General features: G+C 64.1%; 58 protein-coding genes and 1 pseudogene (1 of these 59 cut by a window edge). 39 read left to right on the top strand and 20 right to left on the bottom strand.

Going from position 1 to position 54790, the window contains the following annotated elements; translation table 11 throughout:
* A protein-coding gene (locus P9273_RS30385; RefSeq protein WP_040997403.1) for a hypothetical protein crosses the window boundary here: on the top strand, positions 1-56 show its 3' end. Its footprint begins 199 nt before the window's first position; the window shows 56 of its 255 coding nt (coding positions 200-255); the start codon falls outside the window, past its left edge; the stop codon is at positions 54-56.
* Positions 57-242: 186 nt separating this feature from the next.
* Here P9273_RS30385 and P9273_RS30380 read toward each other — a convergent pair whose 3' ends face one another.
* Positions 243-722: a hypothetical protein gene (locus P9273_RS30380; RefSeq protein ID WP_278052181.1), complete on the bottom strand. Its 480-nt coding sequence runs from the start codon at positions 720-722 to the stop codon at positions 243-245.
* A gap of 151 nt (positions 723-873) precedes the next feature.
* Here P9273_RS30380 and P9273_RS30375 point away from each other — a divergent pair, with 151 nt between their 5' ends.
* Together P9273_RS30375 and P9273_RS30370 are read left to right on the top strand one after the other, a co-directional pair.
* Positions 874-1278: a RidA family protein gene (locus tag P9273_RS30375; protein WP_442920271.1), complete on the top strand. Its 405-nt coding sequence runs from the start codon at positions 874-876 to the stop codon at positions 1276-1278.
* A gap of 97 nt (positions 1279-1375) precedes the next feature.
* Positions 1376-2596, top strand: coding sequence for an amidohydrolase/deacetylase family metallohydrolase (locus P9273_RS30370; protein ID WP_278052177.1), 1221 nt, complete (start codon positions 1376-1378; stop codon positions 2594-2596).
* Between the two features lie 40 nt (positions 2597-2636).
* Here the strand turns inward: P9273_RS30370 and P9273_RS30365 are convergent, their stop codons facing one another.
* Complete coding sequence (locus P9273_RS30365) at positions 2637-4427, bottom strand: NAD(P)/FAD-dependent oxidoreductase (RefSeq protein ID WP_278052175.1); 1791 nt, start codon at positions 4425-4427, stop codon at positions 2637-2639.
* A 109-nt stretch (positions 4428-4536) separates the two neighbouring features.
* On the bottom strand, positions 4537-5484 hold the full coding sequence (locus P9273_RS30360; protein WP_278052173.1) for a MurR/RpiR family transcriptional regulator: 948 nt from the start codon (positions 5482-5484) through the stop codon (positions 4537-4539).
* A 275-nt stretch (positions 5485-5759) separates the two neighbouring features.
* On the opposite strand from P9273_RS30360, the gene P9273_RS30355 reads away from it, so the two are divergent.
* From P9273_RS30355 to P9273_RS30290, 13 genes and pseudogenes are all read left to right on the top strand, one after another.
* Positions 5760-6593, top strand: coding sequence for an ABC transporter ATP-binding protein (locus tag P9273_RS30355; protein WP_278052171.1), 834 nt, complete (start codon positions 5760-5762; stop codon positions 6591-6593).
* Positions 6590-7438 (top strand): ABC transporter permease, encoded by an 849-nt coding sequence (locus P9273_RS30350; RefSeq protein WP_278052169.1) that lies wholly within the window; start codon positions 6590-6592, stop codon positions 7436-7438. Before P9273_RS30355 ends, P9273_RS30350 begins: the two co-directional genes overlap by 4 nt.
* Positions 7439-7523: 85 nt before the next feature.
* A complete protein-coding gene (locus P9273_RS30345; protein WP_278052168.1) occupies positions 7524-8696 on the top strand; it encodes an ABC transporter substrate-binding protein in 1173 nt (390 codons plus the stop codon).
* Positions 8697-8805: 109 nt separating this feature from the next.
* Positions 8806-9897 (top strand): Gfo/Idh/MocA family oxidoreductase, encoded by a 1092-nt coding sequence (locus P9273_RS30340; RefSeq protein WP_278052167.1) that lies wholly within the window; start codon positions 8806-8808, stop codon positions 9895-9897.
* Positions 9898-10094: 197 nt separating this feature from the next.
* Positions 10095-11248 (top strand): annotated as a pseudogene (locus tag P9273_RS32465) (amidase); the annotation flags it as partial.
* Positions 11235-11528 (top strand): amidase family protein, encoded by a 294-nt coding sequence (locus tag P9273_RS30325; protein ID WP_336619411.1) that lies wholly within the window; start codon positions 11235-11237, stop codon positions 11526-11528. The pseudogene P9273_RS32465 and the gene P9273_RS30325, both read left to right, overlap by 14 nt.
* Positions 11529-11866: 338 nt before the next feature.
* Positions 11867-11956 carry a K(+)-transporting ATPase subunit F gene (locus tag P9273_RS30320; RefSeq protein ID WP_095804300.1) on the top strand — a complete coding sequence of 30 codons (90 nt, stop codon included), beginning with the start codon at positions 11867-11869 and terminating at the stop codon, positions 11954-11956.
* A 22-nt stretch (positions 11957-11978) separates the two neighbouring features.
* Entirely contained in the window at positions 11979-13682 is a 1704-nt protein-coding gene (gene kdpA, locus P9273_RS30315; RefSeq protein ID WP_278052164.1) for a potassium-transporting ATPase subunit KdpA, read from the top strand.
* Positions 13666-13911 (top strand): hypothetical protein, encoded by a 246-nt coding sequence (locus tag P9273_RS30310; protein ID WP_278052163.1) that lies wholly within the window; start codon positions 13666-13668, stop codon positions 13909-13911. The genes kdpA and P9273_RS30310 overlap by 17 nt, the downstream gene beginning before the upstream one ends.
* On the top strand, positions 13908-16001 hold the full coding sequence (gene kdpB, locus P9273_RS30305; protein WP_278052162.1) for a potassium-transporting ATPase subunit KdpB: 2094 nt from the start codon (positions 13908-13910) through the stop codon (positions 15999-16001). Before P9273_RS30310 ends, kdpB begins: the two co-directional genes overlap by 4 nt.
* An 11-nt stretch (positions 16002-16012) precedes the next feature.
* Positions 16013-16576: a potassium-transporting ATPase subunit KdpC gene (gene kdpC, locus P9273_RS30300; RefSeq protein ID WP_278052161.1), complete on the top strand. Its 564-nt coding sequence runs from the start codon at positions 16013-16015 to the stop codon at positions 16574-16576.
* 55 nt (positions 16577-16631) lie between these two features.
* Complete coding sequence (locus tag P9273_RS30295; RefSeq protein WP_278052160.1) at positions 16632-19355, top strand: sensor histidine kinase; 2724 nt, start codon at positions 16632-16634, stop codon at positions 19353-19355.
* A complete protein-coding gene (locus P9273_RS30290; RefSeq protein WP_278052159.1) occupies positions 19352-20053 on the top strand; it encodes a response regulator transcription factor in 702 nt (233 codons plus the stop codon). Before P9273_RS30295 ends, P9273_RS30290 begins: the two co-directional genes overlap by 4 nt.
* A gap of 47 nt (positions 20054-20100) precedes the next feature.
* On the opposite strand, the gene P9273_RS30285 is transcribed toward P9273_RS30290, so the two are convergent.
* Positions 20101-20697 carry an invasion associated locus B family protein gene (locus tag P9273_RS30285; RefSeq protein WP_278052158.1) on the bottom strand — a complete coding sequence of 199 codons (597 nt, stop codon included), beginning with the start codon at positions 20695-20697 and terminating at the stop codon, positions 20101-20103.
* A 452-nt stretch (positions 20698-21149) separates the two neighbouring features.
* Between P9273_RS30285 and P9273_RS30280 the strand changes: the two genes are divergently transcribed.
* The gene (locus P9273_RS30280; protein ID WP_278052156.1) at positions 21150-21446 is read left to right on the top strand and encodes a hypothetical protein; all 297 of its coding nucleotides are present in this window, start codon (positions 21150-21152) and stop codon (positions 21444-21446) included.
* Positions 21447-21692: 246 nt separating this feature from the next.
* Positions 21693-22160: an NUDIX hydrolase gene (locus tag P9273_RS30275; RefSeq protein ID WP_278052155.1), complete on the top strand. Its 468-nt coding sequence runs from the start codon at positions 21693-21695 to the stop codon at positions 22158-22160.
* Between the two features lie 7 nt (positions 22161-22167).
* Here the strand turns inward: P9273_RS30275 and P9273_RS30270 are convergent, their stop codons facing one another.
* From P9273_RS30270 to P9273_RS30250, 5 genes are all read right to left on the bottom strand, one after another.
* Entirely contained in the window at positions 22168-23007 is an 840-nt protein-coding gene (locus tag P9273_RS30270; protein ID WP_278052154.1) for a citryl-CoA lyase, read from the bottom strand.
* Entirely contained in the window at positions 23004-24188 is a 1185-nt protein-coding gene (locus P9273_RS30265; RefSeq protein WP_278052153.1) for a CaiB/BaiF CoA transferase family protein, read from the bottom strand. Before P9273_RS30265 ends, P9273_RS30270 begins: the two co-directional genes overlap by 4 nt.
* A 15-nt stretch (positions 24189-24203) precedes the next feature.
* Positions 24204-25727, bottom strand: coding sequence for a tripartite tricarboxylate transporter permease (locus tag P9273_RS30260; RefSeq protein WP_278052152.1), 1524 nt, complete (start codon positions 25725-25727; stop codon positions 24204-24206).
* A 4-nt stretch (positions 25728-25731) separates the two neighbouring features.
* Positions 25732-26268 (bottom strand): tripartite tricarboxylate transporter TctB family protein, encoded by a 537-nt coding sequence (locus P9273_RS30255; protein ID WP_278052151.1) that lies wholly within the window; start codon positions 26266-26268, stop codon positions 25732-25734.
* A 117-nt stretch (positions 26269-26385) separates the two neighbouring features.
* Positions 26386-27363 (bottom strand): Bug family tripartite tricarboxylate transporter substrate binding protein, encoded by a 978-nt coding sequence (locus tag P9273_RS30250; RefSeq protein WP_278052149.1) that lies wholly within the window; start codon positions 27361-27363, stop codon positions 26386-26388.
* Positions 27364-27563: 200 nt separating this feature from the next.
* Between P9273_RS30250 and P9273_RS30245 the strand changes: the two genes are divergently transcribed.
* The 8 genes from P9273_RS30245 to P9273_RS30210 all read left to right on the top strand — a co-directional run bounded on the left by P9273_RS30245 (position 27564) and on the right by P9273_RS30210 (position 33584).
* The gene (locus tag P9273_RS30245) at positions 27564-28313 is read left to right on the top strand and encodes an IclR family transcriptional regulator (RefSeq protein WP_278052148.1); all 750 of its coding nucleotides are present in this window, start codon (positions 27564-27566) and stop codon (positions 28311-28313) included.
* A 99-nt stretch (positions 28314-28412) separates the two neighbouring features.
* Positions 28413-28736, top strand: a complete 324-nt coding sequence (locus P9273_RS30240; RefSeq protein WP_040997444.1) for an ArsR/SmtB family transcription factor — start codon at positions 28413-28415, stop codon at positions 28734-28736.
* Positions 28733-29137, top strand: a complete 405-nt coding sequence (locus tag P9273_RS30235) for an SRPBCC family protein (protein ID WP_278052145.1) — start codon at positions 28733-28735, stop codon at positions 29135-29137. The genes P9273_RS30240 and P9273_RS30235 overlap by 4 nt, the downstream gene beginning before the upstream one ends.
* A gap of 78 nt (positions 29138-29215) precedes the next feature.
* Positions 29216-29608 (top strand): VOC family protein, encoded by a 393-nt coding sequence (locus tag P9273_RS30230; protein WP_278052143.1) that lies wholly within the window; start codon positions 29216-29218, stop codon positions 29606-29608.
* Positions 29609-29647: 39 nt separating this feature from the next.
* A complete protein-coding gene (locus P9273_RS30225; RefSeq protein WP_278052142.1) occupies positions 29648-29881 on the top strand; it encodes a hypothetical protein in 234 nt (77 codons plus the stop codon).
* Positions 29881-30324 (top strand): DUF1801 domain-containing protein, encoded by a 444-nt coding sequence (locus P9273_RS30220; protein ID WP_278052141.1) that lies wholly within the window; start codon positions 29881-29883, stop codon positions 30322-30324. The genes P9273_RS30225 and P9273_RS30220 overlap by 1 nt, the downstream gene beginning before the upstream one ends.
* Before the next feature lie 75 nt (positions 30325-30399).
* Positions 30400-30795 (top strand): DUF1801 domain-containing protein, encoded by a 396-nt coding sequence (locus P9273_RS30215; protein ID WP_278052140.1) that lies wholly within the window; start codon positions 30400-30402, stop codon positions 30793-30795.
* Positions 30796-31097: 302 nt separating this feature from the next.
* A complete protein-coding gene (locus P9273_RS30210) occupies positions 31098-33584 on the top strand; it encodes an EAL domain-containing protein (protein WP_278052139.1) in 2487 nt (828 codons plus the stop codon).
* A gap of 114 nt (positions 33585-33698) precedes the next feature.
* On the opposite strand, the gene P9273_RS30205 is transcribed toward P9273_RS30210, so the two are convergent.
* Positions 33699-34253, bottom strand: coding sequence for a GNAT family N-acetyltransferase (locus tag P9273_RS30205; RefSeq protein WP_278052137.1), 555 nt, complete (start codon positions 34251-34253; stop codon positions 33699-33701).
* Positions 34254-34437: 184 nt separating this feature from the next.
* Here P9273_RS30205 and P9273_RS30200 point away from each other — a divergent pair, with 184 nt between their 5' ends.
* Positions 34438-34893, top strand: a complete 456-nt coding sequence (locus P9273_RS30200; RefSeq protein ID WP_278052135.1) for a DUF2214 family protein — start codon at positions 34438-34440, stop codon at positions 34891-34893.
* Positions 34894-34902: 9 nt separating this feature from the next.
* Here the strand turns inward: P9273_RS30200 and nth are convergent, their stop codons facing one another.
* Positions 34903-35709, bottom strand: coding sequence for an endonuclease III (gene nth, locus P9273_RS30195; protein WP_278052184.1), 807 nt, complete (start codon positions 35707-35709; stop codon positions 34903-34905).
* A 22-nt stretch (positions 35710-35731) separates the two neighbouring features.
* Here nth and P9273_RS30190 point away from each other — a divergent pair, with 22 nt between their 5' ends.
* Positions 35732-36226, top strand: coding sequence for a DUF2244 domain-containing protein (locus tag P9273_RS30190; protein ID WP_278052133.1), 495 nt, complete (start codon positions 35732-35734; stop codon positions 36224-36226).
* 12 nt (positions 36227-36238) lie between these two features.
* Here the strand turns inward: P9273_RS30190 and P9273_RS30185 are convergent, their stop codons facing one another.
* Positions 36239-37057, bottom strand: a complete 819-nt coding sequence (locus P9273_RS30185; protein ID WP_278052132.1) for a class I SAM-dependent methyltransferase — start codon at positions 37055-37057, stop codon at positions 36239-36241.
* A 115-nt stretch (positions 37058-37172) separates the two neighbouring features.
* Between P9273_RS30185 and P9273_RS30180 the strand changes: the two genes are divergently transcribed.
* Complete coding sequence (locus P9273_RS30180; protein WP_278052131.1) at positions 37173-38078, top strand: methylated-DNA--[protein]-cysteine S-methyltransferase; 906 nt, start codon at positions 37173-37175, stop codon at positions 38076-38078.
* Positions 38079-38093: 15 nt separating this feature from the next.
* Here the strand turns inward: P9273_RS30180 and P9273_RS30175 are convergent, their stop codons facing one another.
* Entirely contained in the window at positions 38094-40562 is a 2469-nt protein-coding gene (locus P9273_RS30175) for a sensor domain-containing protein (protein ID WP_278052130.1), read from the bottom strand.
* A 182-nt stretch (positions 40563-40744) separates the two neighbouring features.
* Here P9273_RS30175 and P9273_RS30170 point away from each other — a divergent pair, with 182 nt between their 5' ends.
* From P9273_RS30170 to P9273_RS30155, 4 genes are all read left to right on the top strand, one after another.
* Positions 40745-41650, top strand: a complete 906-nt coding sequence (locus tag P9273_RS30170) for a ribokinase (protein WP_278052129.1) — start codon at positions 40745-40747, stop codon at positions 41648-41650.
* Between the two features lie 3 nt (positions 41651-41653).
* Complete coding sequence (locus tag P9273_RS30165; protein WP_278052128.1) at positions 41654-43105, top strand: amidase; 1452 nt, start codon at positions 41654-41656, stop codon at positions 43103-43105.
* Between the two features lie 94 nt (positions 43106-43199).
* On the top strand, positions 43200-43814 hold the full coding sequence (locus P9273_RS30160; RefSeq protein ID WP_040997470.1) for a LysE family translocator: 615 nt from the start codon (positions 43200-43202) through the stop codon (positions 43812-43814).
* A gap of 104 nt (positions 43815-43918) precedes the next feature.
* Positions 43919-44236 (top strand): hypothetical protein, encoded by a 318-nt coding sequence (locus P9273_RS30155; protein WP_278052127.1) that lies wholly within the window; start codon positions 43919-43921, stop codon positions 44234-44236.
* Positions 44237-44292: 56 nt separating this feature from the next.
* Here the strand turns inward: P9273_RS30155 and P9273_RS30150 are convergent, their stop codons facing one another.
* A complete protein-coding gene (locus P9273_RS30150; protein WP_278052126.1) occupies positions 44293-45234 on the bottom strand; it encodes a nucleoside hydrolase in 942 nt (313 codons plus the stop codon).
* A gap of 254 nt (positions 45235-45488) precedes the next feature.
* Between P9273_RS30150 and P9273_RS30145 the strand changes: the two genes are divergently transcribed.
* Entirely contained in the window at positions 45489-45914 is a 426-nt protein-coding gene (locus tag P9273_RS30145) for an Hsp20 family protein (protein WP_040997476.1), read from the top strand.
* Positions 45915-45977: 63 nt separating this feature from the next.
* Entirely contained in the window at positions 45978-46235 is a 258-nt protein-coding gene (locus P9273_RS30140; protein ID WP_040990310.1) for a DUF1150 family protein, read from the top strand.
* 90 nt (positions 46236-46325) lie between these two features.
* Here P9273_RS30140 and ptsN read toward each other — a convergent pair whose 3' ends face one another.
* The 6 genes from ptsN to lptC all read right to left on the bottom strand — a co-directional run bounded on the left by ptsN (position 46326) and on the right by lptC (position 51572).
* Complete coding sequence (gene ptsN / locus P9273_RS30135) at positions 46326-46790, bottom strand: PTS IIA-like nitrogen regulatory protein PtsN (protein WP_040997478.1); 465 nt, start codon at positions 46788-46790, stop codon at positions 46326-46328.
* Positions 46791-46852: 62 nt separating this feature from the next.
* Positions 46853-47440 carry a ribosome hibernation-promoting factor, HPF/YfiA family gene (hpf, locus tag P9273_RS30130; RefSeq protein WP_040997480.1) on the bottom strand — a complete coding sequence of 196 codons (588 nt, stop codon included), beginning with the start codon at positions 47438-47440 and terminating at the stop codon, positions 46853-46855.
* A 306-nt stretch (positions 47441-47746) separates the two neighbouring features.
* A complete protein-coding gene (gene rpoN, locus P9273_RS30125; protein ID WP_040997482.1) occupies positions 47747-49273 on the bottom strand; it encodes an RNA polymerase factor sigma-54 in 1527 nt (508 codons plus the stop codon).
* A gap of 187 nt (positions 49274-49460) precedes the next feature.
* Positions 49461-50279: an LPS export ABC transporter ATP-binding protein gene (gene lptB, locus P9273_RS30120; protein WP_040997483.1), complete on the bottom strand. Its 819-nt coding sequence runs from the start codon at positions 50277-50279 to the stop codon at positions 49461-49463.
* Positions 50279-50875, bottom strand: a complete 597-nt coding sequence (locus P9273_RS30115; RefSeq protein ID WP_040997485.1) for an LptA/OstA family protein — start codon at positions 50873-50875, stop codon at positions 50279-50281. Before P9273_RS30115 ends, lptB begins: the two co-directional genes overlap by 1 nt.
* Positions 50862-51572, bottom strand: a complete 711-nt coding sequence (gene lptC, locus P9273_RS30110; RefSeq protein ID WP_040997487.1) for an LPS export ABC transporter periplasmic protein LptC — start codon at positions 51570-51572, stop codon at positions 50862-50864. Before lptC ends, P9273_RS30115 begins: the two co-directional genes overlap by 14 nt.
* A 293-nt stretch (positions 51573-51865) precedes the next feature.
* Here lptC and sppA point away from each other — a divergent pair, with 293 nt between their 5' ends.
* The 4 genes from sppA (at position 51866) to P9273_RS30090 (ending at position 54676) form a co-directional block, all read left to right on the top strand.
* On the top strand, positions 51866-52822 hold the full coding sequence (gene sppA, locus P9273_RS30105) for a signal peptide peptidase SppA (protein ID WP_040997758.1): 957 nt from the start codon (positions 51866-51868) through the stop codon (positions 52820-52822).
* Positions 52823-52898: 76 nt separating this feature from the next.
* Positions 52899-53183 carry an integration host factor subunit beta gene (locus tag P9273_RS30100; protein WP_027165368.1) on the top strand — a complete coding sequence of 95 codons (285 nt, stop codon included), beginning with the start codon at positions 52899-52901 and terminating at the stop codon, positions 53181-53183.
* Positions 53184-53303: 120 nt separating this feature from the next.
* Positions 53304-53636 (top strand): hypothetical protein, encoded by a 333-nt coding sequence (locus P9273_RS30095; RefSeq protein ID WP_040997489.1) that lies wholly within the window; start codon positions 53304-53306, stop codon positions 53634-53636.
* Between the two features lie 77 nt (positions 53637-53713).
* Entirely contained in the window at positions 53714-54676 is a 963-nt protein-coding gene (locus P9273_RS30090) for an ornithine cyclodeaminase family protein (RefSeq protein ID WP_040997491.1), read from the top strand.
* The last annotated feature ends 114 nt before the right edge of the window (positions 54677-54790 follow it).

Below are 54790 nucleotides of genomic sequence, written 5' to 3'. Positions count from 1 at the left end.
TGGGTGTCGTGTTCGACCATCGCTCGCCCGACGAGCGATTGCCGCGTCTTTCCTAGGGGGCCTACGCAAGAGCGATTGCCTGCGGCTCGCCGCGCGCCAAGGTGTGTTGAGATTCAGGTCAGGGTGAGCCGAGAATGGCGGATTCCGGGAACCGGAGCGGAGCGTACTTAAAGTACGTGAGCACCGGAAGCGCAGGAAGCCGCCGTTCGCAGGCCAGCCTCACCTGAATATCAACAGACCGCCTAGCCTCCCAGCGGATGCGGCATATAGCCGACAAAGCCGGCGATCTTCCAGCGGCCGCCGATTTTGCGGCAGAAATAGAGCGTCTGCCATTTGAGCCGGTCGACGCCGCCGTCGGCCTTGGCGACCGACCCGTCGAACTTTTTGTGCAGCACCGCACGGTCGCCGTCGACGTCGATGTCGCGCATGTTGGTGACACGGAACAACGCCTCGCGCAGCGGCTCGGCGAATTTCGTTGCCGCGGTTTCCCTGGCCTGCCGCAGCCATTCGTCGCGATAGATTTCGAGCCTTGGGAACTGCAGCCGCCAGGCATCGGCGTTGGGTAGGAAATGCGCATGCATGCCGAAGAAGCTTTCGGCGATGAAATCGTCCTCGACCATCGACCAGTCCTGTCCGAGGAAGGCATCGATGTCGCGCCGCACCAGCATCTCCCACAGCGCGTGACGGTCGGCGTCGCCTTCCGGGTTCTTGTCGAAGGTCATGCAGGATCTCCCCTCACCTCTGCGCCGCCCGACGGGGGCAACATCGAGCGCAACATGCTGACGCTTCTGTAATAAAGCAACATGGATTCCGAAAAAATGTTGCTTTCCGACATCGGCTCTAGGAGGATCGCGCCGACAGGCGTAGACGGCTATGAACGATCCCGCTCAATCGCCCAAGAGGAGGCTCACCTTGCCCAAGCAGTGCTTCGGAAAATCGCATGTTCCGCTCTCGCCCGCCGTGCGCGCCGGCGATTTCGTCTATGTTTCCGGCCAGGTGCCGGTGGGCAGCGACGGGCTTGTGGTGAAGGGTGGCATCGCCGAACAGACCGAGCAGGTGCTGCAGAACATCAAGGCGGCGCTGGCCCTTGCCGGCTGCGCCATGGAAGATGTGGTGAAGACCACCGTCTGGCTGGAGGACGCGCGCGATTTCGGCACGTTCAACACGGTCTATGCGAAGCATTTCCCGAAGGATCCGCCGGCGCGGACCACCGTCGAGTCCCGCCTGATGATCGACATCAAGATCGAGGTCGAGGCCGTCGCCTACCGGCCGGTCTGATCGCCCGGTCGGATCGCCCGGTCGGATCGCTTGCGGCAATTCCAGGAAAAGTGCTTAGCGGTTTTCCGTCCGTGAACCAAACAAAGGGAGGGCACCGATGCAGTTCGATCTCCTGATCAAGGGCGGGCGTGTCATCGATCCCGCATCGGGCCTGGACGGGCAACGCGACGTCGCCATCGCCGACGGCCGCGTCGCCGCGATCGAGGCCGCCATCGACGCCGAAGCGGCGGGTGAAGTGGTCGATGCCAGGGACTGCATCGTCACGCCCGGCCTCATCGACCTGCATAGCCACGTCTATTGGGGCGGCACCTCGCTCGGCGTCGATGCCGATCGGCTCGCCGCCAAGAGCGGCACCACCACCTTCATCGACGCCGGCAGCGCCGGCGCCGGCAATTTCTTGGGCTTCCGCCGCCACGTCATCGAGCGCTCGAAGGTGCGCATCCTGGCTTACGTCAACATCTCCTTCGCCGGCATATTCGGATTCTCAAACACCGTGTCGGTCGGCGAATGCAGCGACCTCAGGCTTTGCGAGCCGCGTGAGACGGTTGCCGCGGTGCGCGAGCACCCCGACGTGGTCGTCGGAGTGAAAGTCCGCTCCGGCAAGCATGCCGGCGGGACCAGCGGCATCGCGCCGGTCGATCTCGCGCTCGAAGCAGCCGACAAGGTCGGTCTGCCGCTGATGGCGCATATCGACGAGCCGCCGCCCGGCCGCTCGGAAGTGCTGCCGAGGCTGCGACGCGGCGACATCCTCACCCACTGCTTCCGACCTTTCCCCAACGCGCCGGTCTTCGCCTCCGGTGCGGTGCGGCCGGACATGCGCCTCGCCCGCGAGCGCGGCGTCATCTTCGACATCGGCCACGGCATGGGCTCCTTCGACTTCGAGGTGGCGAAGGCGATGCTCGCCGAGGGTCTCGCGCCCGACGTTATCTCGAGCGACGTGCATCTCTACTGCGTCGAAGGTCCGGCCTTCGACATATTGGTCTGCATGTCTAAGCTCGTGGCGCTCGGCATGCCGCTGGTCGAGGTGCTGCGGGCGGCGACGCAGCGGCCGGCAGAGGCGATCACCAGGCCGGAACTCGGCACGCTGAAGGTCGGCGGCATCGGCGACGTCGCGGTGCTGAAGCTCCAACCGGGCCGCTTCACCTTCATCGATGCCGTCGGGGCGCCGCTGGTCGCGGATCAGCGGCTGATCTCCAACGGCATCGTCATCGGCGGCAAATGGTGGCCGAACGAAGCGCCCGACCACAACGAGACCGAGCGTTTCGAGACCCATGCGCATCACACGCATGTCGATGTGGCGGCGAGGCATTTTCGGTAGTGATTGGCTAATCTCCCCCCTCGTGGGGGAGATTGGCTCTTCACCGCCTCGAATTGCTCGGCTCGCCGTAAACCGGCGTGGCAATCCCTTCCATGCGCGCCTTGAGCTGCAGCGCAACGAACTTCGAATAGAACCTCGACAGCGCCAGATTGCCGCCATGGAACCACAGCGCCTCCTGCGCCGTCGGTTTCCACATATTGCGCAATTCGCCCTGCCACGGACCCGGATCGCCCTTCACGCCGGAGCCGAGGCCCCAGCATGGACCGACCTTGTCGGCGACCTCGCGCGAGACGATTGCCGCAACCGTCTGGTTCATCGACTGGTAGCCGGTGCAGCAGACGATCGCATCGACTTCCAATTCGCTGCCGTCATCGAACAGGATGCCGTCCGGTGTCAGCGACTTGATGCCGACGCCGCTTTTGACCTTGATCTCGCCGTTCAGGATCAGCTCGCAGGCGCCGACATCGATGTAATAGCCGGAGCCTGTCCGGTAGGCCTTCACCAACAGCCCGGTTTCGTCCTCGCCGAAGTCGATGGCAAAGCCGCTGTCGCTGAGCCGCTTGTAGAAATCCGCGTCGCGCTCGCGGATCACATCATAGAGCGCGCGCTGGCCCTTGGGCACCAGCGCGAAGGGCGTCGAGGCGACGATCATGTCGGCCTTGTCGGTGGTGATACCGCGCGCCAGGGCCTTCTCGGAGAAGATCTCGAACCCGACCTCCATCAGCGTGTCGGATTTCACCACCGTCGTCGGCGAGCGCTGGACCATGGTGACCTTGGCGCCGGCTTCCCAAAGGTCGACGCTGACATCGTGGCCCGAGCTTGCCGCACCGATGACGGCGATGCGCTTGCCGCGGAATTTTTCGCCGGTCGTATATTGGCTGGAATGCAGGAGCTCGCCCTTGAAGCTGTCTTTGCCCGCGAGCTCGATCTGCCGTGGCGGCCCGTAGGCGCCGGTGGCGAAAACGATATGCTTCGGCTTCAGCGTGATGCGTTGGCCGACCCGGTCGACCACCACGGTCCAGACCTTTTCGGCCTCGTCATAGGCGGCGCTGATGCATTTGGTGGCGACCCAATAGTTCAGCTCCATGACGCGGGCATACATTTCCAGCCAGTCGCCCATCTTGTCCTTGGGCGTGAAGACCGGCCAGTTTTCCGGGAACGGAATATAGGGCAGATGGTCGTACCAGACCGGATCGTGCAGCACGAGCGAGCGGTAGCGGTTGCGCCAGGAATCGCCGGCCCGCGCATTCTTTTCGATGATGAGCGCGGGAACGCCGAGCTGCCGCAGCCGGGCGCCGAGCATGATGCCGCCCTGACCGCCGCCGATCACCAGGCAGTAGGGCTGCTCATGCACGCCGAGGTCGCGCGCCTCGCGCGCCCGTGCTTCCGCCCAGGTCTCGCGCTCGGGATCGGCCTTGTGGCGTATGCCGAGCGGCCGCGCCGGGCCCTTCCGCTCCTCGAATCCCTTGAGTTCGCTCATCGCGGTGAACAGCGTGCGGCAGCGGCCATCCTTGAGTCGCAGGATGCCCTCGCCGCGCGCCACCGCCGTCTCGAATGTGAACCAGGCCTCGATGATGCCGTCGTCGACGCCCGGCTCTCCGGTCAAATGCCAGTGCGACGGCTGCGTCGAAGACAGCGTCGCCTTCAGCATCTCGCGGATCGCGGCCTGTCCCTCCATGGTCTTGATGTTCCAGGTGAAGGTCAAAAGATCGCGCCAATAGCCATCCTCCGCGAAGAGGTTCGTGGCCGCCTCGATATCGCCGGCCTCGAGCGCCCGGCCGAACGAGCCGAGCCAAGTTGCCGCCTGTTGCGATGGTGCGATGTCGAGCATTCTTCTTCGTTCCCTTTTTCATATCGCCGAAGCCGGCGCAGTGTTGGTTCGCTGAAGCCGGGGTCGCCGACTTTCCCTTCTCCCCTTAGGGGAGAAGGAAGAACCCGTCTCAATCCCCGAGCGGCTCCATCTCCTTGCCTGTCCGATGGATCTGGGCGTTGTACTTGACCCGGCGCACGGTCTCGCGCGCCGGGCCGTCGATCCTGTAGGCGGTCGCCACCGCCAGCAGATCGATGGCCGCGAGGAATGCGTAGCGCGAAGCGGTCGGCTTCAGCGTGTCGGGATATTCCGGAACCGCCATCGTCAGCCGCACGTCACAGACACGCGTCAGCTCGGTATCAGGCGCCGTCACGCAGATCGCGTCGGCGCGGTAATGCTTGGCGAGTTCCACCGCCTCGATCACTTCGCGCGTGCGGCCGGTTGCCGAGATCGCGATGACCAGATCGCCGGGCTTCAGCGTCGAAGCGGTCATGCGCATCAAATAGGGATCGCATTGCGCGCTGATTGTGATGCCGTAGCGGAACAGGCGGTATTGCGTTTCCTGGGCCAGCGCCGACGAACTGCCGCCGAGGCCGAACACCGTCACCTGCCGCGCCTTGGCGATCAGTTCCGCCGCTTTCTGCAATTGTCCCGGATCGATCTGCCGCTCCGCCTCCTGCAGCGCCCGCCGCGCCTCGCCGAACACGGCGTTCCAGAACGGCATGCCGCTATCGCTGTTTACGGGTTGCGGCTTGGTGGCAAGATAGAGCGCGCCGACCACCAGGCTCTGCGCCAGCTTCAGCTTGAAGTCACGCACGCCCTCGCAGCCGATGGCGCGGCAGAAACGGGTGACCGTCGGCTCGCTGACCCCGGCGCGCTGGGCAAGCGCGGCATTGGAAGCGTCGACCGCATATTTGACATCGTCGAGCACGACATCGGCGACGCGGCGCTCGGCAGGCCGCAGCTCCGCATAGCTGTCCTTCACCTGCGAGATGATATCGGGAATGCGCCTGACATGGTCATGCCGGTCGCTATCCTCATCGGTCATTCGCAACGCCTGGCTGTCGGCTTCGGTCATTGGCCAGTCCTCCCCAGCCCGCTTCGGGACCTGTCATCTTCGCGATTATCGGCCCGCTGACCATAGGCAATCAACCCGTACGAGTATGTAGGAAAGTAACACGCCCCGCAAGCGATCATAAACCCGATAAAAACCAGACGCTTAGATAAGAGCTGATTGAAGCTGATTGCTTGTGAGGTCTGCCGCCGCTTGACAGTAAAGTAGGATAGTTACAGACTGATTTCGCGGACAGATGGGCCTTCCGGCAACGCATCGCGCAGTCTCCGAGGGGGAGCATGAGTACGGCAAGCGCAAGAACGCCGAAGCTCGGCGTGCAGGCAGCGACGAAGGTCTATCAGACGGGCTCCGGCGACCTTCTGGCGCTGGATCGCTGCAGCCTCGATGTGCACTCCAACGAGATCGTTTCGATCGTCGGTCCCTCCGGCTGCGGCAAGACCACGCTGTTGTGGTCGATGTCGGGCCTGCATCGCCTGACGGCCGGCTCCATTCTGCTCGACGGCAAGGAGATCACCGGCCCGCGCCCGGAGATCGGCATCGTCTTCCAGGAAGCGAACCTTTTGCCCTGGCGCAACCTCGACGCCAACATCAACTTCCCCTTCGAGATCAAGGGCGAGAAGCCCGATCGCGCCTGGATCGCGCATCTGCTCAACCGCGTCGGACTCGACGGTTTCGGCGGCAAGTTCCCGCGCGAGCTTTCCGGCGGCATGCAGCAGCGCGCCGCGATCGTGCGCGCGCTGGCGCTGAAGCCTTCGGTGCTGCTGATGGACGAGCCCTTCGGCGCGCTCGACAGCTTCACCCGCGAGGAGATGAACCGCCTCGTCGAGGAGATCTGGCTCGACACCAAGACCACCATCGTCTTCATCACCCACAGCATCGAGGAGGCGATCTTCCTCTCCGACCGCGTGGTGGTGCTGACCACACGTCCGGGCCGCGTCGCCAAGGTCTACGATGTGCCGTTTCCGCGGCCACGTTCGCTGGAGATCATGGCGACGAAAGAGGTCTTCGACCTCACCAACAGGATCAAGATGGACATCGTCGGCGAGCGCCGGCCGAAGGCCCAGGAACAGCCGGAGCATAAGAGCGCTGAAATCGTGAGGATCAGGCCGTGAGCGGGGGCGACGCCATTCCGGAATTCTCGAAGGCCAAATCGGGAGATGGGCAGGACGTCAGCCTGACCAACCTGTCGGCTTTTTCCAGCGGCCCCGGCATCAAGTCCGGCGCCGAGGTGGCGGCTATCCTCGCTGTTGCCGTGGTAATCATCGGCGGCATCGAGCTGGCGCTGCGTATCTTCCACGTGCCGCAATACATCATGCCGCCGCCGAGCTCGATCGTTTACGCCTTGTTCGACGAGTTCCCGCTGATCGCCCCGCATCTCGGCTATACGCTGGTCGAGCTTGTCTCGGGCTTCGCCATCGGCGCCGTCGTCGGCCTGGTGATGGCGGCGGTGATCACGCAGTTCCCCTTCGCCGAGAAAATCGTCGCTCCCTATATCCTGATCCTCGTCACCACGCCGATGCTGGCGCTGGTGCCGCTGCTCATCCTGCGCTTCGGCTTCGGCTACACGCCGCGCATCATCGCCGTGGCGCTGGCAGCCGGCCCGATGGTGATGATCAACGCGGCCACCGGCTTCCGCCGCGTCGACAGCGCCAAGATCGCCTTGGCCCGCTCCTATGGCGCGAGCACTCTGCAGATCTTCTGGAAGATCCGCGCGCCGATGGCGCTGCCGATGATCCTGGTCGGCCTGATGATCGGCGCGATCTTCGGCCTGCTCACTGCCGTCGGCGCCGAGATGGTCGGCGGCGGCTTCGGCCTCGGCAACCGGCTCACCTCCTACTCGTCGATGATCCAGATGCCGCAATTCTTCGCGGTGGTGCTGATCCTGTCGACGCTCGGCATCCTGATCTACGTGCTGTTCTTCCTGATCGGCAAGAAATGGGCGAGCTGGGAGACCTAAAGACGAAAAAATGAATGCCCGGGAGGCGGGCGAAGAAGGCAAGGCAAGCGATCGACAAAAGGGCAATCAACAAAAGGGGAATGCCATGACCAACGACAATCCGATCCATTCCAGCGTCCCGGCCGGCATCAGCCGCCGCTATTTCCTGCAGGTGACGGCAGCCGGCGTCGTGACAGCCACCGCGCTCGGCGCATCCGGCCTGAAGGCGAGAGCCGCGGCCTATGAAAAATTCACCTGGATCTCGCCGCGCGGCACGCTCGAAGTGCTGGACGACTATCCCTACTGGTCGGCGAAGAAAGCCGGCTATTTCGGCGACCTCAACACCGACATGCAACCGGGCCCCTCGGACGGCACTGCGACGGTGAAGTTCGTCGATGTCGGCCAGGCCGACATGGGCTTCCCCTCTCCCGGCGTCTTCTCCTTCGCCATCCAGAACGGCATGAAGCTGAAGTCCGTCTTCCACATGGGCGCGCGCGACACCTTCAGCATCGCTTTCCGCAAGGGCCAGGGCACCAAGAACCTCAAGGATCTCGAAGGCAAGACCATCCTGCTCGGCTCCGCCGCCTGGCAGGCGATCGTCGATCCGCTGCTTGCGGCTCAAGAGGTCGACATCAAGAAGGTGAAATATGTCGAGGCCGGCTGGCCGACCTGGGGCACCGCGCTTGCTGGCGGCCAGGGCGATGCAGCACTCTCCTGGGAAGGCTTGCGCGCCGAATGGATCGCCAAGGGGCTCGATTTCGAATACTGGCTCGGCGTGCAGAATTCCAAGCTGCCGGCCAACACCTTCGTCGTGCGCACCGCCGACCTCGAGGATGCCGACAAGAAGGCATTCCTGGAGAAATACCTGCGCGGCTGGGCGATGGGGCTCGAATTCGGCTACCAGAACCCGCGCGCCTCGGTCGAGGCCGTGTTCGAGCAGTTCCCGACGCTCGCCAAGAATCTCGGGCCGGAACTCGGCACAACCTCGATCCTGCAGCAGATCAACGTCTTCCGCGGCGACATGGACAAGCGCGGCGGCTGGGGCTCGCACGACATGGCGAGCTGGCAGGGCTTCTTCGACGAGATCCTCAAGATTGGCCAGATCACCGCGCCGGTGAAGGCAGAGGATGTCTGCACCAACGACCTGATCCCGGCCGCCAACGACTTCGACAAGGCCAAGGTCAAAGCCGATGCCGAAGGCGTGAAGCTGTCGGAAGGCTTTGCCGCGCTCGACGTCGAGAAGATCAAGGCGCACCTGTTCGACTCGGCAGTGAAGTGAGGGAGCTGGCTCCTTTCCTCTCCCTCCGGAGGGGGGGAGAGGAAAGGGCCGGGCAATGGGCGGCGATCGATCGCCGCCCATGATTGAATCAAGAATTAGGGAGGCTGACATGGCCGACAAAGTAAGAATCCTGGTGGTTGGTCTGGGCAACATGGGGGCCTCGCATGCCAGCGCCTATCACCGCTCCGAAGGCTTCGAGATCGTCGGCATCATGAGCCGCTCGATCAAGAGCAACAAGAAGATCCCGAAGGAGCTGGCCGGCTATCCGCTCTATGAGGATTTCGACTTGGCGCTGAAGGAGACCAAGCCCGATGCGGTTTCCATCAACAGCTGGCCGAACACGCATGCCGAATATGCGCTGAAGGCGATCGCCGCCAACTGCCATGTCTTCATGGAAAAGCCCCTCGCCACCAACATCGCGGATGCCGAGAAGGTGGTGGCCGCCGCGCGCGCCAAGAACCGTAAGCTGGTGCTGGGTTACATCCTGCGCGTCCATCCATCCTGGATCAAATTCATCGAGGTCGGCAAGACGCTCGGCAAGCCGCTGGTGATGCGTTTGAACCTCAACCAGCAGAGCAGCGGCACCGCCTGGCACTGGCACAAGAACCTGATCGACTCGCTGATCCCGATCGTCGATTGCGGCGTGCATTATGTCGACGTCATGTGCCAGCTGACCGGCGCCAAGCCGGTGCGCGTGCACGGCATCGGCGCCAAGCTGTGGGCCGAGGCCGACAAGCAGAATTACGGCCATCTGCACGTCACCTTCGACGACGGCTCGGTCGGCTGGTATGAGGCGGGCTGGGGTCCGATGATGAGCGAGACGGCCTATTTCGTGAAGGACGTGGTCGGCCCGAAGGGTGCCGTCTCGATCGTCGCCGGCCAGTCGGGCAGCGGCGCCAAGGATGCCGAGGAGGTGTCCGACTCCGCCGACATCGACCGCCACACCAAGACCGACGCGCTAAAGATCCATTATGCGCAGGTCGACGGCGACAAGAATTTCTCCAAGCCCGACGAAATCATCAGCATGGAGGACGAGCCCGGGCACCAGGAACTTTGCGACCGCGAGCAGGCCTTCTTCCTGCGCGCCATCCGCGAGGACCTCGATCTCAGCGAGCAGATGGATGCGGCGGTCAATAGCCTGCGCATCGTGCTGGCGGCCGAGCAGAGCATCGCGGAAAAGTGCACCGTCGAGTTGGCGTGAAGGTTCCCGGTCACCGGTCGCGCCAGTCCCCTCATCCGGCCGCTTCGCGGTCCTCTTCTCCCCGGGCGGGGCGAAGAGGAATGCCGGCGCTGACAATCTCCTCTCCCCCGGGGAGAGGTCAGCCAAGCGAAGCGGAGACTGGGTGAGTCCACCGAGCCATTCTCAGCCTTCAGCTAGGACCTAACGGGAGGAAACACATGGCCGCGATTTCGGAGAGCCTGCTCGAGACCTACACCGCTTCCGACGCCTTGGCGCTGGCCGGCCTGGTGAAGCGCGGCGAGGTTTCTCCCGCCGAGCTGGTCGAAGCGGCGATCACCACGATCGAGCGCCTCAACCCCTCGCTCAACGCGGTCGTCCATCGCCTCTACGACATGGCGCGCGCCCAGGCGGCGACGGTGGACAAGAACGCGCCTTTTGCCGGCGTGCCCTATCTGGTCAAGGAGCTCGCCTCGTCCTGGAAAGGCGCGCCCAACACCAACTCCTGCTTCTACCTGAAGGATTTCGTCGCCGATTCCGACAGCGAGGTGGTGCGCCGCATCAAGGCGGCGGGCCTGGTGCTCGTCGGCAAGTCCAACGCGCCGGAGAATGGCTGGTCGATCACCACGGAGCCAAAACTCTACGGGACGACGAGGAACCCATGGAAGGCATCACGCCGGGCGGCTCCAGCGGCGGCGGCGCCGCCGCGATCGCTTCGCGCATGGTGCCGATCGCCGAAGCCAGCGACGGCGCCGGCTCGATCCGTGTGCCCGCGTCCTGCTGCGGCATCGTCGGGCTGAAGCCGTCGCGCGGTCGGGTCAGCCTCGCGCCCTTCGGCGACTATTGGTATGGCGGCGCCTATTTCCTCTGCTGCTCGCGCACGGTGCGCGACACCGCCGCCTATCTCGACGCGGTGGCTGGCGCCCTGCCCGGCGACCCCTACACGCCGCCGGTTCCCAGTGACAGTTGGCTCAGCCTCTCCGCGCGTGCGCCGAAGAAACTCCGCATCGGCTTCACCGTCACGCCGCCCAACGGCACGGCGATCGATCCCGAAGTCAAGGCGACCGTGCTTTCCACGGCTGCCGCGCTCGAACGCCTCGGCCACGACGTCGAGCAGCACGACATGCCGCTCGATGCCGACGCCGTGTGGAAGACCTATACCGACATGACCTGCGTACAGACAGCCGCCACGTTCGGCTTCTTGGAGACGCTGGTCGGCCGGCCAGTCACCCCGGACGATGTCGAACCGGTGACCTGGGCGATCATCCAGCGCGGTCGCGCGACCAGCGGCATCAAGCATATTTCCGACGTCGAGCAGTTGAGGCTGATCGGCCGCGACATCGTCGGCGACCTCTCCCCCAATGACATCTTCATCACCCCGACACTGGCACAGCTGCCGCGTCCGCTCGGCTACTATGACATGTCGGAAACCGACCTCGACCGCTACAACGCCAAATGGGGGCGACGCGGTTTTCAACTTCCCCTTCAACATCTCCGGCCTTCCGGCGATCTCGCTGCCGGTCGGGCAATCGGCCGGCGGCGTGCCGATCGGCGTCCAGCTCGTCGGCCGCTATGGCGACGAGGCGACGGTGCTGGCGCTGTCCACGCAACTTGAAGAGGAGATGCCGTGGAAGGACCGGCGACCGGCGCTCTGAAGCGCTTGAGGCATCGGCGCAAGGGAAGCGCCCTTCTCGGCTGCATGGCGCACTGGTTCACCCAAGGGCCCGGGCCAAAACCCCTATAGAATTCCTATATCTTTCCCATCCTTCCCGTCTCGAACCTTTATGGCGGTCGGGTCCATATCTTCCTTTGAAAAGCGCTTCGATCGCCGCAGCCAAGGTGGCGTGCGTCCGCGCGCCGTTTTGAACCCGCAAACACAGACAAGGAAGACCTGCAATGGACCTCATAGTTCTCGGGATCGGGGTTTTGTTCTTCGTCCTGTCCTTCGCCTACGTCAAAGCCTGCGACATGATCTGAGCGGAAGAGCCGGACCATGCTTTTCGATTACACGCTCGGCGGCGCCGTGACCTTGTTCCTGCTCGCCTACCTCACCTACGCCCTGATCCGCCCAGAACGCTTCTGATCGGCGCACGGAAGGTCACATCATGACACTCAACGGCTGGATACAGATCCTCGTTTATTGCGGGATCCTGCTTTTGCTCGTGAAGCCGCTCGGCCTCTATATGCACCGCGTCTTTAGCGGCGACCGCACCTTGCTGTCGCCGGTGCTCGTTCCGATCGAACGCGGGCTCTATCGTCTCGCCGGAACCAGCGACAGGCAAGAACAGCACTGGGCCGTCTACGCGACCGGCATGCTGCTCTTCAACCTCGCCGGCTTCCTGGTCCTCTATGTGCTGCAGCGGCTGCAGGGCGCCCTGCCCTACAACCCCGCCGGCATGGCGGCGGTCGAGCCCGGCCTCGCCTTCAACACCGCAGTCAGTTTCGTCACCAACACCAATTGGCAGAACTACGGCGGCGAAAGCACGATGTCGTACCTCGTGCAGATGGCCGGCCTCACCGTGCAGAACTTCGTCTCGGCCGCCACCGGCATTGCCATCGCCATTGCGCTCATCCGCGGCTTCGCCCGCGCGTCCGGCAAGTCGATCGGTAATTTCTGGGTCGATCTCACCCGCTGCATGCTCTACGTGCTCCTGCCGATTTGCGTCATGCTGACGCTCGCCTATGTGTGGCTCGGCATCCCGCAGACGCTCGGGCCGTATGTCGACGCGACCACGCTGGAAGGCGCCAAGCAGATCATCGCGTTCGGGCCGGTCGCCTCGCAGGTCGCCATCAAGATGCTCGGCACCAATGGCGGCGGCTTCTTCAACGCCAATGCCGCGCATCCGTTCGAGAATCCGGACGCGATCTCGAACCTGATCCAGATGCTGTCGATCTTTGCGATCGGCGCCGCGCTCACCAACGTCTTCGGCCGCATGGTCGGCAGCGAGCGCCAGGGCTGGGCGATCCTCACCTCCATGGGCGTGCTGTTCCTGGTCGGAATCGCCGTCTGCTACTGGGCGGAAGCCGCCGGCAACCCGCTGGTCCATGCGCTCGGTATCGACGGCGGCAACATGGAAGGCAAGGAGACGCGCTTCGGTATAGCTGCCTCGGCGCTGTTCGCCGTCATCACCACGGCCGCTTCCTGCGGCGCCGTCAACGCCATGCATGACAGCTTCACCGCGCTCGGCGGCATGATCCCGCTCATCAACATGCAGCTCGGCGAAATCATCGTCGGCGGTGTCGGCGCCGGCTTCTACGGCATCCTGATGTTCGTCGTCGTCGCCGTCTTCGTCGCCGGCCTGATGGTCGGTCGCACGCCGGAATATCTCGGCAAGAAGATCGAGGCCAAGGAGGTCAAGATGGCGATGCTCGCCATTCTGTGCCTGCCGCTGGCGATGCTCATCTTCACGGCCATCGCCGTGGTCCTGCCGAGCGCCGTCGCCTCAATGGCCAATGGCGGCCCGCACGGCTTCTCGGAAGTGCTCTATGCCTATACCTCGGCCGCCGCGAACAACGGCTCGGCCTTCGGCGGCCTTTCCGGCAACACGCCCTGGTACAACATCACGCTGGGCATCGGCATGCTGATGGGCCGTTTTCTGGTCATTGTCCCGGCCTTGGCCACTGCCGGCTCGCTGGCCGGCAAGAAGACCGTGCCCGCCTCGGCCGGCACCTTCCCGACCGACGGCACGCTGTTCGTCGGTCTGCTGGTCGGCGTCATCGTCATCGTCGGCGGCCTCACCTTCTTCCCGTCGCTCGCCGTCGGTCCGATCGTCGAGCACCTGGCGATGATCCATGGACAGATCTTCTGAAATGACCATGCCCCGCTTCAACGACATACGTCGCAACGACCGTCACCGGACCGGTGACGGGAATGGAAGGGACGAGAAGCCTCGTCCCTTCCCGACGCTCTCAACCTTTCTAGGCATGGCGGTCGTGCTGTTCGCGCTGTGGCTGCTGGCCACCGGCCTTCCGCACTTGTTCCCGAAGACCGAACACCCGGCGCCGTCCAACATAACCGATACCGGAGTGCAAAAATGAGCCAGTCCAAATCCGCTGTTATCATGGACCCGCACATCCTGGTGCCCGCCATCGGCGGCGCCTTCCGCAAGCTCGATCCGCGCACGCTGGTCAGGAATCCTGTGATGTTCGTCGTCGCGGTCGTCTCGCTGCTCACCACCGTGCTTTTTCTCCGCGACCTGATCGCCGGCGGCGGCGATCGCCGCTTCACGCTGCAGATCATCATCTGGTTGTGGTTCACCGTGCTGTTCGCCAATTTCGCCGAAGCCGTGGCCGAGGGCCGAGGCAAGGCGCAGGCCGACTCGCTGCGCAAGGCGCGCACCGAGACTGAGGCCAAGCTGCTCGTCAACGGCGACCGCGACAAGTTCAAGCTGGTGCCGGGCACCAGCTTGAAGGTCGGGGATGTCGTGCTGGTCGAAGCCGGCGACATCATCCCCGCTGACGGCGAGGTGATCGAAGGCGTGGCCTCGGTCAATGAGGCCGCGATCACCGGAGAATCCGCGCCCGTGATCCGCGAGTCCGGCGGCGACCGCTCGGCCGTCACCGGCGGCACCCAGGTGCTCTCCGACTGGATCCGCGTGCGCATCTCCGCCGCCTCCGGCCAGACCTTCCTCGACCGCATGATCTCGCTGGTCGAGGGCGCGGAGCGCCAGAAGACGCCGAACGAGATCGCCCTCAACATCCTGCTGGTCGGCATGACGCTGATCTTCGTGCTGGCGACCGCGACCATCCCGAGCTTCGCTTCCTATTCGGGCGGCTATATCCCGGTGACGATCCTCGTCGCGCTGTTCGTCACACTGATCCCGACCACGATCGGCGCGCTGCTGTCGGCCATCGGCATCGCCGGCATGGACCGGCTGGTGCGCTTCAACGTGCTTGCCATGTCCGGCCGCGCCGTCGAGGCCGCCGGCGACGTCGACACGCTGCTCCTCGACAAGACCGGCACCATCACCCTCGGCAATCGCCAGGCGACCGAGTTCCGTCCGGTCAAGGGCGTCACCGAGCAGGAGCTTGCCGACGCCGCCCAACTTGCTTCGCTCGCCGACGAGACGCCGGAAGGTCGCTCGATCGTCGTGCTGGCTAAGGAGAAATACGGCATCCGCGCCCGCGACATGGCGACCTTGCACGCCACCTTCGTTCCCTTCGCCGCACAAACCCGCATGAGCGGCGTCGACATCGACGGCTCCTCCGTGCGCAAGGGCGCGGTCGACGCGGTGCTCAATCACGTCAATCAGGCGACCGTCGCCGCCCATGGCGCGCGTCCGACGACCGAAACCATCCGCGACCTGCAGGCGATCGCCGACGAGATCGCCAAGGCCGGCGGCACGCCGCTGGCGGTCGAACGCGACGGCCGCCTGCTCGGCGTCGTCCACCTCAAGGACATCGTCAAGGGCGGCATCCGCGAGCGCTTCGCCGAGCTGCGCAAGATGGGCATCCGCACGGTGATGATCACCGGCGACAACCCGCTTACCGCGGCGGCCATCGCCGCGGAGGCCGGCGTCGACGATTTCCTCGCCCAGGCCACACCGGAGAACAAGCTGTCGCTGATCCGCGAGGAGCAGGCGAAGGGCAAGCTGGTCGCCATGTGCGGCGACGGCACCAACGACGCGCCGGCGCTCGCCCAGGCCGATGTCGGCGTCGCCATGAACACCGGCACGGTCGCCGCGCGCGAGGCCGGCAACATGGTCGACCTCGACAGCGATCCAACCAAGCTGATCGAGATCGTCGAGATCGGCAAGGCGCTGTTGATGACGCGCGGCTCGCTGACGACCTTCTCGATCGCCAACGACGTGGCCAAGTATTTCGCCATCATTCCGGCGATGTTCGCGGTCTTCTACATGGCGCCCGGCCAGTCCGCCGGCCCGCTGCAGGCGCTCAACATCATGCATCTGGCGACGCCACAGAGCGCCATCCTGTCGGCCATCATCTTCAACGCGCTGATCATCATCGCGCTGATCCCGCTGTCGCTGAAAGGCGTGAAATACCGCGCCATCGGCGCCGGCTCGCTGCTCACCCGCAACCTGCTGGTCTACGGCCTCGGCGGCATCATCGTCCCGTTCGTCGGCATCAAGGCGATCGACCTGATCGTCACGGCCCTCGGCCTCGCATAAGGATTGATCCGATGCTCAAGCAACTCAGACCCGCCTTTGTCATGATCGTCTTCTTCACGGTGCTGACCGGTCTGATCTATCCGATCGGCATGACCGGCATCGCCCAGGTGCTGTTCCCGAACCAGGCCAATGGCAGTCTGATCGTCAGGGAGGGCAAGGTGATCGGTTCCAGCCTGATCGGCCAGGGTTTCGCCGGCGACCGCTATTTCCACGGCCGGCCGTCAGCCGCCGGCAATGGCTACGACGCGACCTCCTCCGGCGGCTCGAACCTCGGCCCGACCAATCCGAAGCTGATCGAACGCATCAAGGGCGACGCCGAGAAGCTGAAGGCCGAAAACCCCAATGCGCCGGTGCCGATGAACCTGGTCACCACCTCCGGCAGCGGGCTTGATCCCGACATCAGCCCCGACGCCGCCTATTTCCAGGTGCCGCGAGTCGCCAAGGCACGCGGCATGGGCGAGGCCAAGGTGAAGGGGTTGGTCGACAGCCATGTCGAGGACCGCGAGCTTGGCGTCCTCGGCGAGCCGGTGGTCAACGTTCTGGCACTGAATCTGGCGCTGGACGAGCTGAAGTAAATCCGCTCCGCGCCGGGGATCGACACGGTCTCCGGCGCAATTCATGATTGGACTGATGCCGGACGACAGAACCGACCCCGAGAACCGCCCCTCTCCCGACGCGCTCCTCGAACATGCCGGGCGCGAGGGCCGCGGCCGCCTGCGCATATTCCTCGGCGCCGCGCCCGGCGTCGGCAAGACCTACGAGATGCTGATGGCGGGCCGCGCCCGCCGCGCCGACGGCATCGATGTCGTGATCGGCGTCGTCGAGACGCATGGCCGCAAGGAAACCCAGGCCTTGGTCGACGGCTATGAGGTGATCCAGCGCCGTCTGGTCGATTATCGCGGCCAGACCTTGGACGAGATGGACATCGACGCCATCCTGAAGCGGCGCCCCGCTCTCGTCCTGGTCGACGAGCTCGCCCACACCAACGCGCCCGGCAGCCGGCATCCCAAGCGCTATCTCGATGTGCAGGAGATCCTGGCGCAACGCATCGACGTCTACACCACGCTCAACATCCAGCATGTCGAAAGCCTGAACGACGTCGTCGCTCAGATCACCCGCGTCAGGGTCCGCGAGACGGTTCCCGATTCCATCATCGACGAGGCCGACGACATCGAGGTCATCGACCTCACGCCCGACGACCTGATCAAACGGCTGCAGGACGGCAAGGTCTATTTCCCCAACACCGCGCAGCGCGCCATCGACAACTATTTTTCGCCGGGCAATCTGACGGCGCTGCGCGAACTGGCGCTGCGCCGCACCGCCCAGCGCGTCGACGAGCAGCTGCTCAACCACATGCAGTCGCACGCCATTCCAGGGCCGTGGGCGGCCGGCGAGCGGGTTCTCGTCTGCGTCGACTCGCAGCCTGGCGGGGCGGCCCGCATCCGCTATGCGCGCCGGCTCGCCGACAGGCTGCGCGCGCCCTGGACGGCGCTGCATGTCGACACGCCGCGCCTTGCGGGCCTCTCCGAGGAGGACAAGGACCGCCTGGCCAGGAACCTGCGTCTCGCCGAACAGCTCGGCGCCGAGATCGCCACCATTCCCGGCCAGAACGTCGCTCAGGACATCGTGCGCCACGCGACGGCGAACAACTTCACCCATATCGTCATCGGCAGGCCGACCCGCTCGCGCTGGCGCGAGCTGATCGAGGGCTCGCTCACCTACGACCTGATCCGCAACGCCGGCGACATCAGCGTCCATGTCATCTCGGGCGCCGAGCGCGATGCCGACGTCCCCTCGGCGCGGGTGAAGGCGGCGCCCGAGCAGAAGCCTTTCCAGATCTGGCCCTATCTGTTCTCGACCGCCTATGTCGCCGGCGCACTGGCCGTCAGCTCGATCCTCGACCAGTTCCTCGACGTCCGCAATCTCGCCAGCGTGCTGCTTCTGGCGGTGCTGACCGCAGCCGTGAGCTTCGGGCTCTGGCCGGCGCTCTATGCCTGTTTTCTCTCCGCGCTCGCCTTCAACTTCTTCTTCCTCGAACCGCGCTACACGCTGACGATCAGGGATCCGGAAAGCATCGTTGCCTTCACGGTCTTCCTCGTCGTCGCCATCATCGCCAGCAACCTGACGGCGCGCGTGCAGCGCCAGGCGGTCGCCGCACGTTCGCGGGCGCGCGCCACCGAGGACATCTATTCCTTCTCCAAGAAACTCGCCGGCGCCGGCACGCTCGACGATGTTCTATGGGCCACCGCTTTCCAGATCGCCTCGATGCTGAAGGTCCGCGTCGTGCTGCTTTTGCCGGAAAACGGCACCATCACCGTCAAGGCCGGCTATCCGCCGGACGACACGCTGGCCGAGGCCGATATCGCGGCCGCGCGCTGGGCCTGGGAGCACAACCGCGCCGCCGGCCGCGGCGCCGACACGCTGCCCGGCGCAAAACGTCTCTATCTGCCCTTGCGCACTGGACGGACCGCGATCGGCGTCGTCGGCCTCGACAATGACAAGCAAGGGCCGCTGCTGACGCCCGAGCAGCAGCGCTTGCTGGATGCCCTCGCCGATCAAGCCGCGGTGGCCATCGAGCGTGTCCAGCTCGTCGCCGACGTCGACCGCGCCAGGCTTGCGGCTGAAGCCGACCGGCTGCGCTCGGCGCTGCTGACCTCCATCTCGCACGATCTGAAGACGCCGCTTGCAGCGATCATGGGCGCGGCCGGCACGCTGAAGGAATTCGCGCCGGCGCTGCCGGAAAAAGATCGCGCCGAGCTTCTGTCGACGGTCGTCAGCGAGTCCGAGCGGCTAAACCGCTTCATCGCCAACCTGCTCGACATGACCAGGATCGAGTCGGGCGCGATGGAGCCGAATTACGCGCTCCATTATGTCGGCGATGTCGTCGGCTCGGCGCTGAACCGGGCGCAGAAGATCACCGCCGAGCACAGAATAGAGACCGACATTCCGGCCGACCTGCCCATGTTGCGGCTCGACCCGGTTCTGTTCGAGCAGGCTCTGTTCAACCTCCTCGACAATGCCGCCAAATACGCCTTGCCCGGCTCTGCCATCCGGCTCCAGGCCTGGGTGGACAACGGCGCCGTCATCCTGCAGGTGATGGATGAGGGACCGGGCATCCCGCCGGACGACCTGGAGCGGATATTCGACACCTTCTACCGCGTGCGCAAAGGCGACCAGGTGCGCGCCGGCACCGGCCTCGGCCTGTCGATCAGCCGCGGCTTCATCGAGGCGATGGGCGGCACGATCGCGGCGGCCAACCGCGCCGACCGTCCAGGCGCGATCTTCACCATCCGCATGCCGTTACCGGCTGAGTTGCCGGCGCTCGGCGCACCGGTTACGGATGATGTGGCATGACAAATCAGACCGTCTCTATTTTGGTCGTCGACGACGAGCCGCCGATCCGCAAATTGCTGCGCGTCGGCTTGGGCAGCCAGGGCTATGCGGTCTCCGAGGCGCCGAGTGCCAAGGCGGCGCTCGAACTCATCCAGACCGCACGCCCCGACCTCATCCTGCTCGATCTCGGCCTGCCCGGCATGACCGGCCTGGAACTGCTCGGCAAATGGCGAAGCGACGGCCTCGATATTCCGGTCGTCATCCTGTCCAGCCGCACCGACGAGGCGGGCATCGTCCAGGCGCTCGAGCTCGGCGCCGACGACTACGTGACCAAGCCCTTCGGCATGAACGAGCTGGTGGCGCGCATCCGGGTGGCGCTGCGCCACAAGTTCCAGCGGCAGGGCGAAAAGCCGGTGTTCCACACCGGCGACCTCTCCGTCGACCTGGTGAAGCGCATCGTCAAGGTCGAGGGCAAGGAGGTGAAACTGTCGCCCAAGGAATACGACATCCTGCGCATCCTCGTGCAATATGCCGGCAAGGTGCTGACGCACCAGTTCCTGATGAAGCAGATCTGGAACGACTCGACCGACGTCCAGTATCTCAGGGTCTATGTCCGCCAGCTGCGGCAGAAGGTCGAGAAGGCCCCGGACCAGCCGCGCTACATCATCACCGAGACGGGCGTGGGCTATCGTCTGCGCGGGGCGGACATAAACGAATGAAGGCGACCGGCTTCGCCGATCGCCCGGCGTGAAACCTTGCCGTCCGCTCAGTCCGCCAACAGGTCCGCCGTCCGCGCCAGCGCGCTGTCGAAGCCGTTGAGCGAGATGGTGAAGGAGATCGGCTGCATGGTATCGGCCGCCGTGGCGTTGATCTTAAGCGTGGTGCCGTTCTGCAGGAGCGGCGTTGTGTCGGCGTCGAACGTCACCGGCACCAGGCAACCCACCGCCTGGCAGGTGTTGAATTGCAGCGTGCCGTCCAGCTTCTTGTCATCGATCTCGAGCGAGATGCCGTTGGCCAGGGCAAGCCCGAAGGGCAGCGCCAGCGTGCCCGTGGAGTCCTGGCCGGTCTTGGTCGTCAATTCGATCGCCAGCAGCCGCTGGCCGCTCTGCTTGTTGAACTGCTGATGCGACAGGCTACAGACCTTGTTGGCGCCGGTGACCTGGCAGTTGACCGTCCAGTCGCCATGCGTTTCCGACAGCGCCGAAGCGCCGCCCGGCAGCTGCGGCTTGGCCGCCGCCCCGCCGGGCTGGGCCGCGGGCGCCGCCTTGTCGCTCTTGTTTTGCGCTGCAAATCCGGCCGCCGGCACACCGGCAATGCAGGCGACTGCCAGCATCGCAGCGATAGACGCGTACTTCGTCCTCATGACATCCCTTCTTGGCCGCCGTCCCGCGTCAGCTCGAAGCTGACCTTGAGAGACGCGCTGACCGCGTTCTGCTTCACCGTTTCACGAAAGCGCCGTTGTATCTGATCGCCAATCCGACGCCGTTGACGCCATTGAGCTCCAGCCCGGCGCCGACCCGATAGAGCGGCGAATCGATGGCTTCCGTCAAGTGCAATGCCGGGTTGCGGGGCAGATTCTCGGCAGCGGCGAAATACCCTCGATCTCCCATTGTCTGGTGGAGAACTCTCGCCTTTCCGCAGATGCGGAAACTGGCGACCTCGCTGACCGGGATATCGGCCGACCTCCAGCGCCGGCGTTACGGCGTCCGATCGCGCGGCGTCCTTGAGCCGCATCATGTTTCGCAGTCACCCATGGCGTTATCGGCCACCCGCACTATATGATGATGCATGGTTTTTCGTTTGGGAGCCGCGCGGATGCTTCGTCGCACCTTGGCTGTTCTTGCCGGCGCCGTGCTGGCGACCTCGGTTTCTCTGATTGGGCCGTCTTATGCGCAAATCGTCATCCCGACGAACCGCAATGCATTGGTGCAGCAGAATGAGCTGCAGCAGCTGCAGAACCGGTTGCAGCGGCAGCAATACCAGCAGCAGCAGCAAATCTATCGCGAGCTCGACCGGCCGACCCCGCCCAGGAGCCAGCCCGATGTGCCGATATATGACAAGAGATGCAGGATGGAAGCGGTCGGCAACACGATCTCCAGGATCTGCCGCTGACATTTGTTTTTTTCCGTTTATTAGCCGACTTACTTGCTCACAAAATGCGGATTGCAAGGGCGGTGGTTTTGGAGCAATTCCAGGAAAAGTGTGACACGGCTTCCGTCAGGAATTGCCTCAAGGCAGGGAAATAGAGCGGCTCGCCGTTTCCAACCGAAACGGTGAGACGCTCCAGGGTTTGCAGGAGGACAGGTTTTTGCTGCGCGGAGAGCGTGCGGCGAAACGCTGCTCTCACCGGAATTTGGGATGGCAACGACCAAGAAGAAAGCAGTTCGCAAAGCCAGGAAAGGCCAACGGATCCGCCAGGTGGCGGCCATTCCGTATCGGTTGCAGGAGGACGGCAGTCTTGAAGTGCTGCTGGTCACCTCACGCACCACGCGGCGCTTCATCGTGCCGAAGGGCTGGCCGATGAAGGGCAAGAGCGGGCGCAAGGCGGCAACGATCGAAGCCCAGGAGGAGGCGGGCGTTGTAGGCAAGGCGCTGAAGCAGCCTGCCGGCACCTATTCCTATTGGAAACGCATGACCGACGGCTTCATCCGCGTCGACGTGGCGGTCTACCTGCTGCAGGTCACCGAGGAGCTTGCCGACTGGCAGGAGGCCGCGAACCGGCAGCGCGCGTGGCTGCCCGCGGCCGACGCCGCATTGCTCATCGACGAGCCGGAGCTTTCGACCCTGCTGAGGGATTTGACCATTCCGCCGGGGGACCCGGTGTGACAGCCATCTATTCGGTGTCGTTCGGGAGCGGCCGTACCGGCGTGCCGGTATAGGCCCATAGCCACTCCCTGGGCAGCGGCCCCTTATTGCGATCGCTTTGCTGCGACTGTTCCCAGGCGTGCGCCAGAATGCCGACCGACCGTGACAGCACGAACAGGCCGCGCGTCAGCGCCGGGGGGAAGCCGAGCTCGCCATAGATGACGGCGGTGGCGCCGTCGATGTTGAGCGGGATCGTTTTGCCCTTGCGTGCGGCGACTTCCGCCTCGATCGCACCGGCAATATCGGCGAAACGCCCGCCGATCACGCCGCGCGCGGCGAATTCCCGCGTCAGCTCGATCAGGCGCGGCGCGCGCGGATCGATCGGATGGAAGCGATGGCCGAACCCTGGCACGTAGCCTTTATCTTCGACGAAAAAACGATCCAGCCGCGCCTTCACCGCGTCGACCAGGGAAACGCCGCCATCCATCGTCGCGGCGATATCGCCATAGAAGGAAAGCGCCTGTTCGCCGGCGCCGCCATGCACGTCGCCCAGTACGTTGATGGCCGAGGCCATGGCGTTGTTGATGCCGACGCCGCAGGTAGCGGCCATGCGGGCGATCGCGATCGACGGCGCCTGCGGGCCATGATCGACTGCGGCGCCCAACGCAATGCCGAGCAGCGCCGACTGCTCCTCGCTCGGCAACTCGCCGCGCAGCATCAGCCAGATCATCGCCGGGAAGCTGGCGCGGCCGATCAGGTCCTGGATCTCGTAGCCGCGCAGCCGGATGACGCCCGGCCGCATCTCGATGATGGAGGTCTGCCACCATTCCTCCGCGCGCTCGCGGCCAGTCCTTTTCTCCCCGCTCATGCTCGCGCTCTCGATGTATCGCGCTCGGGCAAGGCGGCGAACACCTCGTCCATATGCTCGCCGAGGCGCGGCGGCGGCTTGGCAGGTACCGGCGCGGCGCCGTCGACCATGAAGCCGCCGCGCACCACCGTCAGCGGGCGATCCATGCCGGATACCCCTTCGAAGGAGGTTGCCATGGCGCGCTCCGTGACCTGAGGCTCCTCGAGCACCTGCGGGATCGTCAGCACCCGTCCCGCCGGCACGCCGGCCCGGTTGAGTTTTTCTTCCCAGATCGCGGCGGATGCGCCCGCAAGCGCGTCCTCGATCAGCACCTTCAGCGCGGCGCGGTTCCGCTTGCGCGTCTCGCGCTCGGTGAAGCGCGGATCGGAGGCAAGTTCCGGCCGTCCGATAAGCCCGCATAAAGTGACGAACTGCTCCTGTTTGTTGGCGGCGATGTTGAGCAGCCCCTCGCCGGTGCGGAATGCACCGGAGGGCGCCGCCGTCACGTTCTCATTGCCCATCGGCCGCGGCTCGACGCCGGCAGTCAGATAGTTCGACACCGGCCAGCCCAGCGCCGACAACGTGCATTCGAGCATCGAGACGTCGAGGAACGCCCCCTCGCCCGTCGTCTTCTGCTTGACGAGAGCCGCGGCGACGGCGAAGGCCCCGACGAGCCCGCCAAGCGTGTCGGCAACCGGATAGCCGACGCGAAGCGGCGCGGTTTCCGGCGTGCCGGTGATGCTCATAATCCCCGACAGCCCCTGGATGATCTGGTCATAGGCCGGATTCCCGCGCATCGGCCCGGTCTGGCCGAAGCCGGATATCGCGCAATAGACAAGGCTGGGGCGGGTCTCCCTCAGTTTTTTATGACCGAGCCCCAGGCGCTCCATGACGCCCGGCCGGAAATTCTCGACCAGCGCGTCGGCCGTGGCGACCAGATCGAGAAAACGCTCGCGGCCGTCAGGGTTCTTCAGGTCGAGCACCACCGATCGTTTGCCGGCGTTCTGCGCCAGGAACGATGCCCCCATGCCGGCGCGGTTGAGCTCCGGCGAGGCGCCGAGCTGACGCGCCAGATCGCCGCCCGGCGGCGCCTCGACCTTGATGACGTCGGCGCCGAGCAACGCCAGCTGATAAGCGCAGTAGGGGCCGGCCAGCACATTGGTGAGGTCGAGGACGCGGATGCCGGAAAGCAGGTCTGTCATGATGCTCCAAATGACTCAGGCATCGCCCGGCACATGCTCCGGTCCGCGCCTGCGGCGCTGCTGGATCCAGGCCCAGATATGCGGCCCGACCAGGCCGAGGAAGGCGAGCGCCAGCAACGTCAGCGAGAGCGGGTGCCGATAGAACACCGTCCAGTCGCCATTGGCGATCGTCATCGCCCGGCGGAACTGCGTTTCGGCGAGCGGCCCGAGGATCATGCCGATGATCACCGGCGCAGTCGGGAAATCGAAGCGCCGCATCAGGAAGCCGGCGGCTCCCAGGAGATAAAGGATGACGAGGTCGATCGGCGACTGCGAGATGCCGTAGGTGCCCACGGTGGCGAACACCAGGATGCCGGCATAGAGCTGCGGCGCCGGAATTTTCAGCAGGCGCACCCAAAGGCCGATTAGCGGCAGGTTGAGGACGACAAGGATGATGTTGGCGATGAACAGGCTGGCGACCAGGCCCCAGACGAGGTTGGCCTGCGTCGTCAGCAGCAGCGGCCCGGGATTGATGCCGTAGCTCTGGAAGGCCGAGAGCATGATCGCGGCGGTCGCCGATGTCGGCAGGCCCAGAGTAAGCATGGGGACGAGCACGCCGGCCGCGGACGCGTTGTTGGCGGCTTCCGGCCCGGCAACGCCTTCGATGGCGCCGACCGTGCCGAACTCCTCCTTGTGTTTCGATAGCTTCTTCTCGATGGCATAGGACAGGAAAGTCGGGATCTCGGCGCCGCCGGCCGGCAGGGCACCGATCGGGAAGCCGATCGCGGCGCCCCTGAGCCACGGCTTCCAGGAACGCGCCCATTCGGCGGCCGTCATGTAGAGCGAGCCCTTGAGCGGCACGATCTCGTCCTTGCCGGCATAACGGCGCGAGGCCATGTAGAGCGTTTCCCCGACCGCGAAGAGGCCGACCGCGACAATGATGACGTCGACGCCGTCGAGCAATTCGGCCGCGCCGAAGGTAAAACGCGGCTGCCCGGTCTGCAGGTCGACGCCGACCATGCCGATGACGAAGCCGGCAAACAGGCTGGTAAGCCCCCGAACCGAAGACGAACCCAGCACCGCCGAAACGGTGATGAAGGCCAGCACCATCAGCGAGAAATACTCGGCCGGCCCGAACTTTATTGCGTATTTGACCACGGTCGGCGCCAGAAAGGCGACGCCCATCGTGCCAAGCGTGCCGGCCACGAACGAGCCGATCGCCGAGGTGGCGAGCGCAGCGCCGCCGCGCCCCGAACGCGCCATGCGGTTGCCCTCGAGCGCGGTCACGATAGTCGCGCTTTCGCCGGGCGTATTGAGCAGGATCGACGTCGTCGAGCCGCCATACATCGCGCCGTAATAGATGCCGGCAAACAAAATGAACGAAGCCTCGGGCGCCACCTGATAGGTGATCGGCAAAAGCAGCGCGATGGTGAGCGCTGGCCCGAGGCCAGGCAGCACGCCGATCGCCGTTCCAAGCGTGGTGCCGACGAGGCACCACAACAGATTGGTCGGCGTGAAGGCTACCGCGAAGCCATGTGCGAGATGACCGAGCGTGTCCACTGCCTCAGCCCCCTTTGCCGCTGAAGGCGGCGCCGAGCAGCGCGTTGAGCTGGTTCTCGATCACGCCGGCGCCGATGTTGACGCCGAGCGCCTTGGCGAAGCCGAAATAGGCGGCAAACGCCAGCACAAGGCCGAGCAGCGCGTCGCGCAGCGGGTGCCGACTGCCAAAACCGAAGCAGACCAGCACGAACATGATCACCGAGGCGGCGGTGAAGCCGAGCGGCTGGATGAGGAGGAGATTGGCGACCAGGCCCGCCGCCACGAAGCCCATCGCCTTCCAGTCGGTTGGCGTTTCCTTTTCTTCCTGAGGCTGCCAGCCGCCGCGAATAGCGGCAAGTATGAGCAGCAGCGAAAGCACGATCATCCCGGCCATGGTGATGTACGGGAAAACGGTCGGGCCGACCTTGGAGTAGAGCGGCGACACCGGGATCGCCAGCGTCTGCCAGGCGACGGCGCCGGCGCAGATCAGCAGCCCGATGCCGATGAGCAGTTCGGGTAAGGCAAGACGCGGGGCTGACGCCTGCTGCTTGCTGGTGCTCATGATATCCTCCCCGGATCGCCGGCTCGCGGCCGCCGGCTTCGCCGCAGTTCGTTTGGCAGCACGGTTCGCATGCTGTCGCGGAGGCGGTGCCGCCCCCGCGATCCGGTTGAAGCGGCGTCAGGCCAGACCGAGATCCTTGAGGATGGCGCCGATGCGGGCGGTGTCCTCGGTGACGAACTTGGCGTAGTCGTCGCCGGTGAGCAGGATCGGCGTCCAGTTGCGGTTCTTGCATTCCGTCGCCCAGGCATCGCTCTTGGCCATGGTCTCGACCAGCTTGATCATCGCGGCTTTGTCGTCATCGGAGATGCCGGGCGGCGCGAAGACGCCGCGCCAGTTGAACAGCTCGACATCGATGCCGGCCTCCTTCAGCGTCGGCGCATCGATGCCTTCCTGGCGCTTGTCGGCCGAGATGGCGAGCAACCTCAGCGCGCCCGCCTTCACCTGCTCGGAGAACTCGCCGTAGCCGGAAATGCCGGCCGCGACCTGGTTGCCGAGCAGCGCCGACAATGCCTCTCCGCCGCCCGCGAACGGCACGTAAGAGAGGTTCGCCGCCGGCACGCCTGCCGTCTTGGCGATTAAGCCGAACAGGATGTGGTCGGAGCCGCCGGCCGAGCCGCCGGCGACCGGAACCTTGCTCGGATCGGCTTTCAGCGCGGCGACGAAATCGGTGGCCGTCTTGAATGGCGACTCCGCCGGCACCACCAGCGCCTCGAACTCGCCGGTGAGGCGGGCGATCGGTGTCACCTCCGTAAGGTTGTTGGCGGCTTTGTTGGCAATGATGGCGCCGACCATGACCATGCCGGCGACCATCAGCGAATTGCCCTTGCCTTTCCACTGATTGACGAATTGCGGCAGGCCGACCGTGCCGCCTGCGCCGCCGACATTGGTGATCTGCGAGCCGGAGATGAGCTTCTCGGAGCGAAGCACCTGGTCGATCGCGCGGGCCGTCTGGTCCCAGCCACCTCCGGGCGCCGCGGGGACGAAAATCTGAAGTTGCGGCGTGTCCTGCGCGAACGCGGGCGTGAGATGCAAGGCCGCGATACCGGCGGCGCCGGCTGCCGCCGTGCCCGCCAGGAAATTGCGTCTGTTCAGCATGGGCTTCCTCCAAATCACGACACCTCCTCCGGTGCCTGCCAAGACGTGGCCTGACCTCAGACCCGCAAAGAAGTTCAAGCAAATGTTACCGCGTTCTGTCAATGGGAATGGCATTCTGCTAGACAGAACGACTTCGGCGGGACTAAACCTGCGTGTCCGGGTCGGTCCGGATAGGCGACCGCGATGAAACCACCGTTGAAATGACAGACACGACCTCCAGCCCGTCATCGGCCGACGGCGTTGCGGCGCTCGACCGCGCCATTGCCATCCTCGACGCCTTCACCACCGCAGACCGCTCGCTCGGCCTCGCCGAGATCGCTGCCCGTACCGGCCTCTACAAAAGCACGATCCTGCGGCTCGCCAATTCGCTGATGCGCGGACAATTGCTGGAGCGTCTGGATAACGGACGCTATCGCATCGGGCCTGCCACGTTCCGGCTCGGCGCACTCTACCAGCGTTCGGTCGTGGCGATGGATATTCTTTCGCCGATCATGCGCGATCTTTCCGAGCAGAGCTGGGAAAGCGTCGCTTTCTATGTTCGCTCCGGCGACCTTCGCACCTGCCTATACCGAGTGGAGTCGAAGCATCCGATCCGCTACACGATCCGGGAGGGCGACGTACTGCCTCTGCTTGTTGGTTCCGGCGGCCGCGTGCTGGCCGCCTTCTCCGGCCAGCAGGGCGAGCCCTACGAGACGATCCGCAAGACCTACAACTACGTTTCAATCGGCGACCGTGATCCGCAGACCGCCGGCATATCGGCGCCTGTCTTCGGACCGGGACGGACGCTGCTGGGGGCGCTGACGCTGGCTGGCCCCAGCACGCGCGTCGACGCGGCCTTCCTCGAGCGCATGAAAGCCCCGCTGCTCAAGGCGGCGGCGCGCGCCACCCGCGCCTTCGGCGAGGATGCATCGATGCTGGACGAAGCCGCCAACGCAGAGGACGGATCTTAGCCAGCCATTGCGATTTGCCCTGGTGCCCTCATTCGCTGGTTGACTCATACATATCCCAGTGGTTATACGTCGATCAATAGCCAACGGGTTATTGATTGAATGACGGCCGATCACGACATGCTGTTCAGGACGCTCGCCGATCCGACGCGGCGCGCCATCTTCGAACGTCTCTGCCGCCAGGGCGAGCAGACGGTCGGAGCCCTCACGGCGCAGGCCGGCGTGTCGCAGCCGGCGGTGTCGAAGCATCTGGGCCTCCTCAAGGAGGCGGGCCTGGTGCGTGACCGTCATGAGGGGCGCCAGACCCACTACAGCGCGCAGCTCAAGGCGCTTGCGCCATTGATGGACTGGACGCGCGACATGGCGGGGTTCTGGGAAAGCCGGTTCGACGATCTGGAAGACCTGCTCAAAAGGATGGATCAATGAATGAAGCCGCAACGCGCTCCGTCGTCGTCGAGCGCGAGATACCTTTTCCGCCGGAAAAGATCTGGCGCGCGCTCACCCAACCGCATCTCATCGAGGAGTGGCTGATGAAGAACGACTTCAAGCCGGTCGTGGACCATCGCTTCAGCCTGAACGCGGAATGGGGCGGTGTCGACTGCCAGGTGCGGACGGTCGAGGCCAACAGGACCCTGTCCTACAGCTGGGACACCAAGGACCTTGAAAGCGTGGTCACCTGGACGCTTACCCCGACGGGCACGGGCACGCATCTGCGCATGGAGCAGGTCGGCTTCCGCACGGATCAGGAGCCGTACTACCGCGGCGCCACGGTGGGTTGGAAGCGCAACTTCGCGGCCCTGGAACAGCTGCTTTCGCGGATCGACTGACGTCCGCCGAAGCTTCAAAAGACAGACACGGTCCTGGCTGGCCGCAAACCGCAGGCGTAAGCAATGGAGGCACCAAAAATGAAGATCAAGCTGACCAGCATCTATGTCGACGACCAGGAAAAGGCGCTCGGCTTCTACACCGACGTGCTGGGCTTCACCAAGAAGGCCGACTTCACCAACGGACCGTTTCGCTGGCTAACCGTCGTCTCGCCGGATGACCCAGACGGCACCGAGCTGCAGTTGGCGCTGAACGACAATCCGGCCGCAAAAACCTATCAGCAGGCCATCTTCAAGCAGGGCCAGCCGGCGCTGATGCTGTTCACCGACGACGTCAAGGCCGACCATGAGCGCATCAAGGCCAATGGCGGCACCTTCGCCATGGCGCCGACCGCGGTGACCGGCGCCACCATCGCGCAGCTAAACGACACCTGCGGCAACCTCATTCAGCTTTCGCAGCTGGCGCGCTGGTAGGCAGCTCGATCCGTCTCGTCATTTGCAAGGGAGGTTAGATTGCACTGGAGCAAATGGATCAGGCAGCTTCACCGCTGGCTATCGATCATCTTCACCATCACCGTCATTGCCAATTTCGCCGCCATGGCCATGGGCCCGCCGCCCACCTGGATCGTCTATTCGCCGTTGGTCCCGCTTTTCCTGCTGCTGTTCAGCGGGCTCTACATGTTCGTGCTGCCCTATGCCGGTAGGCAGCGCGGTGAGCCGGCGGGCAAGCGCACGGGATCGGCCTGATGGCGAAGGCGAAATCGAAGGCTGCCGGGTCCGCGGACGCGAAACCTGTCCTGCTTTCGGGCGGCAATCCGCAGATTACCAAGGGCTATGGCGACGCTCCCGTGCAGGCCTATATCGCGGCGATGCCGGGCTGGAAGAGCGAGGTCGGGCGCCGGCTCGACCAACTCATCATTGAGGCCGTCCCCGACGTACAGAAGGCCGTCAAATGGAACTCTCCATTCTACGGCATGGAAGGCGAAGGCTGGTTCCTCGGCATCCACTGCTTCGCCAGATACATCAAGGTGGCGTTTTTCCGCGGCCTGTCGCTGAAGCCCGTGCCGCCCGTCGAATCCAAGAGCAGGGACACACGCTATTTCCATATCCATGAGGACGACCAGCTTGACGAGGAGCAGTTCGTCTCCTGGGTGAAACAGGCAAGCCGGCTGCCCGGCGAACGGATGTAGGTGTAGGAAAGGTCAAGCGCCGTCTCCCTGACACAGCCACGGTTGCACTTTCCAATCAGCTAAGGAGAACCCAACATGCAAAAAGCCGGCACGCAGGAGAAGTCTCCGTCCGAGCTGATCGACGCGAGGATCAAGGAACTCGGCGACTGGCGCGGCGAGATGCTTGCCGGGCTCCGCGCCTTGATCCGGCAAGCCGCGCCCGAAGCCGTCGAGACGTGGAAATGGCGCGGCGTGCCGGTCTGGGAGGATGCCGGCATCATCTGCACAGGGGAGACCTACAAGGCCGTCGTCAAGCTGACCTTCGCCAGGGGCGCGGCACTGCCCGATCCCAAGAAGCTCTTCAACTCCAGCCTCGAAGGCAATACGAGGCGCGCCATCGATTTCAAGGAAGGCGACAAGGTCGACGCAGACGCTCTGAAGGCGCTCGTTCGCGAAGCCGTGGCTCTCAACAAATCCAAGACCAAACGCTGAGAGACGGCTGCCGCCGGTGCTATCGGATTGATGTTGCCAACTTTTCTTCCGCGCCCGCGCAACGCGGATCGATACTATCCAACTACTATCGTCCTCACGCAGCGTAAGCGTACTTCTCCTTCGTAAGCAATAAATCATGAAACAAATACTGGACAAATTTATCGGCCGTTAAGCCAGGCGCGCTATCTGGATCGATGTCGCCGGCAAGCGGGCGACATGCGGGGAAGAACATCGTCTCAACCGGCGGATGAACCAGTCGGACAGACACCGAGGGAGCCGGGCACGGGCTCCATGGGAATGGGATGAAGCTCTCGTCGACCGATGCCGCGCCGCGTCTCATCGGACTGGTCTGGCCTTTCGTCGCGGTCGTCCTGATCCAGGCGCTGGTTGCTACGCTCAGCCTCCATACGCTGTCCGCCGTCCGCGCCTATGTCGGCGGCGAAAGCCAATGGTCGAAAGGGCAGAAGCACGCCATCTATTTCCTGAGCCTCTATGCCGACACCGGCCGGGAAGAGTATTTCAACGAATATCGTCAGGCCATCGCCGTGCCGCTCGCCGATCGCGCCGCGCGGCTGGCGCTCGAACAGGCCGAGCCCGACACGAATACGGCCCGGCTTGGTTTTCTTGGCGGCAACAACCACCCCGACGATGTCGCCGGCCTGATCTGGCTGTTCCGCAATTTCCGCGGCGTCAGCTATCTCGACACCGCGATCCGCCGCTGGACGGCCGCCGACGAGATGATCCTCGCCATCGAAAGACTTGGCGACGACATGCATCGCAGGCTCGAAAAAGGGCCGGCCTCGCCGGTCGAGATCGGTCTCTGGAAGGCGGAAATCCACCAGCTCGACTACCGGATCGGGCCGCTTGCCAAGGCTTTCTCCGACAGCCTGGGCGAAGGATCGCGCTTCATCAAGATGGCGCTGACGGCGGCCAATATCGCGACCGCCGCGCTGCTTATCCTGCTCGCCGTCTGGCGCACGCGCAAGCTGATGAAACAGCGCCAGGCATTTCAGACAGCCCTCAACGCCGAGCGCGAGCGCGCTCAGATCACATTGGCCTCGATCGGTCAGGCCGTCATCAGCACCGATGCCGGGGGGCGGCTGGACTATATGAATGCCGGAGCGGAAAGGCTGCTCGCCTGTCCGCTGGTGGCCGCCAGGGGCAAGCCAGTCGCCTCGTTGTTCCGGCTCGTCGACAAGGACAGCGGCGTCGAGGAGACCGACCTGATCATGCGCCTGCTGGCAGGCGAGCCGCGCCGCTCCAACGTGCGCCCGCAGCTTTTGGAGCGTCTCGACGGCTCGGTCGTGCCCGTGGCGCTGAACGGCGCCCCGCTGATCGTTTCCGGCAAGATTCTCGGTTGCGTTCTGGCCCTGCACGACATGACGCGCGAGCAGGACTATATCGAGCGCCTGTCGTGGCAGGCATCGCATGATGCGCTGACCGGTCTCGTCAATCGCCGCGACTTCGAGAACCGGCTGGCGGGCGCGATCTCCGAAGCGCCGGAAAGGCTGCGCCGGCATGCGCTGATGTATCTCGACCTCGATCAGTTCAAGCTCGTCAACGACACATGTGGCCACGCCGCCGGCGACCAGTTGCTGCGCCAGATCTCGGTGCTGCTCGCCAACGAGCTGCCGCCCGGCGACATCCTGGCGAGACTGGGCGGCGACGAGTTCGGCGTGCTGCTCTTCGATTGCGATGCCGACTGTGCCGCGGCTACGGCCGAGCGCCTGCGCGCGACGGTCCAGGACCTGCATTTCTCCTGGGATGGACGTCCCTTCAACATCAGCGTCAGCATCGGCATGGTCGAAGTCGCCAATGCCGGCATGACATTGGAGGAGGTGCTGCGCGCCGCCGACGTCGCCTGCTACATGGCCAAGGAAAAGGGCCGCAACCGCGTCCAGCTCCACAGCGACGGTGACACGGCGCTGCGCGAACGCTTCGGTGAGATGGCCTGGGTGCAGCGGCTGCATGCGGCGCTGGACGAGAACCGCTTCAGGCTGCATGCGCAGGAGATCGCGCCGCTGCGGAGCGATATTGCCGAGGCAGGCGCGCATATCGAAATTCTGCTGAGGCTGACCGACGAGGACGGCAGCCTCGTCAACCCGCAGAGCTTCATTCCGGCGGCCGAGCGCTACGGCTTGATGCCGGCGATCGACCGCTGGGTGGTGCGCAACGCTTTCGCCACCTTGGCGGCGAGGCTTACCGATCCGCGCGCGGCGCCTATATCCACCTGCGCGATCAATCTATCCGGCGCGACGTTCGGCGACGAGACGTTCCTCGGCTTCATGCGCGAGCAGTTCGCCGCGCACGCGATCGCACCCGAAACGATCTGCCTGGAGATCACCGAGACCAGCGCCATCGCCAATCTGACCGAGGCGATGCGCTTCATTGCCGACCTGCGCGGACTGGGCTGCCGCTTCGCGCTCGACGATTTCGGCTCCGGCATGTCGTCCTTCGCCTATCTCAAGCATCTGCCGGTCGATTATCTCAAGATCGACGGCGGCTTCGTCAAGGACATGCTCGACGACCGCATCGACCGCGCCATGGTCGAGATGATCCATCATATCGGTAAGGTCACGGGAAAACGCACGATCGCCGAATTCGTCGAAAGCGACGGCATCGTCGAGGGCCTGAAGACGATCGGCGTCGATTATGCCCAGGGCTATGCGATTGCCCGGCCCCAGCCGTTCGATGCCACCACCGTTCTGCGTGGCAATCGGAGCGAGCGCGATGCAACGGCGGATAGCTGGGAGACTCTGGCGCGCGCGCTGCGCCGGAAAGCCGGCTAATTACCGAGCTGGAGCAATTCCAGTAGTGGGAGGGCTCGGCGCCTTGCCGCAGCCTTCCGCCTGGATTCGCGTCGAAACAAAGGATAGAGCGGTTCGCCGTTTCCGTTAACCGCTCTATCGGACAATCCCTCCGGCCTGCCGTTCCAACAGGATCGTCGGCTTCTCGTGATAGGTGGTCCGCAAAATCTCTCTATAGCCGTTCCTTTCGGCCACCTTGAGCGAAGCGCCGTTTTCCGGATCGATGATGCAGACGGTTCTTGCCTGTCCGAACACCTCGTCGCTCCAGGCGACGATCCGCCCGACGACCTCGCTCGCGAGGCCCCGGCCATGCGCCTCCGAGGCCATGGCCCAGCCGGCTTCCGGCACGCCTTCGATCGAAGGTTCGATCTTGCGCTTCAGGTCATGGAAACCGGCCTCGCCGATGAAGCGCCCCGTCGCCTTGTCCTCGATCGCCCAAAACCCGTAGCCGATCAGCGACCATAGCCCGGCGTGGCGCAGGAAGCGCATCCAGCTTTCCTCGCGCGTGCGCGGCTTGCCGCCAATGAAACGGGTGACGGCAGGCTCCGCCCACATGGCGGCATAGGTCTCGAAATCGCCCAGGCGGTGCGGCCGCAGAACGGTGCGCGCCGTCTCGAGTATCGGCACGCCGGCTTCCGTTGTGATGCTCATGGCTTCCTCCATTGAGGCGACAGCGCTTAGCAAACCGGGACGCGCGAACAAGGGCCAGGACAACGCGGTGGCTCTTCCAGCCATGACGGCCTTCGCACGGCCGCATCGCTATGGGCTTTTCGCGTGGCGATGCTAGTTTGCGCGCGAAGCCGACCTAGAAACGCAAAGTCGACCGGAGAAAACCATGGACACCACCGACCTCTTGCTGGCGATTGCGCATCACCTTCTGGTGTTCTCGCTGGCCGGCATCATCGGCGCCGAGTTCGTGCTGGTGCGCGGCGATCTGGGCGCGGCGACGCTGAAGCGCCTTGCCGGCATCGACCGTCACTACGGCATCATCGCCGCGCTGATCGTCGTCGTCGGCGTCTGCCGGGTGTTCTTCGGTCTCAAAGGCTGGGAATTCTACGTCTACAACTGGGTGTTCTGGGCAAAGATAGTGGCCTTCGCCATCGTCGGCCTGCTGTCCATCGTGCCCACCACGCGCTTTCTCTCCTGGAACAGGCAGGCCGGCGGCAACCCCTCCTTCGCGGTGCCGGCCGCGGAACTCGCCTCGGTGAAGAACTATGTTCGCGCCGAGGGCTTTATCTTCCTGCTTATTCCGGTCTTCGCCGCGGCCATGGCGCGCGGCTACGGTTATTAGCGAACGGCCTTAGGCTTCGACCGGAAACGTCTCATCCAGCGGCGCGATCGGCACCAGCGGGGCCGGTATGTCGGTGGTCTTTTCCTTCGACTTGCAGATATCGGCTATCACGCAGACCGGGCAGTCGGGCTTGCGCGCCTTGCAGACATATCGGCCATGCAGGATCAACCAATGATGCGCATGGCGCATATATTCGGCCGGGATGACCTTGAGCAGCCCTTGTTCGACCTGCTCGGGCGTATTGCCGGGCGCCAGCCCGATCCGGTTGCCGATGCGGAAGATATGCGTGTCGACCGCCATGGTGGGCTGGCCGAAGGCGACGTTGAGCACGACGTTGGCGGTCTTGCGCCCCACACCCGGCAACTTCACCAGCTCGTCGCGATCCTGAGGCACCTTGCCCCCATACTCCTCGATCAGCGCCTTCGACAGCGCGATCACGTTCTTGGCCTTGTTGCGCCACAGACCGATGGTGCGGATATAGTCGCCGACCTTGGCCTCGCCCAATGCCAGCATCTTGGCCGGCGTGTCGGCCGCCGCGAACAACGCCTTCGTCGCCTTGTTGACGCCGGCATCTGTCGCTTGCGCCGACAGCACCACCGCGACCAGCAGGGTGAAGGCATTGACATAGTCGAGCTCGCCTTTCGGCTCCGGCCGCTGCACGGAGAAACGCCGGAAGATCTCATGCACCTCGGTAGGGCTGTAGAGCGATCGCGACGCGGCTTTTCGCGGCCGTGCACCGGGCGCCCGGCCGCTGCCGGCAAGGGCAGGTTGAGGTTTTCTGACAGCTGCGGATTTTTTCGACTTGGGAGGCGCCATTTCCTTCCTATAATATTCCCTCATGAGCGACACAAACGCCTCGTTCCGGGCCGACGAGCCATTTTTCCAGGCCTTGCTGACGCCGCACCGGTCGCTCGGCCGCACCGGCTTTCTGATCCTGATGGGGGCGCTTCTGTTCGGCTGGGCGGTCACCGGCGCCTTCTTCCTGGCGCATGGCGCCTGGCCGGTATTCGGCTTTTTCGGCCTCGACGTGATCGCCGTCTACATCGCCTTCCGCGCCAATTACCGCGCCGCGCGCGCCCGCGAGGAAATCTCGGTCTCGCGCACCAGTCTCGACATCCGCAAGACAGCACCGTCCGGGCGTTCCGAAGCGCATCATTTCAATCCGTTCTGGACACGGTTTTCGATCGCCCGCCATGCTGAGATCGGTATTACCAGAATGGCGGTGGAAGCGCAGGGCAGGAGCGTGGCGATCGGGGGCTTCCTCAACCCCGACGACCGCGAAAGTTTCGCCACCGCCTTTTCGCGCGCGCTGGCGACCGCCAAGACACGCTGACGCTCAAGCGTATCAGAACCGGTAGCGCAGTAGCCTGCCGACCTTGCGCATGGCGGGGATGAGCTTCCAGAGACCGGTGAACAGGCGCGCGGACCAGCCCAGGCGCGCGCCTTGCTCCGGCTTGTAGGACGGAATCTCGCCGATGAAGCGAAGTTTCGGAACCGCCCGCTCCAGTTCGCGCGGATCCTCGATGGCCCAATGAACTTCCGAGCCCGTTGCCTTGATGGCCGGATTGAGGCGGATCAGCTTCAGGCCGAAACGGCTGTAGGCATCGAACATCAGCTCTCCGCCGGCGAGATGCGAAACAAGCCGCGCGAAGAGCCGCGGCCCCTCGTCGGCGGCAAGATACGGCGTCAGCCCCTCGGCTACGACCATCGCCGGGCGATTGCGCGGCACCTCGGCCAACCATCCCGGTTCGATCACCGACGAAGCGATCAGATGGTAGTAACGGTCCCTGGACGGATAGAGCCTGCGCCTGAGCTCGACGACATCAGGATAGTCGACATCGAACCAATCCACGCCCGGCGGCGGATCGACCCGGTAAATGCGCGTGTCCAGCCCGCATCCCAGATGCAGCACGATCGCGTCCGGATATCTTGCAAGGAAATCCCGGACGTTGACGTCCAGCGTCTTCGCCCTGATGGCAAAACCCAGGCCGAGATTGCCGTCGACCTTGAGCCTTGCGAAATCATAATCGATCTTGCGCACCGCCTCGTCGGCGAAGCGGTCCTGGAGCAGCGAGTTGGGCGACCGGCTCTCCAGCGCCTTGCCGTAGAGCGTCATCAGCAAGGTTTCCTTCGCCCCGGTCAGATCGACCTTTTCGCCGGCCATGATTGTCCTCTTCGTGCCGAAGCTCACTCTATCTGGATGCGGGCGGCGGGAAGGCAAGTTTCGGGTGGTTGCAAAGCTCTGGAAAACCGATATTCGCGGCCAAGGAGATATTGCCATGAACGCTCAGATGACCATGAATACACGGATGAAACCGACCGCGATCCTTGAGAACGACGTCACGCCCGAAGGCAGCGACTATGACGTCGTGCGCCGCGCCATCGAGAAGATCAGCCTCGACTATCGCGACCAGCCCTCGCTGGAGGTGCTGGCCGAGGAAGTCGGCGAGACGCCGACCGGCCTGCAGAAGCTGTTCACGCGCTGGGCCGGCCTGTCGCCCAAGGCCTTCCTGCAGGCGGTGACGCTCGACCATGCGCGCAGGCTGCTCGATTCCGGCATGCCGCTCCTGGAGACGTCGTTCGAGCTGGGCATGTCCGGCCCTGGCCGGCTGCACGACCTCTTCGTCACCCATGAGGCGATGTCGCCCGGCGACTACAAGACCCGCGGCGCGGGTCTCACCATTCGCTACGGCTATCACATCTCGCCTTTCGGCATCGCGCTCATCATGGTCACCGACCGGGGTCTCGCGGGCCTCGCCTTCTGTGACGCCGGCGGCGAGCGGGCTGCCTTCGCCGACATGTCCGGCCGCTGGCCGAACGCGACCTATGTCGAGGACATGTCGGCCACCCAGGCTTACGCGGCGCGGGTCTTCGACCCGACGAAGTGGCGCGCCGACCAGCCGCTGCGCGTGGTGATGATCGGCACCGATTTCCAACTCCGCGTCTGGGAAGCGTTGCTGCGCATCCCGATGGGCAGGGCCTGCACCTATTCCTCGATCGCGGCAAGCATCGGCGCGCCCAATGCCAGCCGGGCCGTCGGCGCGGCCGTGGGCGCCAACCCAATGTCCTTCGTGGTGCCCTGCCACCGGGCGCTGGGCAAGTCCGGCGCGCTCACCGGCTATCACTGGGGCCTGACGCGCAAACGCGCCATCCTCGGTTGGGAAGCGGGGCAGGTGGCGTCCTGAAGCGCGCGGCCGCCGTTATCGCCTGCGATGACGGCGCGCTGTCGCAGCTGTTGCCGCAAATCTGCCGACCTCATCCGCATATGCCTCGATCGGGTGAGGTCGTCCGATCAGATATCCCTGCAGTGCATGACAGCCCTCCTCGCTGAGGAAGCTCAACTGCTCAAGTGTCTCGACGCCCTCGGCGATGATGTCCATGGACAAGCCCCGGCCTAGTCCGACGATGGCGCGGATTATGGCGACCGTCTGCGGACTTTTTTGGATCATTCCGACAAAGGACTTGTCGATCTTGATCTTGTCGAAGGGAAAAGACTGAAGATAGGAGAGCGACGAGTAACCGGTTCCGAAATCGTCGAGCGCGATCTTCACCCCGAGCGATTTCAGCCGCCTGAGGATCGAACTTGCCCGCGAAAGGTCATCGAGCAGCACGCTCTCCGTTATTTCAAGTTCGAGCCTGTTCGGATCGAGCCCGGTTTCAAGCAGGATCTGGTGCAGCAGACCCGGGAGATCGCCCTGGCGAAACTGCACGGGAGACAGATTGACGCCGATCTGAACCGGCTTGGCCCACGAAGCTGCCTCGCGGCATGCCTGCCGCAGCACCCATTCTCCCAAGGATACGATCAATCCGCTTTCTTCGGCCACCGGAATGAACTCGGCGGGCGGAATTAATCCTCGTTCCTTGTGGACCCAGCGGATCAAAGCTTCGAAGCCGACAATCTCGCCGGATACGTTCGCCTGCGGCTGGTAGTGCAGGAGCAGCTCGCCGCTTGCCAGCGCCGAGCGCAAGTCCTGCTCGAGGGCGCGGCGTTCGCGGAGCTTGCGATCCATGTCGGCCTCAAACATCCGGAAAACGCCGCGACCGTCGGCTCTGGCGCGATCGAGCGCTGCATGAGCATTGCTCAAGAGGGCCGCAACGTCTGTCGCATCATCGGGGAAGAAAGTAATGCCGATGCTGAGCCCAACCCTCAGCGCACGGCCCTCGACATCGAAAGCATCGGCGATTGTCGCTAGCAGGCGGTCAGCCAATTCCACGGCTGTAGCAGGATGCGGCCCCTCGCTGACGATTATCGTAAATCCACTGCCGCCCGTCCGTGCAAGGAAGTGCTTGCCGGCAGCCTCGGCAAGGCGCTTCGCTGCCTTGCCGAGCAGACTATCCGCAACTCCCGGGCCGTAGACATCGTTCAGCTCCTTGAACCCGTCGATATCGATGCACATGAGGGCAAAGGACTCGCGCCCGGACGTCGCCCGCTCAAGCGCGAAGTCGAGGCGCTCGACGAGCATCGTTCGGTTGGGCAGATCGGTCAACCCGTCGTGCGTGGCCATGTAAGCGATCCGCGCGGCATCTCGCTTGCGGTCCGTGATGTCCTCGGCAACTGCAAGCACGTATTTCGATTTGCCGTCATGGCCATCTACAGCCAGGCGTCGGGTTACGAGATCGCGTACCCCCTTGTATCGCGTTGGGATCTTCTCCTCCGCCGCGATCTGCAAGGTATCGGAACGCAAGGCCTCCTGGTCGCGAATGAGAAAGGACACCGCATCTTCTGGCGGAAACAGCTCGGAATCGGTCCGTCCGATCAGTTCCTCCCGCGGGATGCCTAGCAGCTCCTCGCCCGCTCGGTTCATCAAAACGTAGCGGTGCTGCCCGGCCTCCTTTGCGAAGAGCATGACCGGAATGTTCTCGATTACCGTGTCCAGGAATTCCCTCGCGCGGCGCATGCCGTCTTCCGCGAGCTTTCGTTCCGTCACATCTATGATGGCAACCATGAAAGACGAACGGCCATCATATTCGATAGGCTTGGAGTAGGCGACAACATGGATCACGCTGCCATCCGCCTTGATGTGGCGCCAACTGCGCCCGCTTCTGTCCGAGCCCTGGCCGGCAGCCACGATCTCGCGCGTCGCCTCAGCGTCTTCCGGAGGCCTGATATCTAGTATCGATTTCGCAAGGAACTGTTCGCGCGAATAGCCGTAACATTCGACGGCGGCATGATTGACGGCCAGAAAGCGCAGGCTGCTCCGGTCGAACACCCACATCGGAACCGGGTTCTCCTCGAACAGCAAGCGAAGCGAGGCCTCATGCTGCTTGAGTGTCGTGATGTCCGAAATGCAACCGACCACAAAGCGAGCACCGCTCGGCAGCAATGCCCGGGCCTTGCGTGTCATCAACGTGCGGACTTTGCCGTCGGGACCCCGAATGACCTCCTCATTCTCGTTGACTTCGCCGGTGTCCAGCACCAGCCGGTCGATCCGGCTGAACACATCCGCATGTTCCTTGGGGACGAAATCGTAATCGGTGCGGCCAGCCAGTTCCCCGAAGGATCGACCCATGAAATCGCACATGCTTCGGTTCACCACGAGGAAGCGGGATTGGCTATCCTTCACGAATATGGGGTGCGGGACGGCGTCAAGCACCAGCCGCACGGCGTCGGCATCATCGGCGGAAAATGACTTTGCGAGTTGGTCGAGCGGAGACTCTAAGCTGGGCATTCTTGTCTCGCATTGTAGCCAGGAACCCAACGAAAACGTTTACGTCTATAATTCTTACTTATCTGTAATCATCCAAATTCTAGTCGTAACTAAAATTTAGGCCTCGTACAGCCCGTCATCGGAACACTGGTAAACGCGTGCCTTCCGGGGTAGCTTCCCGCGCATCAGCGGGAGGCAGTTTCTTGATTATCGTTGTCGGTTCGATCAACCTCGACCTCATCGCCAACGTCGACCGCTTGCCGGAACCCGGCGAGACCGTGCGGGGCTCCGGCTTCGTCACCGCGCCCGGCGGCAAGGGCGCCAACCAGGCCCTGGCCGCGGCGCGCGCGGGAGCGCAGGTGCGCATGGTGGGCGCGGTCGGCAAGGATAGCTTTGCCGCCGAAGCGCTCGCCCTTCTCAAGGCGGGCAATGTCGATCTCTCCGGTGTCGGCGAGAGCTTCGCCTCCACCGGCACGGCCTTGATCCTGGTCGGCGCCGACGGCGAAAACGTCATCGCCGTCGTGCCGGGCGCCAATGATTCGGTGGTGCCGGGCGATGTTGCCAAGGCTTACCTCAAAAAGGGCGATGTCGTGCTCTTGCAGCATGAGATCCCGCTGCAGACGGTCGAGGCCACGCTGGATGCCGCGCGCGCGGCAGGCGCCGTCAGCGTGCTCAACACCGCCCCCTTCCGGGCTGAAGCCGCCGGCTTCCTCGGCAAGGCCGACTATTCCGTCGCCAACGAAACCGAGTTTGATCTCTATGGCGAGGCGCTGGCGCTTTCGGGCCGTGACCGCCCTGCCCGCATGCGCGACTATGCCCAAAAGACCGGCCGCGCCATCGTTGTCACGCTCGGCGGCGACGGCGTGCTCGCGGCCACGCCTCACGATTTCCTCACCATTCCGGCGCTGAAGATCACGCCGGTCGACACGGTCGGCGCCGGCGACACCTTCTGCGGCTATTTCGGCGCCGGCCTCTCGTCCGGTCTCTCACTTCAGGATGCGCTCGCCCGCGCCGCCGCGGCCGGGTCGCTCGCCTGCCTGAAGCCCGGCGCGCAGCCGGCGATTCCGCTGGCCAAGGATGTCGACGCGGCTTTGGCGGGCACCCGTTAAGCCATGCGCCCCGCCACAAAACATGCCGTGCCGCCGGTCGGCGACATCTGCCGCCTATCCGCCGTCGAGCTCGCCGACAGGATCAGGCAGCGCCAATTTTCGGTTCGCGAGGTGGTCGGCGCGTTCCTCGAGCGCATAGAGGCCGTGAACCCGCTGGTCAACGCCATCGTCTCGCTGCGCGAGCGCGCCGACATCCTGGCCGAGGCCGACAGGGCCGATGCGCATCTGGCTCGCGGCGGCGAGGCCGGATCGCTGTTCGGCCTGCCGATCTCCATCAAGGACCTCGCCCAGACCAAGGGCCTCAGAACCACCTTCGGCTCGCCGATCTTCGCCGATTTCATCCCTGAGGAGGACGATTTCTTCGTCGAACGCATCCGCAAGGCCGGCGCCATCATCATCGGCAAAACCAATGTCCCGGAATTCGGCCTGGGCTCCAACACCTACAACCCGGTCTTCGGGCCGACGCTCAACGCCTTCGACCCGGCGCTCACCGCAGGCGGCTCGAGCGGCGGCGCGGCCGTGGCGCTGGCGCTCGACATGGTGCCGGTCGCCGACGGCAGCGACTTCGGCGGCTCGCTGCGCAATCCGGCCGCCTACAACAATGTCTACGGCTTCCGTCCCTCTCAGGGCCTCGTGCCCGCCGGCCCCGATATCGATGTCTTCCATGCCCAGATGGGCGTCGAGGGACCGATGGGCCGCAGCGTGCGCGACATCGCGCTGCTGCTCGATGAACAGGCCGGCTATCATCCGCGCGCGCCGCTGTCGCACGCCAAGGAGGGTTCGTTCCTCGACGGCTTGAGGACAAAAGCATCCGGCGGCCGCGTCGCCTGGCTGGGCGATCTCGGCGGCCACCTGCCGACGGAGCCAGGTGTGCTCGACCTCTGCGAGGCCGCCCTTGCCCGCTTTGCGGACGCGTCGTTCCACAGCGAAACACTGGTTCCGGATGTCGATTTCGAGGTGCTGTGGCAGGCTTTTGTCACCTTGCGCCAGGCGAGCAGCGGCTGCGGGCTGAAGGCGCATTATGACGATCCGGCAAAACGCAGGCTTCTGAAGCCCGAGGCTGTCTGGGAAGTGGAGCAGGCGATGCGTCTGACCGCGCCGCAAATCCATGCCGCCAGCGTCCGGCGCACCTCCTGGCACCGCACGCTGCTGTCGCTGTTTGATTCCTTCGACCTGATCGCCCTGCCGACCGCGCAGGTCTTCCCGTTCGACGTGACGACCCACTGGCCGCGCGAGGTCGCGGGGCGGACCATGGACAGCTATCACCGCTGGATGCAGGTTTCGGCCTTCGCCACGCTGGGCGGCTGCCCGGCGCTCAACGTGCCGGCCGGCTTCGACGAGAAGGGAAGGCCGATGGGCATGCAGCTGATCGGCCGCCCGCGCGGCGACCTCGCCGTGCTAAAGGCGGGAGCCGCCTACGAAGCGACGCTGCCATGGGCGGCCGGGGCCGGGTGACGGGCCGCCCCTGCCCGGCCAGCTTGCGCCAGCGCCAATCCCGTGCATTGATCGCACTCCGCCCAAGTCGGCGCTGTCCTGTTCGAGGGAAATCATGTCGCTGGAACTCTACGCAACCTATGTCGTCGCCTGCATCGTCATCATCCTGGTGCCGGGACCCACGGTCACGCTGATTATCGCCAACAGCATCCGCCACGGCTCGCGCGCGGGCCTGGCCAACGTCGCCGGCACGCAGGCGGGGCTCGCCATCATGATTGCCATCGTCGGCATTGGCCTCAACACGCTGATCGCTGGCATGGGCCACTGGTTCGAATGGGTGCGGCTGCTCGGCGCCGCCTACCTGATCTGGATGGGCGTGCAGATGTTCCGGGCGAAAGGCGTCCTGAATCCGGATGGGTCGGCGAAGAAGCCGCGCGGCGGCTTCTTCCTGCAAGGCTTTCTAGTGGCGATCTCCAATCCCAAGACGCTTGTTTTCTTCGGCGCTTTCTTCCCGCAGTTCATCGCGCCGCAGGGCAATTACACGCTGCAGATCGTGGTCATGGGCCTGACCGCCATGATCTTCGCCGCCATGTCGGACTCGACTTACGCTCTTGCCGCCGGCCGCGCCGGCCGGCTGCTGTCGGCCAGCCGCGTCAAGCTGATGTCGCGCATCAGCGGCAGCTTCCTGGTCGGCGGCGGGCTGTGGCTGGCATTCTCGAAGGCGAAATAGACGCGCCGGAATGGGAAGCATGATGGCAATCTGCTGGGGTAAGCCGACGGTTGAAAGTTTGCCTTCGGTCCGCCACATGAGTCCGTAAATGGGGATTCATGCGAATGTCTTGGATGTTTGCGGGTGTCAAAAGGAACGCACCCGGCGTCATCCTGATCATTGCTATGTTCGCGTCGATCTTCGCCCTTGATCCGCATAAATGGGCGAATGACGCCAGCCCGATCCGCTTGGTCGAGCCAATGAACGCGACGGTCAAAAGCACGCATTGGGACAAAGGCAGTCCGAGCATCTACATGCTGGTACTGGACGACGGCTCGTCTGTTTTCATCGACGATAACCAGCCGCACCTGATCGGTTCGCGCGTGACGCTAGAGCGCGTCACGCGCGACAACGGTCTTGTGTTCTACCGGTTTCCGGAGTGAGTCAGGTGGGTCGAACGGCAGGCCCGCTGGAATATACAAGCCTGCCGGCAAATCAGTTACAGCCGCCCGAGCCGCTCCACCAGCAGCGCGAAGAAGCCGTCATGGTCGATGTCGCGCATCACCATGGCGTTCTTTTCCCGCTTGGTGACGCCCCACCAGTCGATCACCGTCATGCCCATGGTGAGCTCCGACGCGGTTTCGACGCTGACATTGCAGCGGCGGCCCTTGAACAGCTCCGGCTTGAGGAGATAGGCGATCACGCATGGGTCATGCAGCGGCCCGCCATCCGTACCGTACTTTTCCTCGTCATAGCGCTCGAAGAACTCCAGCATCTCGGCGGTCGCCGTGCCGACCTTGGAGCCGAGCTGGCGGAAAGCCTGTATGCGCTTGGACGTGGTCAGCGCCTTGTGGGTGACGTCGAGCGGCATCATCACGATCGGAATGCCCGATTTGAACACCAGATCGGCGGCCTGCGGATCGACATAGATGTTGAATTCGGCGGCCGGCGTGACATTGCCTCCCTCGAAGAAGCCGCCGCCCATCAGAACGATTTCCTTGATGCGCGGCGCGATCCTGGGCTCTCGGATCAGCGCCAGCGCAATGTTGGTGAGCGGTCCGAGCGGGCAGAGCGTGATCGTGCCGCTTTCCTCGCGCATCAGTGTCTCGACGATGAAATCGACGGCATATTGCTCCTGCAATGGCATGGTGGGCTCAGGCAATTGCGGGCCGTTCAGGCCGGTCTTGCCGTGCACTTCCTCGGCGGTGACGAGCTGGCGCACCAGCGGGCGGATGGCGCCGGCATAGACCTTGACGTCGGGCCGGCCGGCCAATTCGCAGATCTTGCGGGTGTTGCTCTGGGTCAGCTTCAGCGGCACGTTGCCGGCAACCGCGGTGATGCCGACGATCTCCAGCTCGGAACTGCCGAGCGCCAGCAAGATGGCGACGGCATCGTCCTGGCCGGGATCCGTGTCGATGATGATCTTTCTGGACTGGGGCATTTCAATTCCTTTTGGGGAGTCTTTTTGGGCGGGGGTTTAGAGCATGATCCCGAACCGGAGGTCAGCGTTAGCAAAAAGTGGGAACCGGTTTTCGGACAAGATCATGCTCCACCGAACCAGATGGCGGTTCAACGAAACGTCATCCTGATTCAGTGGCTTGAACTTGATCGCGCGGCGGACCATATCAAGACCATCGGGAAAAATGCCATCCGGGTTTTTCCAGTTTGTGTCGCTCTTCAGAGGACAGTGTAACAATGAGTCGAATGACGCCCTTCTCCAGCCCGCTTCTCCTGGGGTTCGATGCCATGGAAAAGACGCTTGAGCGTCTGGCGAAGTCGGGCGACAGCTATCCTCCCTACAACATCGAGCGCCTCAGCGCCGCCGACGGCAAGGCCGAGAGGCTGCGCATCACATTGGCCGTTGCCGGCTTCGCCGAGAGCGACCTCGATGTCACCACGGAGGAAAACCAGCTGATCGTGCGCGGCCGCCAGACCGACGACACCGAGCGCGAATTCCTGCATCGCGGCATCGCCGCGCGCCAGTTCCAGCGCTGCTTCGTGCTGGCCGACGGCATGCGGGTGATCGGCGCCGAGCTGAAGAACGGCCTTTTGTCGATCGATCTCGACCGTCCGGAGGCCGAGCGGCTGGTACGGAAAATAAACATATCGGTGAAAGACTGACCTTTGCCGATGGCTCTATGCGAGGCGGCCAATCCTGGCGTCCTCGCGCCAAGGAGGCTTGAAATGACCAGAACTGACGAAACGATCACCATGACCAGCGGCGAATTCGCCCATCTCGGCGAAGGCTCGGTCGCCTATCTCAGGAAAGTGTCGAGCGACGACCTGCGCGGCCGCTTCCCCGGCCTGCAGGAAATCGCGCCCGGCCTTGAGCTGTGGGCGCTGTTTGCCGCCAACGGCCAGCCGATCCTGCTTTCCGATGCCCGTGACCGAGCGCTGGCGGGCGCGTTGGAAAACGATCTGACCACGGTCGCCATCCACTAAGGCGACTGCTGGCTGTCCGAAAATGGAAGGGCCGCTCTTCCGGCGGCCTCTTTAAGGTTTCATCCCAAAAACCGGGGTTTCGCCCAAACTTCAGGCCGCGTGCGAGGCCTGCGTGTCCGAGAGCAGTGCGTGGATCGCCACCGCGTCGCGCGTACCCCTGATCTTGGCCACCGTGTCGGCATCGCGCAGCACGCGCGCGATGCGCGACAGCGCCTTCAGATGATCAGCGCCGGCGCCTTCCGGCGCCAGCAGCAGAAAGACGAGGTCGACCGGCTGGTCGTCCAGCGCCTCGAAATCGACCGGCGTTTCCAGCCGGGCGAAGACCCCGGCGATGCGCTTCACGCCGGCGAGCTTGCCGTGCGGAATGGCGATGCCGTTGCCGACGCCGGTCGAGCCCAGCCGCTCGCGCTGCAGAACGGTGTCGAACACCTCCCGTTCCGGAATCCCCGAAATCGCCGCGGCCCTCTCCGACAGCAATTGCAGAAGCTGCTTTTTGGAATTCGCCTTCAACGCCGGCATGATCGCCGGGACGCTGATGAGATCACTGAGATCCATGCTTGAAAAATCCCTTGCTCGCCTGCCGCGCCAGTCGTCGTCCCCCTCGCGCGGCTGGCTTTTTATCCCTGAGCGACTTTGGTCGTCGACGGATCGATCCAGCCGATATTGCCGTCCGGCCGGCGGTAGACGATGTTGAGATGGTCGTTTCCGGCATTGCGGAAGACGAAAACCGGGCTGTCGCTGGTGTCGAGCTCGATGACAGCCGACGCCACCGACATCGTCCGCAGCGTCATGCTCGATTCGGCGACGATAACCGGAGCGAAGTCCTCCGGAATGTCTTCCTCGTCGTCGGTGAGGGGAGCCATCACCGTGTAGGCGATGTCGGTCGGCTCTTCGCCATTGCCGTTGCCGGTATTGCGCGACTTCAGCCGGCGCTTATAGCGGCGAAGCCGGGTTTCCAGGCGATCGGCCGCCGCCTCGAAAGCCAGTGTCGGGTCCTGGGCGTCGCCGGTCGCCTGCAGCGAAGCGCCGGAATCGAGCCGGACCATGCAGTCGGCGGAGAAACGCGATCCCGATTTGATGACCGTGACATGTCCTGAAAAACCCCGATCGAAATATTTCTCGATCGCCTCGCCGACCCGGTCGTTGATGCGCGTGCGGAACGCATCGCCGATGTCCATGTGTTTTCCCGAGATGCGCAGATTCATCTGAAAACTGACCTTCCTTGCTCAGGCTTCAAACTGTTCCCGAGTTTATACCCGTGGTGCGCGCGCACAAGCTTCGCAGCGGCATGTGCGCCGATTTTAGACCCGAACTTTCCGGTTGATCACAAGTCGCCTTCTTGGCCGTCCATGGCCGTATCTGACGGACCCATTCGCAAGCGGGCATTACCGCCCTGCTCCATGCGGGCGGGCTTCTAGACACTTCATTGCGGCTTGTCAATCAAGCTTGGGAATTGTGGGAAACCAGCCCGTCTCGTACGGGGCAAGGCCTGTCGGCATTCCGCGCCGGGCTTAGCGGCCGGCGTTCGCGAGCGCCCGCTTCTCCCGCCGTCTTTGCACCGACGACGGAATGTTCATGCCTTCGCGGTATTTCGCGACGGTGCGGCGCGCAATATCGACGCCGCTTTCCTTGAGCATGTCGACAATGGCGTCGTCGGAAAGCACGTCGGCGGGCTTTTCCTCGTCGATCAACTGCTTAATGCGGTCGCGCACGGCCTCGGACGAGTGCGCTTCGCCGCCCTCGGCCGAGGCGATCGATGCCGTGAAGAAGTAGCGCAGCTCGAAGACGCCGCGCGGCGTCAGCATGTATTTGTTGGCTGTGACGCGGCTGACGGTCGATTCATGCATGCCGATGGCATCGGCCACCGTGCGCAGGTTGAGCGGCTTGAGGTGGCGCACGCCATGGACGAGGAAAGCATCCTGCTGCCGCACGATTTCCGACGCCACCTTGAGAATGGTCTTGGCCCGCTGATCTAGGCTGCGCGTCAGCCAGTTGGCGTTCTGCAGGCATTCGGCGAGAAAATCCTTTTCCGCCTGGCCCTTGGCGTGGCTCGAAATGCGGGCGAAGTAGACATTGTCCACCAGCACGCGCGGCAGCGTGTCGGCATTGAGCTCCACCGCCCAGCTGCCGTCATTGGCCGCGCGCACCTCGACATCGGCGACGATCGCGTCGCTCGCGCCGCCCGAAAACGCCAGGCCGGGCCGCGGATCGAGCGCGCGGATCTCGGCCAGCATGTCGAGGAGATCCTCCTCGTCGACGCCGCAGATGCGTTTCAGCGTCTGGAAATCCCGCCGCGCCAGAAGCTCGAGATTGGCGACCAGCGCTTTCATCGCCGGATCGAGCCGGTCGCGGGTCTGGAGCTGCAGCGACAGGCATTCGGCAAGGTCGCGCGCAAAAAGGCCTGGCGGCTCGAAGGTCTGGCAGACGCCGAGCACGCGCGCCACCGTTGCGTCATCCGTGCCGAGCCGGGCTGCGATCTCACCGAGGTCGATGCGCAGATAACCGGCTTCGTCGAGCCCGTCGGCGAGCTCGCCCGCGATCAGCCGCTCGCCGAGGCTTAGCGAAGCAAGCGCGATCTGCTCGCCGACATGTTCGCGTAACGTGATGGCGGCCGCGGCCATGTCGCCGACATCGAATCCCTCCGATGACGCCGCGCCGGCGCCGCCGCCGGCCGACTTCCACTGCGCCGTGAGATCAGGCCCTAGCCTCTCATGGGTACCGGGATCGTCGGGAAACAGATTCTCCAGGGAAGAATCGAGCTTTTGCGAGATCGCTTCCGCGCTCCACTCCGCCTCGCCCTCGAACCAATCGCCTTCGGAATCCCGCTCCGGCGCCGCCTCGCTTTTCTGGGTCTGGTCGCCGGAGGTGTCGTCTTGCGCTTCGGCGCGCTCCAGGAGCGGATTGCGCTCGATCTCCTCGTCGATGAAGCGCTCGAGCTCGACATGGGTGAGCTGCAGCAGGCGGATCGACTGCATCAGCTGCGGCGTCATCACCAGCGACTGGGACTGTCTGAGCTGCAGTTTGGCTGCCAGCGCCATGGTGGAATTCAAACGCCTCGTCTACGCGTCGCACAGTTGTTTTTCGGTCGGGCATAGAAACTGGCCCGGCTTTTGCTTGTCAAGGAAAACGCTAGCAGCTCCGGCTTACCGGGGCGTTATCGAGCGCTAAAATAACGAAAAGCCGCCAGGCGGCTTTCGAAAATCGCACCACAGCCCGAACCAGCAGTCAGAGGGTGAAACCCTCGCCGAGGTAGAGACGCCGCACATCGGCATTGGCGACGATCTCGTCGGCCCGGCCATGCGTCAGCACCTGGCCGGCGTGGATGATGTAGGCGCGGTCGATCAGGCCGAGCGTCTCACGTACATTGTGGTCGGTGATCAAAACGCCGATGCCGCGGGCCGTGAGGTGCCGAACGAGCTGCTGGATGTCGGCGACGGCGATCGGGTCGATACCGGCGAAGGGTTCGTCGAGCAGCATATAGGCCGGCCGCGTCGCCAGCGCCCGCGCGATTTCGAGGCGGCGCCGTTCGCCGCCCGACAGCGACATTGACGGCGCCTTGCGCAGATGGCTGATGTGGAATTCCTCGAGCAGCTCGTCGAGGTTGCGTTCGCGCACCTTGCGATCTTTTTCGACAACCTCCAGCACGGCGCGGATATTCTGCTCGACGTTCAGGCCGCGGAAGATCGACGCTTCCTGCGGCAGATAGCCGATCCCGAGGCGGGCGCGCCGGTACATCGGCATCGAGGTAACGTCGAAGCCGTCGATCTCGATCGAGCCTTCGTCGACCGGCACCAGGCCGGTGACCATGTAGAAACAGGTGGTCTTGCCGGCGCCGTTGGGACCAAGCAGGCCGACGGCTTCGCCGGCGCGCACGCCAAGCGTCACCCCGCTCACCACCTTGCGGCCCTTGTAGCTCTTGGTCAGGCCCTTGGCGATCAGGGTGCCCTTGAACTTTGCCTTGTCGGTGCCGACCGTCGCCGGCGCAGCCGGCTTTGCGGCCGCCCGTCCCGGAAGACGGGCCAGCAGCGAGGTTACGCCGGCCATTACTTGCCCGACGCTCCCTGCTGCTGCGCGCCCTGCTTCTGGGGCGTGAACGACATCATCACGCGGCCGCCGCAGCCATCGACATTGGCGAGGCCGCTCTTCATCTGCACGGTGAGCTTGCAGCCCTTGAGCACATTGTCGCCCTGCGACAGCACCACTTCCTTGCCCTTAAGCACCAGCACCTGCGTCTTCATGTCGAATGTGCCGCTGTCGCCCGTAGCGATCTGGTCGTTCGACTTGACGTAGACTTTGTTCTCGACCTCCAGATGGTCGATATTGGCGGCGCCCGTCATTGCCGACGCGCCGGCGGCGGCGCTTTTGCCGGCATTGGCATCCTTGACGTAATAGACCGTCATCTTGCCGGCCTTGAGCAGGGTCGGCCCCTGATTGACGGTGACGTTGCCGCTGAATATGGCCATGCTCTCGGCCTGGCGGACCTCGAGCTTGTCGCTTTCGATCTGGATCGGCTGGTCACCCGATAGCTTGAGCCCGGGGATCTGGCTGGTCGCGCTCGATTGCGCGAAAGAATGCGCCGTCGCCAAAACCAGCAATGCGGAAGCAGCGCCCGAAAGCCATGCGGATTTACTGCGACGCATTCTGTTCTCCACCGTTTACCCCTGCTGCCTTCAGCGCGGCTGGATCTATGTTGACGCGAACCCGGTTCTCGAAGACCACGAGCCTGCCATTGTCCTCGACCGACATCGAGTCCGCGGTGATGCGCGACCCGCCGCGGCTGACGTCGACCGGATTGCTCGTCTTCATAGAGCCTTTGCCCATGTCTAGGAAGATCGATTTGAACTTGGCCATGAGGCCGTCCGTCGTCGTCACGCTGACCTCGCTGGTCAGGTCCATCGTATTGGCGTCGCGATTATAGATGCCGTGCGCTGCATCGACCGACACGATATTGTCGGTGGCGACCGGCAGTTTGGCATTGATGCCGTCGAGGTCGATGATAGCCTGCTGGCCGACATCCTGCGTCGCCCTGGTCGCCGTCAGCGAATATGGCAGCTTCTGCTTGGTGAAGCCGTTTAGCTTCGGATTGGCCATCACCAGCTTGCCGTCGGAGAACGCCGTGCCGTCGGCCTGCACCGAGACGGAGAGGGGCGCCTTGAGGTAGGAATAGACCGGAAAGGCGACGGCGATCGCGACCGCGAGCAGCGGCACCGCGAATTTCAGCACGCGCACGCGGCGCGAGTGCCGCTGCGCGCGGTTGAAAGCATCGCCACGCGTGCCTTGGGCCGCGGGAGCCGATGCCCTACCGGCATCGCTCGTTTCGTCAGATCGCGCCAACATGACTTTTCTAATGGACCTTTGCCCGCCCAAACACCGCCTATAGGTGGTATGCCGGCACCTACAAGCAAGCACAAGCGGAGGAAAACTGCAAAAATGTGACGACTGCCGCCCGCAAAATCGACCAGAATCCGGCGAGACGGCTTGTACTTCATAGCAGATAGGGGACCCTGGTTGCGTTAATTTTTCGTGAGGTCGGCGTCGCCGCTTCACGGTAGGGCGCTCTCAGGAAACGGTAGCCGTGTGCGGAGGCTTGCTTTAAAAGCGTGCTTTCCCACCGACCAACGAGGCTGATGATGGCAATGAGAGCCGACGACCTGATCGACCGCCGCCGCTTGCGCCGCAAGCTGACCTTCTGGCGCGTTGTCGCGTTTCTGGTTCTGGCGGCGGCAATTATCGCCTTCTCGACCTGGGTCTATGACGACAAATTTACCGGCCTGGCGGTTCCCCATATCGCCAAGGTCAAGATCGAAGGCACCATCACCGAGGACGAGGAACTGCTCAAAAGGCTTGAAGCGATCCGCAAGTCGCCGGAGGTCAAGGGCGTCATCCTGTCGATCGATTCGCCCGGAGGCACCACGGTCGGTGGCGAGTCGACATTCGAAGCCGTGCGCAAGCTTGCCGGCGACAAGCCCGTGGTGGCCGAGGTCGGCACGCTGGCGGCGTCGGCCGGCTATATGATCGCCAGTGCGGCCGACCACATCGTCGCCCGCAAGACCTCGATCGTCGGCTCGATCGGCGTGCTGATTCAATACCCCGATGTCAGCGGTCTCATGGACAAGCTCGGCATCAAGCTGGAGGAGGTGAAATCGTCGCCACTCAAGGCTTCGCCCTCGCCCTTCAAGCCGACCAATGAAGATGAACGCGCCATGGTGCGCAAGCTGATCCTCGACAGCTACGACTGGTTCGTCGGCATAGTCGCCGACCGCCGCAAGATGACGCATGACCAGGCGCTGGCACTGGCCGACGGTTCGATTTTTACCGGCCGCCAGGCTTTGGCCAACCATCTGGTCGACGCCGTCGGCGGCGAACAGGAGGCGATCGACTGGCTGGCGACAAAGGGCGTGGACGCCAAACTCAAGGTCGTCGAGTGGAAGGAAAAGGACAGGCCTGGCGGTTTCCTGTTTTCCCAGTCGATGGCAAAACTGGCGGCCAAGGCGCTTGGCCTGCCGGATGCCGGCGGCGATGTCATTCACGAGCTCGGCGCCGACCGCTTGTTTCTTGACGGTCTCGTTTCGGTCTGGCACCCTTGACATCTCGCTGGGGCGAGCCAAAAAAGCAATAAAATCATCCTGATAATCGATTGCAGTGGTTTACGGGGAACGTTCTATGATCAAATCCGAGCTTGTGCAGATCATTGCCGCGCGCAACCCGCACCTTTTCCTGCGCGATGTCGAAAACATCGTGGGCGCGATCTTTGACGAGATCACCGATGCGCTTGCCGAGGGCAACCGGGTCGAGTTACGCGGTTTCGGAGCATTTTCGGTGAAAAACCGTCCCGCCCGCACCGGCCGCAACCCGCGCACCGGCGAATCCGTCGAGGTCGAGGAAAAGTGGGTGCCATTCTTCAAGACCGGCAAGGAGTTGCGCGAAAGACTGAACGGCGGCAAATAAGCGCCGCGCCGGCGGGTTGAAACGGCATCCTGGCGCTTAAAGCATGTCTCCCGAAAGTGGAGGCCGGTTTCGGGGCAAAGACATGCGCGCTTAGGAAGCTTCTCTCTATGTGGAGATCTGATGTTCAATCGCTTCATCCTCGTCGTGGTCTTCGTGCCGCTGGCAATCATCCTGATCGCGCTCGCCGTCGCCAATCGCGGCGTCGTCGCTTTCACGCTCGACCCGTTCCATCCCGGCAATCCCGCGCTGACGCTGAACCTGCCGCTTTTCATCTTCCTGTTCCTTGCCTTGGCCGTCGGCATGGTCGTCGGCAGCATGGCGACCTGGGTGAAGCAGGGCCGCTACCGCAAGCTCGCGCGCCAGCGTGGTCTGGAAGCCGAAAACCTGCGCCAGGCGGTGAGCTGCCCGCCGGCGGCGCCCAATGGACCGGCGCTGCCCAAGCCAACGAACTAGAGCATGATGCCGAAAAGTGTGAAGCGGTTTTCGGGCGACGTCATGCTGTCTCTGAGTAACCCTCTACGGAGCCTCCGATGCTGCATATTTCGGCCGAAGAGGTCGACCGCGCGCTGACCTTTCCCGGCCTCGTCGAGACATTGCGCACCGCCTTTCGCGAAGGCGCCGTGCAGCCGGTTCGCCACCATCACGGCGTCGAGCGGCCGGATGGTGCGGCCTCTACCCTGCTTTTGATGCCAGCCTGGACCGACTTCAACGCCGCCGGCACCTCGGCGGGAGGGCATATCGGCGTCAAGATCGTCACCGTGTCGCCGGACAACAACGCCATCGGCAAGCCGGCGGTGATGGGCCTTTATCTTCTGCTCGACGGCGTCACCGGCGAGCCTGAGGCGCTGATCGACGGCCAGCGGCTGACGCAATGGCGCACGACCTGCGCCTCGGCGCTCGCCGCCTCCTATCTCGCCCGCAAGGACGCCTCGCGGCTTCTGGTGATCGGCGCCGGCGCGCTGTCGCCGTTCCTTGCCAGGGCGCATTCGGCGGTCAGGCCGATCACATCCATCCGCATCTGGAACCGCACGCCGGCCAATGCCGAAAAAGTGGCCGCCGCCTTGCGTGCCGAAGGCCTTCCGGCAAGCGCGGCCGGCGATCTCGACGCCGAGCTTGCCGAGGCCGATATCGTCACCTCGGCGACCATCTCGAACACGCCGCTGGTCAAGGGCGCGCTTTTGAAGCCGGGCGCCCATGTCGATCTCGTCGGCGGCTTCACGCCGACGATGCGCGAAAGCGATGACGACGCGATCAAGCGCGCCCGCGTCTATGTCGACACCCGCGCCGGCGCCACCAAGGAAGCCGGCGACATCGTCCAGCCGCTGGCCTCAGGTGTGCTGAAGCCGGAAGCGATCGTCGCCGACCTCCACGAGCTCGCGCGCGGCGAGAAACAGGGCCGGGAAAGCGACGGCGAGATCACGCTGTTTAAGTCGGTCGGCGCAGCTCTTGAGGATCTCGCAGCAGGCATCGCCGTCTACGAGGCGCTCAAATAGGCAGTAGGGATTGGGCAGTAGGCAATAGAGAGGGTAGGCCTACTGCCTACTGCCTACTGCCTACTGCCTACTGCCTACTGCCTACTGCCTACTGCCTACTGCCTACTGCCTACT

This window comes from Mesorhizobium sp. WSM4935 (assembly GCF_029625735.1).
Taxonomy (GTDB): domain Bacteria; phylum Pseudomonadota; class Alphaproteobacteria; order Rhizobiales; family Rhizobiaceae; genus Mesorhizobium.
Note: the sequence above shows the minus strand (reverse complement) of the source record. Positions and strands in the feature narration are given on the sequence as shown.

What these genes read in the sequence shown, in the direction of transcription:
- P9273_RS30380 (WP_278052181.1), bottom strand. Translation starts at nt 722, where the DNA reads ATGACCTTCGACAAGAACCCGGAAGGCGACGCCGACCGTCACGCGCTG.
- P9273_RS30375 (WP_442920271.1), top strand. Translation starts at nt 874, where the DNA reads ATGAACGATCCCGCTCAATCGCCCAAGAGGAGGCTCACCTTGCCCAAG.
- P9273_RS30370 (WP_278052177.1), top strand. Translation starts at nt 1,376, where the DNA reads ATGCAGTTCGATCTCCTGATCAAGGGCGGGCGTGTCATCGATCCCGCA.
- P9273_RS30365 (WP_278052175.1), bottom strand. Translation starts at nt 4,427, where the DNA reads ATGCTCGACATCGCACCATCGCAACAGGCGGCAACTTGGCTCGGCTCG.
- P9273_RS30360 (WP_278052173.1), bottom strand. Translation starts at nt 5,484, where the DNA reads ATGACCGAAGCCGACAGCCAGGCGTTGCGAATGACCGATGAGGATAGC.
- P9273_RS30355 (WP_278052171.1), top strand. Translation starts at nt 5,760, where the DNA reads ATGAGTACGGCAAGCGCAAGAACGCCGAAGCTCGGCGTGCAGGCAGCG.
- P9273_RS30345 (WP_278052168.1), top strand. Translation starts at nt 7,524, where the DNA reads ATGACCAACGACAATCCGATCCATTCCAGCGTCCCGGCCGGCATCAGC.
- P9273_RS30340 (WP_278052167.1), top strand. Translation starts at nt 8,806, where the DNA reads ATGGCCGACAAAGTAAGAATCCTGGTGGTTGGTCTGGGCAACATGGGG.
- P9273_RS30325 (WP_336619411.1), top strand. Translation starts at nt 11,235, where the DNA reads ATGACATCTTCATCACCCCGACACTGGCACAGCTGCCGCGTCCGCTCG.
- P9273_RS30320 (WP_095804300.1), top strand. Translation starts at nt 11,867, where the DNA reads ATGCTTTTCGATTACACGCTCGGCGGCGCCGTGACCTTGTTCCTGCTC.
- kdpA (WP_278052164.1), top strand. Translation starts at nt 11,979, where the DNA reads ATGACACTCAACGGCTGGATACAGATCCTCGTTTATTGCGGGATCCTG.
- P9273_RS30310 (WP_278052163.1), top strand. Translation starts at nt 13,666, where the DNA reads ATGGACAGATCTTCTGAAATGACCATGCCCCGCTTCAACGACATACGT.
- kdpB (WP_278052162.1), top strand. Translation starts at nt 13,908, where the DNA reads ATGAGCCAGTCCAAATCCGCTGTTATCATGGACCCGCACATCCTGGTG.
- kdpC (WP_278052161.1), top strand. Translation starts at nt 16,013, where the DNA reads ATGCTCAAGCAACTCAGACCCGCCTTTGTCATGATCGTCTTCTTCACG.
- P9273_RS30295 (WP_278052160.1), top strand. Translation starts at nt 16,632, where the DNA reads ATGCCGGACGACAGAACCGACCCCGAGAACCGCCCCTCTCCCGACGCG.
- P9273_RS30290 (WP_278052159.1), top strand. Translation starts at nt 19,352, where the DNA reads ATGACAAATCAGACCGTCTCTATTTTGGTCGTCGACGACGAGCCGCCG.
- P9273_RS30285 (WP_278052158.1), bottom strand. Translation starts at nt 20,697, where the DNA reads ATGAGGACGAAGTACGCGTCTATCGCTGCGATGCTGGCAGTCGCCTGC.
- P9273_RS30280 (WP_278052156.1), top strand. Translation starts at nt 21,150, where the DNA reads ATGCTTCGTCGCACCTTGGCTGTTCTTGCCGGCGCCGTGCTGGCGACC.
- P9273_RS30275 (WP_278052155.1), top strand. Translation starts at nt 21,693, where the DNA reads ATGGCAACGACCAAGAAGAAAGCAGTTCGCAAAGCCAGGAAAGGCCAA.
- P9273_RS30270 (WP_278052154.1), bottom strand. Translation starts at nt 23,007, where the DNA reads ATGAGCGGGGAGAAAAGGACTGGCCGCGAGCGCGCGGAGGAATGGTGG.
- P9273_RS30265 (WP_278052153.1), bottom strand. Translation starts at nt 24,188, where the DNA reads ATGACAGACCTGCTTTCCGGCATCCGCGTCCTCGACCTCACCAATGTG.
- P9273_RS30255 (WP_278052151.1), bottom strand. Translation starts at nt 26,268, where the DNA reads ATGAGCACCAGCAAGCAGCAGGCGTCAGCCCCGCGTCTTGCCTTACCC.
- P9273_RS30250 (WP_278052149.1), bottom strand. Translation starts at nt 27,363, where the DNA reads ATGCTGAACAGACGCAATTTCCTGGCGGGCACGGCGGCAGCCGGCGCC.
- P9273_RS30245 (WP_278052148.1), top strand. Translation starts at nt 27,564, where the DNA reads ATGACAGACACGACCTCCAGCCCGTCATCGGCCGACGGCGTTGCGGCG.
- P9273_RS30240 (WP_040997444.1), top strand. Translation starts at nt 28,413, where the DNA reads ATGACGGCCGATCACGACATGCTGTTCAGGACGCTCGCCGATCCGACG.
- P9273_RS30235 (WP_278052145.1), top strand. Translation starts at nt 28,733, where the DNA reads ATGAATGAAGCCGCAACGCGCTCCGTCGTCGTCGAGCGCGAGATACCT.
- P9273_RS30230 (WP_278052143.1), top strand. Translation starts at nt 29,216, where the DNA reads ATGAAGATCAAGCTGACCAGCATCTATGTCGACGACCAGGAAAAGGCG.
- P9273_RS30220 (WP_278052141.1), top strand. Translation starts at nt 29,881, where the DNA reads ATGGCGAAGGCGAAATCGAAGGCTGCCGGGTCCGCGGACGCGAAACCT.
- P9273_RS30215 (WP_278052140.1), top strand. Translation starts at nt 30,400, where the DNA reads ATGCAAAAAGCCGGCACGCAGGAGAAGTCTCCGTCCGAGCTGATCGAC.
- P9273_RS30210 (WP_278052139.1), top strand. Translation starts at nt 31,098, where the DNA reads ATGAAGCTCTCGTCGACCGATGCCGCGCCGCGTCTCATCGGACTGGTC.
- P9273_RS30205 (WP_278052137.1), bottom strand. Translation starts at nt 34,253, where the DNA reads ATGAGCATCACAACGGAAGCCGGCGTGCCGATACTCGAGACGGCGCGC.
- P9273_RS30200 (WP_278052135.1), top strand. Translation starts at nt 34,438, where the DNA reads ATGGACACCACCGACCTCTTGCTGGCGATTGCGCATCACCTTCTGGTG.
- nth (WP_278052184.1), bottom strand. Translation starts at nt 35,709, where the DNA reads ATGGCGCCTCCCAAGTCGAAAAAATCCGCAGCTGTCAGAAAACCTCAA.
- P9273_RS30190 (WP_278052133.1), top strand. Translation starts at nt 35,732, where the DNA reads ATGAGCGACACAAACGCCTCGTTCCGGGCCGACGAGCCATTTTTCCAG.
- P9273_RS30185 (WP_278052132.1), bottom strand. Translation starts at nt 37,057, where the DNA reads ATGGCCGGCGAAAAGGTCGATCTGACCGGGGCGAAGGAAACCTTGCTG.
- P9273_RS30180 (WP_278052131.1), top strand. Translation starts at nt 37,173, where the DNA reads ATGAACGCTCAGATGACCATGAATACACGGATGAAACCGACCGCGATC.
- P9273_RS30175 (WP_278052130.1), bottom strand. Translation starts at nt 40,562, where the DNA reads ATGCCCAGCTTAGAGTCTCCGCTCGACCAACTCGCAAAGTCATTTTCC.
- P9273_RS30165 (WP_278052128.1), top strand. Translation starts at nt 41,654, where the DNA reads ATGCGCCCCGCCACAAAACATGCCGTGCCGCCGGTCGGCGACATCTGC.
- P9273_RS30160 (WP_040997470.1), top strand. Translation starts at nt 43,200, where the DNA reads ATGTCGCTGGAACTCTACGCAACCTATGTCGTCGCCTGCATCGTCATC.
- P9273_RS30155 (WP_278052127.1), top strand. Translation starts at nt 43,919, where the DNA reads ATGTCTTGGATGTTTGCGGGTGTCAAAAGGAACGCACCCGGCGTCATC.
- P9273_RS30150 (WP_278052126.1), bottom strand. Translation starts at nt 45,234, where the DNA reads ATGCCCCAGTCCAGAAAGATCATCATCGACACGGATCCCGGCCAGGAC.
- P9273_RS30145 (WP_040997476.1), top strand. Translation starts at nt 45,489, where the DNA reads ATGAGTCGAATGACGCCCTTCTCCAGCCCGCTTCTCCTGGGGTTCGAT.
- P9273_RS30140 (WP_040990310.1), top strand. Translation starts at nt 45,978, where the DNA reads ATGACCAGAACTGACGAAACGATCACCATGACCAGCGGCGAATTCGCC.
- ptsN (WP_040997478.1), bottom strand. Translation starts at nt 46,790, where the DNA reads ATGGATCTCAGTGATCTCATCAGCGTCCCGGCGATCATGCCGGCGTTG.
- hpf (WP_040997480.1), bottom strand. Translation starts at nt 47,440, where the DNA reads ATGAATCTGCGCATCTCGGGAAAACACATGGACATCGGCGATGCGTTC.
- rpoN (WP_040997482.1), bottom strand. Translation starts at nt 49,273, where the DNA reads ATGGCGCTGGCAGCCAAACTGCAGCTCAGACAGTCCCAGTCGCTGGTG.
- lptB (WP_040997483.1), bottom strand. Translation starts at nt 50,279, where the DNA reads ATGGCCGGCGTAACCTCGCTGCTGGCCCGTCTTCCGGGACGGGCGGCC.
- P9273_RS30115 (WP_040997485.1), bottom strand. Translation starts at nt 50,875, where the DNA reads ATGCGTCGCAGTAAATCCGCATGGCTTTCGGGCGCTGCTTCCGCATTG.
- lptC (WP_040997487.1), bottom strand. Translation starts at nt 51,572, where the DNA reads ATGTTGGCGCGATCTGACGAAACGAGCGATGCCGGTAGGGCATCGGCT.
- sppA (WP_040997758.1), top strand. Translation starts at nt 51,866, where the DNA reads ATGGCAATGAGAGCCGACGACCTGATCGACCGCCGCCGCTTGCGCCGC.
- P9273_RS30100 (WP_027165368.1), top strand. Translation starts at nt 52,899, where the DNA reads ATGATCAAATCCGAGCTTGTGCAGATCATTGCCGCGCGCAACCCGCAC.
- P9273_RS30095 (WP_040997489.1), top strand. Translation starts at nt 53,304, where the DNA reads ATGTTCAATCGCTTCATCCTCGTCGTGGTCTTCGTGCCGCTGGCAATC.
- P9273_RS30090 (WP_040997491.1), top strand. Translation starts at nt 53,714, where the DNA reads ATGCTGCATATTTCGGCCGAAGAGGTCGACCGCGCGCTGACCTTTCCC.